The organism is Pararhizobium sp. PWRC1-1 (assembly GCF_049897905.1).
Taxonomy (GTDB): domain Bacteria; phylum Pseudomonadota; class Alphaproteobacteria; order Rhizobiales; family Rhizobiaceae; genus Pararhizobium.
In genome coordinates this window covers 1-57,671 of the sequence record NZ_JAFCXE010000022.1, presented here as the reverse complement: position 1 = coordinate 57,671, position 57,671 = coordinate 1, and the positions used below count along the sequence as shown (strand labels likewise).

Genomic DNA, 57,671 nt, shown 5'->3' with positions numbered 1-57,671 from the left:
GGCGTGTCCATCGCCATCCAGAACGACTCGAACGAATAGTTGCCGCCCGTCTGGACGCCGAAATGACCAATGATGAAGTTGACCATCGGGAATTCGCGGATGATCGGATAGAACATCGTCGGGATCGTATAGGGACCGTCGCCGGTGTGGATGAGCACCACCACGCCGAGTTCGGCGCACTTCTTCATCGCTGGACGCAGCCAGTCGAGCGCGCGGTCGGGACGGTAGCCGTGCATGTTGGCATGCAGCTTCAGCATCTTGAAGCCGTATTCCTTGACGTGGAATTCCAGCTCGGCAGCGCCATTTTCTGGCCCCCAGCGCGGGTTGTAGTTGAAGTTGCCGATGAAGCGGTCCGGGTACGTCTGGCAAAGCTCGGCGCAATAGGCCATGTAGTCGCGAATGCCGTCGCGGCCCTTGCGGTTGCCGTCGCGGTAGCCGGTATTACCCGGCGGCGGCTGGATGAAGCCCATGTCGATCCGGCGCGGCTTGCCGTTGATCATGTAGGGGCCGTCCATCAGCTTGAGCATGCGTTCGCCCGTGAAGGGGGAACCCGTATGGCGCCATGCCTCGTCTACGAGGTTGGTCGGGTGAAGGTGGGTATCGATGATCATTGTTCACTCCGTTCAAATTTTTAGGCGGCGAGCGCGACGCCATGCCGGCGCAGATACGCTTCGGCTTCCGCGACGGTCGCCGGCGGCTTGGTCGGCTCAAGGCCGATCATGCGGGCGGTGTTGTTGCCCAGGTAGTCCTCAAGCGTATCCTCATCGAGGTTGAGGCCTTGCGGCGGCTCGTGGCAGAGGACTTCCAGAAGGTTGATCCACATGCCCGGCTCGTTCGGCGGAGTATCCGAGCCGAAGAGGATCTTGTGCTTGGGCAGGACCTTGGCAAACTCGACGATGCGCGACTGCAGGCACCAGCCGGATTCGACGTAGACGCTCGGCGTGTCGAGCGCCATCTGCATCGGCTCGAACACGTAGACGCCTCCGGTCTGCACGCCGAAATGCGCCAGGATGAAGTTCACTTCCGGGAACTCGCGGATGATCGGATAGAACTCCGTCGGGATCGAATACGGACCGTCGCCGGTGTGCACCTTCACCATCAGGCCGAGCTCGGCGCATTTCTTCAAGGCCGGGCGCAGCCAATCGAGTGCGCGGTCGGGGCGGTAGGCGTGCATGTTCGCCTGCAGCTGCACCATCTTGAAATCGAATTCCTTGGCGTAGCGTTCGATCTCTTCGGCGCCGTTCTGCGTCCCGTAGCGCGGGTTGTAGACGAAGCAGCCGAGGAACCGGTCCGGATGCTCAGTTACCATCTTTTCCGTATAGGCCATGTATTGGCGGATGGCGGCCTTGCCTTCCAGGTCCATGACTTCGTGGGTGTAGATGGTGTTGCCCTGCGGCGGCTGGATGAAGGCCTTGTCGATACGGCGCGGCTTGCCGTTCACGTAGTACGGGCCGTCCATCATCTTCAAGAGCTTGTCGCCGGTGAACGGCGGCCCGTCGTGGCGCCAAGCCAAATCCACCAGGTCGGTGGGGTAGCAGCTTAGGTCAATTATCATTCATTTTCTCCTGTCGTAGAGGGTCCGGTCGATGCGGGGCCGCGCAAGGAAAGCCATACCGGCCGAAGCCGAGGATAAATTCGCGATCTCAGGGAATGTCGGTGACGGGGAAGGAACGCTGGCGTGGCGGCTGCAGAGCAGTCGCGACCAACAGGTATTTCCTTTCGCAGTAAGCATCGACATCACGGCCTCATCTTCCAACAGACGATGAGCAATTGTCGGTGCTTCTACTCAGTGTCAAAGGAACCATATGTCGGTCGGGGTGTCAACTAGAATCTTTGGTTAAGTATCTGTTTTTAATTACTATTATTGAGAAAACAACAGCGGCCGCCCGCGCAGGAAGGTGCGCGGGCGGTTCCGGACCGAGGGACTTGCGCAGGCGGTGCGCCGCAGGAGAAGCGCCGCTAGGCCGCCAGGCATGCGCGCAAGTTTCGGTCTATGCCGTCACGGTCGAGATTGCGGCCAATGAAGACGAATTTCGACTTCCGTGCGTCCTCGCCCCAGTTGTGATCCGGGCGGAAATCGACCAGCTTGTGCACCGCCTGGAGCACGAAGAAGCGGTCGTCATTTGCGACCGAAACGATGCCCTTGGTCCGAAAGATGTCGTCGCCCCGCTCACCGAGATAGTCTTTCAGGAAGGTGGCGAGCCTCTCACCGTCGAAGGAGTGCGGATAGACGAAGGAATGGGATTTTACCGTCGCGTCATGGCTGTGCGGGCGCAGAGCGGCTGCATGCGCGTGGCCTTTACCGTCAACGTGGCCCTGGTCAGGATGGTGCACGTGGTCATGGTCCGGGTGGTCGCAGGCCCCGTCGTGGCATTCGTGGTGGTGGCCGTGCGCATCGTGGTCGTCGTCCATGTCGATATCGAGGATTTCCGCGCGCTCGCGCACGTAGGACGGCCTGAAGCCGTTAACACCGAGGATGTTGGAAAGGTCGACGACGCCGTAGCTGGAGCGCAGGATCGGCGCCGTCTGGTTGAGCTTGCGCAGCGATCTCTCCAGCGAGCCGAGCGCCTCGTCGTCGGCAAGGTCGATCTTATTGACGATGATGCGGTCGGCCGCAACGATCTGGTTGACGGCCTGGTTGTCGCTGCCATCCAGCACCGGGTCGTAGAGGTGCTGGTCGATGTGTTTTGCATCCACCAACGTCACGACGGCATCCAACTCCACCTCGTCGGCGACGCTGCGGTCGACGAAGAAGGCGGTGGCGACGGGGGTCGGGTCCGCAAGGCCGGAAGTCTCGACGATGATGTGGTCGAACTTGTCCTTGTGGCTCAAGAGCTTCTTCATCACGTCGATCAGGTCGTTGCGCACGTCGACGAAGCAGCAGATGCAACCGTTCTGCATTTGGAAGATTTCCTCGTCCGAGGCGAGCACCAGGTCGCTGTCGACGTCCACCTCGCCGAACTCGTTCTCGATCACCGCGATGCGGTGGCCGTGGCGTTCGGTGAGGATGTAGTTGAGTAGCGTCGTCTTTCCCGAGCCTAAGAACCCGGTCAGGATCGTGATCGGGAGTTTCTGGGTCGCAGGTTCGATATGCATATTCATGCCTTCTTCTCCCTCAAGGCTTTCAGGATGTCTTCCGGTGTGATCGGATAGTGGTGGAACCGAACGCCGATAGCGTCGTGGATGGCGTTGGCGATGGCCGGGCCGATTGCGATGATCGGGTCTTCGCCGACCCCCTTCGCGCCCCAGGGGCCGCCCGGATCGGGTGCGGCCTCGAGGATGATCGTCTCGATTTCGGGCATGTCCATCGAGAGCGGCATCTTGTAATCGACGAGGCCCGCATTCAGCGAACGGCCCGTCTTCTTGTCGATGATGTAGTCCTCAGTCAGCGTGTGGCCGATGCCCTGCTGGATGCCACCTTCTATCTGGCCTTGCGCCGCGATCGGGTGGATGACGCGGCCGACATCGTGCACAGGTATGACACGCTTGACCTCCACGATTCCGGTTTCCGTATCGATATGCACCTCGGCGAAATGCGCGGCGAAAGAATAGGATTTCGTCGGCTCGTAGGTGCCGTTCGCGATGATGTTGGCGGCAGGAATACCGCGAGAGGGACCCATCGCTTCGGCCACGGTCATGGAGCGGGTGGCATCGGATTTTAGGAAGACCTTGCCCTCGCTGAGATCAATCTCGGCCGGCGAGACCAGGAGTTTCTTCGCCGCCCGCTCCAGAACGGCGGCGCGGACCTTGCCGGCGGCCATCTTCGCGGCAGTGCCGACGAGGTAGGTCGTGTGGCTGGCAAAGGCGCCGATATCCCACGGCACCACGTCCGTATCGCCGTGGATTATGCCGACATCCTCGAAGCGCACGCCGAGCTCTTCCGCAACAATCTGTGCCAGCGCGGTATGCGCGCCGGTGCCGAGGCCGGCGGCCCCGGTGAGCAGCGTCACCGTGCCGTCCTCGTTGACCTTAACGGTTGCGTTGCCCTGTTCCTTGATGCCGGGATAGGCCGACGAGCCGTGCATTTCGCAACCGATGCCCCAGCCGGTGCGGATATGCGGGCGCTTGGGATCCGGCGTGCGGTCGCGATTGCGCAGCTTTTTCCAGTCCAGCAGGTCGATGCCGTGCTGGAGACAGATTTCCAGCCCGTGGCCGAGAATGGGATGACCCGACGGCGCGATATCGCCCTCGCGCACCACGTTCATCAGCTTCAGCTCCGCGGGGTCCATGCCCAACCGTTCGGCCGCCTCGTCCATCTGGATGTCGAGCGCATAATAGCTCTGCACCACGCCATAGCCGCGGAAGGCGCCGTTGATCGGCGTGTTGGTGTAGACGCAGCGACCTTCCAGCCGCACGTTCTCGCAGCGATAGAGCGAGGTGGCGGCAGTCGTACCGACGATGGTCACGCCCGGGCCGTGCGACCCGTAGGCGCCCGAGTCGTAGACGAGCTTCATGTCGCGGGCGACGAGCGTGCCATCGTTCTTGAAACCCTGTTTCAGCCAGATCTTGCAGGGGTGGCGCGAGCGGCCGGCGACGAACGTCTCGTGCCGGGTGAATTCTATTTTCACCGGCCGGCGCGTCTCTTTCGCTAGGAGCGCGCACAAAAATTCGTGCTGGAAGAGGTCCTGCTTGGCCCCGAAGCCGCCGCCCATATGGTCGACGAGCACGCGAACCTTGGTGAGCGGCAGGCCGAGCACCTCCGCAAGAATGCCGCGCACCATGAAGGAGGTCTGGGTGGAGGTCCAGAATGTCAGCTTGTTGGAGCCGTCCCAGTCCGCGATGCAGACATTCGGCTCCATATAGGCGGGATGCGGCCGTCCGCCGGAAAATTCACCTTCAAGCACGAAATCAGCCTCGGCAAAGCCGGCCTCCACGTTGCCTCGATTGACGCGCACCGGATCGAGCACCAGGTTGCCGCCCGGCCCGACTTCGTGGATCAGCGGCGCGCCCGGCTGTGCTGCATCCTCCGGCTCGAAGACGGCTGGCAGGGGTTCGTATTCAACCTCGATCAGGTCGAGTGCCTCGTCGGCGATCTCCTCGCTGATGGCGGCGACGGCGGCGACGCCCTCGCCCCAGAACCGCACCCGGTCATCGAGGATGTACTGGTCCTTGGTGCAGGAGGCTGAGCGCGGATGCGGCGAGCCGTAGTGCAGGACGCGCGGCACGTTTTCATGGGTCAGCACCGCCTTGACGCCGGGATAGGCAAGTGCCTTGCTGACATCGATGCTCTTGATGCGCGCATGGGCGATTGCCGCGCGTTTGATCTTGCCGTGAAGCATACCCGGGAGTTTGACGTCGCCGGTATATACGGCCTCGCCTGTTACCTTTTGCAGCACGTCGTCGCGCTTGACGCTCTTGCCGACGATCTTGAAATCGCGTTTTTCGATTGGGGTCGTCATGTTCATGATCTTTCTGCCTCCATCTCGCGCGCGGCGGATTTGATCGCGTCGAAAATCTTGGTGTATCCCGTGCAGCGGCAAATATTGCCGCTGAGGCCGAAGCGGATGTCCTCGTCGGTCGGGCGCGGGTTGTCGTCGAGCAGCTTCTTGGCCATCATCAGGATACCCGGCGTGCAGAAACCGCATTGCGAGGCCCCGTGCCGCATGAAGGCATCCTGCAGCGGATGCAGCGTATCGACGCCCGGCTGAAGCCCCTCGACGGTCTCGATCGAGCAGCCTTCCGCCTCGACGGCAAGCATGAGGCAGGCATTGACCGGATCGCCACCGACCAGCACGGTGCAGGCACCGCAATCACCGACGTCGCAGCCCTTCTTGGTGCCGGTGAGGCCGACGTCGTCGCGCAGCGCGTCGAGCAACGAGCGGCAGGTATCGACCGCCATGTCGCGCGCTTCGCCATTGATGGTGAGTTCGACGATTCGTTTCATGCGAAAGCCTCCAGTGCCTGTTTGATGGCACGGCCCGTGAGCACGCCCACCATGTCGCGGCGGTAATCGGCGCTGGCGCGCACGTTGCTGATCGGCGTGCATTCCTCCATCGCCTTGTTCGCGGCGCTCTTGACCGTTGCCGCGTCGAGCGAAGTGCCGCGCAACATCTCTTCCGCCTGCGACGCGCGCAGCACGGTTGCCCCCACCGCGCCGAGCGCGATGCGGATATCGTTGCAGAGGCCGTCCTCCATGGTGAGACTAACGGCGACGCCGACGGTGGAGAGTTCCATGGCCTTGCGGCGGCCATGTTTCAGGTAGGCCTTGCCACTGTTTTTCAACGACGGCGGCACGGTGACGCCCGTGACGATCTCGCCCTTGGCCAGCACGCTCTTGCCCGGGCCGGTGAAGAATTCGGCAAGCGGGATCACCCGCATGTTGGTGCGACTGTAGATGTGCACAAAGGCGCCGTCCGCAATCAGCGGCGGGATCGTATCCGCCGAGGGCGAGGCGCGACAGATATTGCCGACGACAGTGGCGCGGTTGCGCACCTGGATGGAGCCGAGCGAGGCGAAAGCGGCGCGCAGGTTCGGATAGCGCTGGCACACCAGCGGCAGGCGCTCCAGGCGCCCAACCGTCACCAGGGCGCCAAACGTCAGGCCGCGCGTTTCATCGTAGGTAATATCGGCAAGGCCGGGGATCTGCTTGATATCGATGACGTTGCGCACGCGGCGCAGCCGTTCCCTGATCTCGACCAGAAGGTCCGTTCCGCCGGCGAACAGGAAGCTGTCCTCGCCAAGCTCGGTGAGAAGGCGCGAGGCCTGCTCCAGCGTCTCCGCCCTATGGTATTCAAAGCGTCTCATGTCGATCCTCTTGTTCAGGGTTTCCGGCGGCGCCGCGCCGCCGGAGAGTGTCAGGACTCTTCAAACCGCGTCGGGCGCGGCCGCACCGTTCTTGAGTTCGGACTCGTCCGGCTCCTTCACGGGTATGCCGTTGAAGAGGATGTTGAGAAGGGCCGCGGCAAAGGTGCCGACGAGCACGCCGCTGTGCAGGAACCTCTCCAGCGCCTGCGGCAACTGGTCGAAGATCCTGTCCGCAACGACCGGCACCATGGCGAGGCCGACGCTGACCGCAACGATGTAGAGATTCCGCCGGTTGTTGGCGAAGTCCACCTTGCCGAGGATCTTGACGCCGGTGGCCGAAACCATGCCGAACATCACGATCGCCGCCCCGCCCACCACGTAGCTCGGTATGGACGCGCTGATGAAGGCGACCTTTGGCAGCAAGCCGAGCAGGATCAGAATGACGCCGCCCGTCGCCACCACCCAACGGCTCATGACGCCGGTGATCTGCAGGAGGCCAACGTTCTGCGCATAGGTCGTGTAGGTGAACGTGTTCAGGATGCCGCCAAGGATGTTGCCGACGCCATCGGTCCTGAGACCGCGCGCCAGATCTTCCTGGGAAATCTTGCGGCCTGCCATGTCACCGACCGCGAGGATCTGTCCGGTCGACTCGACCATCATCACCGTCATGACCGCACAGAGCGAAAAGATCGACCAGAACTCGAAGATCGGCCAGCCGAAGGCGAGAGGGTGTATGATCTGCACCCAATCGGCATCCCCCACGCCACTGAAGCTGACCTTGCCGGCAGCGACCGCGATGGCAAAACCGATGCCGATACCGAGCAGCACCGCGAGATTGGACAGGAAGCCCTTGAGAAACCGCGTCATCAGCAGGATCGCGACGAGCACGATCGAGGCGACGGCGAGCGCGAAGGGGGCGCCATAGGCCGGGTTAGGGATCATGCCCTCCGGCCCCCGGATCATTGGCTGGCCACCGGCCGCCCAGTTCACCCCGACGCGCATCAGCGACAGGCCGATGATCAGCATGACCGTGCCGGTGACGATCGGTGGAAAGAACCGCACCCATCGGCCGAAATAAGGTGCGGCCAGCAGCGTGAAGATGCCGGAACCGATCACGGCGCCGATGACGCCGGGCATTCCAAGCTCAGGGTTGGTACCCGTCGCAATGATCGACGGTACGGCCGTGAAGGCGATCCCCATCATGATCGGCAGGCGAATGCCGATATTGCCAATGCCGACCGCCTGGATAATGGTCACAATACCACAACAGAACAGGTCCGCGCTGACGAGCATGGCGATCTGTTCCTTCGGCAGTTGAAGCGCACTGCCGATGATGAGCGGTACGGCGACAGCGCCGGCATACATGACGAGAACGTGTTGCAGGCCCAGAGCCAGAAGGCTCGGAACCGGATAGATTTTTTCGACGGGATCCGTCGTATCAGGATTGGACATCCGCTTTCCTCCCAGCGAATAGCGTTCCGGCGCGGTGGGGGCTTCTTGACCTCATGTTTTACCGCACGCCGTACGAGGGGGATCATGCGGCTGGCCAAATCAGTAAACAATCGGCATAATAATATTTATTCATCTAATGACTGAATGAATGGGACGGCATGGATATCACGCTGAAGCAGCTTCGGGCGTTCGTCACCGTGGCCAATCTGGGGCAATTCACATTGGCTGCCGACAAGCTCGGTTCCTCGCAATCGGCGGTGAGCACGCTGGTGCGGCAACTGGAACAGAACCTTAATCTGCGCCTCTTCGACCGGCATACGCGCCTGTTGCGCCTCACCCAGGCCGGCACGGATATCCTGCCGGTCGCAGCGCGCGCCGTGGCCGATATCGAGGGCATGGTCGAGGCCTCGCGGGAACTGACGGCGCTGCGCCGCGGCAAGGTCTCGATTGCGGCGGGCACGGTTCAGGCCGCCTTGCTGCTGCCGCAACTGGTCCATGCGTTCAACAAGCTCTATCCGGAAATTACCGTTGCGCTTCATGACGTCGCCGAGAAGGTCGTGCTGGAGCACGTCGTCAATGGGTCGGTGGACCTCGGGCTGGGAACCGTGCCCGAGGAAGACACCGATCTCGTGGGCACCCGTTTGATGACCGACGAGTTCCTGGTCGTGCTGCACCCCGAGGACCCGTTGGTCAAGCTTCCAAAGCTCCGCTGGAACAACCTCTCCGACCGCAAGCTGATCGGGCCGCAGCGCGGCAACCCCATCCGCGAGCGCCTTGAAAGCGAACTGGCGCGCAACGGCATCGTGCTGCCGCTCGACAAGACGATGCAGGAAGTGGCGCTGCCACTGACCATTATCGGCATGGTCGAAGGAGGTCTCGGCGTTGCGATCATGACGTCGGCGGTCACTCGGCTGGCGACGTCGATGGGGCTGGTCGTGCGCACGCCGACCGAACCGCATATCCAGCGCGAAGTCAGCCTAATCCAGAAGCGGGCGCGATCACTTTCACCCGCCGCGCGGCGCTTCCGCGACTTCCTCCTCAAATCCGTGCATTGACCGCGCAAAAAATTCGGCGCTATTTGATGGCGCTGCTGGACTGCGCGGTGCGCGGGCAGGCAGGGCGCAGCGAGCCTCTATGGCCTTTGCTGTGCGCGGCACCGGCACTGCCAGGTTAGCCGCCGCTCCCAGCCCACACCAGACCAGACCGGGAGCATTCATGGCTCATTTCCTGAAAGACCGCGCCGAAAATCCGCACGAACCCGTGCGGCCCAACCGCCCCGACCTCTCGGGCGCTGCCATCCGCACCGCCAAGGAAGATCTTGCCGCCTGTTTCCGCATGGCGGCGCGAAACGGTTTCGAGGAAGGCGTCTGTAATCACTTTTCGGCGGTCGTGCCGGGATATGACGATCTCTTCATCGTCAACCCGTACGGTTATGCCTTTCGCGAGCTGACGGCCTCAAAACTTCTGATCTGCGATTTCAACGGCACCGTCGTCGATGGCGCGGGCGAGCCGGAAGCGACCGCATTGTACATCCACGCCGAAATCCACCGGCGCCTGCCGCGCGCCAGGGTCGCCTTCCACACCCATATGCCCTATGCGACCGCGCTTTCCATGACCGAAGGCCCGCCGCTGATCTGGGCCGGACAGACGGCGTTAAAATTCTATGGCCGCACCACCGTGGACGAAAACTACAATGGCCTGGCGCTCGATCACCGCGAAGGCGCTCGCATCGCGCGGACTGTCGGCGATGCGGATATCCTGTTCATGAAGCACCACGGCGTGCTGGTGCTCGCACCAACGATCGCCGAGGCCTGGGACGACCTCTACTATCTCGAGAGGGCGGCTGAAGTGCAGGTGCTTGCCATGTCCACCGGCCGCAGGGTTTCCCCCGTCGATCCGGCCATCGCGGAGGCCGCCTACCGCCAGATGCGCGAGGGCGACGCGGATTCCGCCCGCGCCCATCTCGCCGCAATTCGCCGACAACTCGACGCGGAAGAACCTCAATACAGGCACTGAACGGCCGTAGCGGTTCATCCGCCAGGCCGCCCGGCGGCACGAAGACACGGTGGTCGCCTGGTTTTCGATTATTACGAATCATTCATCAAAGCATTGAAATAATGAATTTGTTTTAATTAAAAGCGCGTGCTTACTTTTACCCAACAACAAGAGAGTGGGGACGATATGGCAAGGGACAATCCAACTGCGGCACTCGCAAATCTGGCCGCCGGTCAGTCCTTTGCGCTCACGGGCGGAACCGTTATCCATGGCGACGGGACGCAATCGATCAGTGATATCGTCGTCGGGGCGGACGGGCGGATCGCCGCCGTTGAACCCATCATCGACCGTGCCTACCGCGGCGCCTGCGTCGATATCAGCGGCATGCTGGTTTCGCCTGGCTTCGTCGATGCACACCAGCATCTCGACAAGACCGGGGTTCTGCGCTTCACCCCCAATCCGTCCGGAACGCTTCAGGGCGCGCGCGAGGCCTTCGCCAAATATGCCCGCACTGCCGGACCGGACGACATATACAAGCGCGCCACTCGTACTATCGAGCGATGTCTTTCCCGCGGCACGACCGCCATTCGCAGCCACATCAATGTCGACAAAGACGCCGCCTTCCACGGCATCGAGACGCTGGCAGGCATCCGCGATGGCGCGAAGGACCGCATCACGCTCCAGCTTGTCGCTTTCATGACGCCCCATCCCGGCCAGGACTTCGAATGGCTGGGCAAGAACATCGACGGTGCAGTGGCGCTGGCCGATGCCGTCGGCGGAACGCCTGCGGTTTCCGAAGACCCGCCGCGCTATCTCGACATCCTGTTTTCCGCTGCGGTCAATGCCGGCAAGCCGGTCGACCTGCATCTCGATGAGCACCTCAACGCCGGCGTGCATCTGCTGGATGCCGCCCTTGACCGGGTCGAGCGCTTCGGCATGCAAGGGCGCACGGTCTTCAGCCACGTCTCGGTGCTAAGTGCCCTGCCCCGTGGGGATTTCCAGCACATCGCCGAGCGCATCCTTGCCCTTGACGTCGGCGTCATCACGCTTCCGGCCGCAAACCTCTACCTGCAGGGTCGCGACTACGAGATGCTGCCGCCGCGCGGCCTGACAAGGGTCGCAGAACTGCACCGGGCCGGAGTCACAATCGCGACGGCATCCGACAATATCCAGGATCCGTTCGTGCCGACCGGCTCCGGCGACATGCTGGAGATTGCCCGCTGGACGCTGCTTGCCGGGCACTTGCGGGGCGACGAGCTTGCCGCCGCGCACCGCATGATCACCACGGCGCCGGCCCGCTTGATGGGCCTCGGCAAGGACTATGGACTACGGGCCGGTGCGCGCGCCGACTTCGTCGTCACAGACTGCATTGACACAGACACGCTGGTTGCCGGCGGACCGGACCGTGCCTTCGTCTTTTCGAAGGGACGCCTTGTGTCGCAAAGCGCCACGAAAAATATCCGCCTGACGGAGAACGCATAAGGGAACAGCGGCTCCGGGGGGATTGAGACTGCAATCTAATGGGAGGAATGAAATGAAGAAGACCGCACTTTCGCGTCGTTCGCTGCTTGCGTCTGCTCTCGGGCTGACATTGGCCGGAATGATCTGGCCGAGCCTGGCGCTGGCCCAAGACTTCAAGATGGGCCTTCTCGTGCCCGGTAGCGTCTCGGAAGAAGGATGGAACCGCATCGGGTTCAATGCGCTTAAAGGTGTAGAGGAACAACTTGGCGCCAAAATCAGCTATGTCGAGCTCCAGCAAAACCCCGCATCGTTCGAAAAGGCGTTCCGCGACTATGCCAGCCAAGGCTACAAGGTGATCCTGGGCCATGGGTTCGAATTCCAGGATGCCGCACTCGAAGTCGCACTCGACTATCCGGACATCCATTTCCTGATTTCATCGAGCAGCATCCACGAAGGCAATGTGATCGGGCTCAACACCGACACCAGCCAACCCTTCTATCTGATGGGCGTGATCGCCGCGAAAATGGGCAAGAAGGCGGGCCTCGTCGGCGGCATGGAAATCCCGCCTATCCAGCAGGCCTTCGCCGGCTTCAAGAACGGCGTCAAGAGCGTCAACCCGGACTTCCCGATCAGCGAGGCCTATATCGGCAACTTTACCGATACCACCGCCACCAAGGAAGCGACGCTGAGCATGATAGCGCAAGGTGCCGATTTTGTCGTGCCGAATGCCTCTGGCGCGACCGTCGGCGGCTATCAGGCGATCGCCGAATCCGGTCCGGACGTGCGCAGCTTCTCGATCTTCAGCGACTTCACCCAGGTTGCCCCAAACAACATTTTGGGGCTCTACGTCGCCGACTATGCACAGGGAGTGGTGGAAGTCGTACGCTCGATCCGTGACGGCAATCCGCCTTCGGAAAATGTCGTCTTCGGCCTGAAGGATCCGAAGGTCATTTCCTTCACCTTCCGCGACGACGGGCCGGTCTCGGTGCCGCAAAACATCCGTGCCGAGGTCAACGCGATCGTCGCCAAAATCGCTGCCGGCGAGATCAAGACTGACTTGCCGTGACAGGCTTTCGCTGCGACCGGCCCCGTCCGGTCGCAGCGAAGCATCGCCGCCACACCAACATCCGGACCTATCATGCAACATGTAAACCAGGGAGCGCGGGAGCACATGTCTCCTCAAGCAACCCACGCCATCTACAGGACGCTATCGCAAGCCGCGATCAGCGCCGTGACCCCGATCGCCGCGGTCCTTGTGGCCCTCGCTTTCGGCGCAGCCCTGTTGTGGCTGAACGGCTTCAACGGCGCCGATGTGGTCACCGTCATGATCTTCGGCTCCTTCCAGGACGCGCGCTCTGTCGCAGAGATCCTGCTGAAGGCGACGCCCCTCATTCTTATCGGTGCGGGACTTTGCGTCGCCTTTAGGTGCAGCATCTGGAACATCGGCGCCGAGGGACAGCTTTACGTCGGCGCAATCGCCGCCACCTTCGTCGGTACCAACATCGACGGGCTTTCCGTCTGGGTGCATGCGCCGCTGGTCATGTTCGCGGGTGCGCTCGCGGGTGCAGCATGGGCCGGCATTGCCGGCTATCTCAAGGTGCGCTTCCAGGCGAGCGAGATCGTAACCACGATCATGCTCAACTACATCGCCATCATCCTGACGAGCTATCTCGTCACCGGACCGATGAAGGACGCGAGTGCTGCCTATCCGCAATCGGCTCGGCTGGTGCGCGAAGCCTGGACGCCGCGCATCGTCTCGGACATGCGGCTGCATATCGGCATCCTCGTCGCTGTGGTGCTGGCGGTGGCGCTCTACATCTTCCTGCAGCGAAGCAGCCGGGGTTTTGCGCTCCGCGTCGTCGGCCTCAACCCCCATGCGGCGCGTTATGCCGGCATGGACGTGCGCCGCAACGTGATGATCGCCATCTGTATCAGCGGTGCGCTGGCGGGACTTGCCGGCGCCTTCGAGGTGGCGGGCGTCACGCACCGGCTCTACCAGAATATCTCGCCCGGCTACGGTTTCGAAGGCATTGCCGTCGCACTCCTTGCCAACAACAACCCTCTGGCGGCGATCATCTCGGGCGGGCTCTTCGCGACGCTCCGGTCCGGTTCGGAGGTGCTCCAGATCACCTCGCAGGTGCCGCAGGTTCTCGTCCTCGTCATACAGGGCATGGTCATCCTGTCGGTCGTCGCCTTTGCAAAGTTCCGCGACGTCATCAGAATCGTGGCTTGAAAGAATGGAAACTCCCGCAGAGCAGACGGCAACTTTGCGTGAAAACAAAACCTTAAGCGACATTTCCGAAAGGCCTGCTCAATGGACGACATGATGTTTCTCACCTTCCTCGCGACGCTGTTGGGCGCGGCCTGGAGGCTTGCCACGCCGCTAATCTTCGCCTCGATCGGCGAAGTCTTTTCCGAACGCGCCGGCGTGCTCAACATCGGGCTCGAAGGAACGATGCTCGTCGGCGCCTTCTGCGGCTTCGCGGCAGCTTTTGCGACCGGCAGCATCCTGCTCGGGCTTCTCGCAGGCGTCGGCGGCAGCATGCTGTTCGGGCTGGTCTTCGCCTTCTTCACGATCACCATCAAGGCGGACCAGATCGTGGTGGGTGCAGCACTCAACCTGCTCGGCATGGGCCTGACGGCCTTCCTGTTCCGCACCTACTATGTCTCAACCGGCAAGGGTATCGAGATCGCACAGCCCATCCGCATCCCCTGGCTTAGCGACCTGCCCTTCCTCGGCGAGGCCTTCTTCCGCCAGAACCTGATCGTCTACTCGACGATCCTCGTCGTTATCCTCGCGACGCTCGTCCTCTACCGCACCTCCTTCGGCCTGACGCTGCGCGCGGTTGGCGAGCATCCCAAGGCTGTCGACGTGGCCGGCCGCAACGTCGCCGGCTACCGCTACGCCGCAGTAATGGTCGGTACCGGGCTCGCCGGGCTCGGCGGCGCGTTCCTGACGCTTGGCCATTCCAACCAGTTCGTCGAGGGCATCACCTCCGGGCGTGGCTTCATTGCGCTTGCCGTGGTCGTCTTTGCCCGCTGGTCGCCGATCGGGGCCTTTTTCGTCTCCCTGCTCTTCGGTCTCTTCTATGCCCTGCAGCTCATGCTCCAGGCCCAGGCGTCCATCGTCGTGCCCTATCAGCTCCTGCAGGCGCTACCCTACATCATGACGATCGTTACGCTCGTCGTGGTCCGCGGCAAGGGCGCAGCACCGGGCAAGCTCGGCCAACCCTACGACATGAGGTGATGAAAATGTCCCCCAAACCCTTCCTGCGCATCGACAATATCCGCAAGCGTTTCGGCTCGATCATCGCCAGCGACGGCGTGTCGCTGGAAATCGAGGAGGGCGAGATCCACGCGCTGCTCGGCGAGAACGGCGCTGGCAAGAGCGTGCTGATGAGCATGATCTGCGGCATGGTGCGGCCCGATGAGGGCGAAATCGTCTATAGGGGCCAGTCCGTGCGCTTCAACAGCCCGCGCGAGGCGATCCGCCAGCGCATCGGCATGGTGCACCAGCACTTCATGCTCGTGCCCAACCTCACTGTCGCGGAGAACTACATCCTCGGCCAGGGGTCGGCCCTCAAGCTCATCAACGACATGGACAAGGTCCATGCGCGGATCCGCGAACTCAGCGACCGCTATGCACTGGACGTACGCCCGGACGCGCTCATCGAAGACCTTTCCGTCGGCGAGCAGCAGCGCGTGGAGATCCTGAAAGTCCTGTTCCACGGCATTGACCTTCTTATCCTCGACGAACCAACCGCGGTGCTGACGCCCCAGGAAACGGACCGGCTGCTCGCGCTGATGGGCGACCTCGTCAAGGATGGGAAGACGGTCGTCTTCATCTCCCACAAGCTCGACGAGGTGATGCGCGTCAGCAACCGCATCAGCGTCATGCGCGATGGGCGCGTGGTGCACACCGTCAACGTCGCCGAGACGGATGCGCGGGCACTTGCCCGCATGATGGTCGGGCGCGACGTCGGCATGGAGCTTGCCCGCAGCCCCGCAGCCCCCGGCCGGATCGTGCTGTCGGTCGAAAACCTCAGCTGCCGCAGCGAGATCGGGCTTCCGGCCGTGCGCGGCATCAGTCTTACCGTGCGCGCCGGCGAGATCGTCGGCATTGCCGGCGTTTCCGGCAACGGTCAGACCGAACTGTCGCTAGCGCTCTCCGGCCTGCTGCCGGTCGATGCCGGCAGCGTCGTGCTGAACGGCAAGGACATCACCGGCCTGGAACCCGCCCGCATCAATGCCAGCGGTTTTTCCCACATTCCCGAAGACCGGCACAAGCACGGCATCGTCATGTCGCTTTCGCTCAGCGAGAACACCATCCTCCAGCGCTATGACCAGCCGCCCTTTGCCGCCCGCGGCATGCTCAACCGGCGCGAGATCGGAGCGCATACCCGCGACCTCATCAAGCGCTTTCGCGTCAAATCCCGCGACGAGAACCAGCGGATTGGAGACCTTTCCGGCGGCAACCAGCAGAAGCTGGTGGTCGCCCGCGAACTGGCGCGCAACCCCGATTTCATCCTCGTGAACCAGCTCGCCCGCGGCATCGATATCGGCGCGATGGAATTCGTAATGGAGGAGATGCTGAAGCAGCGCGACAGCGGCCGCGCCATCCTGCTGATCTCGACGGAACTCGAAGAACTCTTCGCGATCTGCGACCGGATTCTCGTCATGTGCCACGGCGAGATCCTTGGCGAATTGCCGCCCGACCGCAGCCGCCTGGATGAGCTGGGCCTCCTCATGGCAGGGAAAACGGCGGATCATCTCGAGCAATCGACCCTTGCGGGCTAGACAGGAGCGCCTGTGGCAGCATTGATGGTAGCCGCGCAAACGGCGTGTTCGAAAGGGATAGCTCATCCATGAATATTACCCTGCGGCAACTGCGGGCTTTCATCGCAGTGGCCGAGCTCGGTCAATTCAATCTTGCAGCCAACAGCCTCCATCTCACGCAATCGGCGGTCAGCATCCTGATCCGGGATCTGGAAGAAGAGATCGGTGCGCGTCTTTTCGACCGCCATACGAGAATGGTGTGCCTGACGCTCGTCGGGCAGGAATTCCTTCCGCAGGCCCGCAAGATCCTGAAGGATCTCGAACTGGCGGTCGGCGACGTCAGAGACAACGCCTCACTCAAGCGGGGCCAGGTGACCATCGCCGCCGCGATCGTCCTTGCCGCAACGATCGTGCCGCCCATTATCGCGCGGTTCCTGCGCATGTATCCCGAAATCTCGGTGAACATCCGCGACATGCCGGAAGAGGCGATCACCCCGGCGCTCAAGCGCAACGAGGTCGATATCGCCGTGGGCACCCTGTCGGAGGACGATACGGAAATCTCCGCGACCCCACTGCTGCGAGACAAGCTGATGCTCATCTGCCGGGAGGATCACCATTTTGCCAAGCGACGGTCGGTAAGCTGGGCGGAGCTGAAGGACGAGAACCTGATCGTTCTTGCCGCCACGAACCCGCTGCGCAACCTCGTCGAGCACAATCTCATCCGCGTCGTGCCGAATTTCCGGCCGAAATACGAAGTGCGGTTCTCGACCACAGCCATCAGCATGATTTCCGCCGGCATGGGCGTCGGCGTCCTGCCTGAAAACTCAAGCCAGTTGGCGTCCGCGGTCCAGGTAAAGACCATCGACCTCGTCGATCCGCTTGTCATGCGCGACGTCTCGCTATTGCAGCGGCGCCAACACAGCCTCTCCCCCGCGGCCGACCGTCTAAGGGCCGCGTTCGTGGCATGGGCTGCCGACCGAGCCGGGTTCTCTTCTCGCGATTGAGGCTTGTTTCGAAGGTTGGCCTAGGGCAGCTGACTAGAGTTGCAGCGATGCCGGTCGCACCAATCAAAATCGACTATTCGTCCTCGTTGGGCTGTGTGAGACTTCCGCGCCTTAGTCTCCGATCCTTCCAAATGTACGTCAGCTTCCTTTTGTTATACTGAGCTATCACCGCTTTACTGGCTGTAGGTGCCTTGGCGATGAGGCTTGCAAACGTCTCGTTGCTCGTCGTCGCTGATCTCATCCCGTGGCAGATCGCCCTATTCTTAATGCTCGTACTTCAGCAGAAGCTTGGGTATTTATCATCCTCCGTGCGGTCCTGATATGTTCCACCGGAAGATTTCCCTTGAGCGATTGATACCCCCTGACAACCAGGATCCGTCTTTCAGACTTTGGAAAGACACTGCGGACCCGACCCTTTCTCCAATGCACGTCGCATCAGCTTTACGGCGGCTGGTGCCAACCCGTCGCGCCCTGTTCGGTTCTCCTCCTTTAGATGGACACTTCGACCGCCTGGGCCATCCCAGCAAACTCGGAGTTTCCTTCGGATACCCCGACATGGGGGGCATGCGGTCAACGAAGCCGATTTTTTTGCCGCATTGGGCTTCGGCAAGACCTCCGCCCGTTTCGACTTGGGCAAGGGCCTTCTATGCCCGTAAGATACCGCCGGCGTCGATCACGTCTTCAGGGGTATCAACATCCATATGCGCCGCTTCTCCGATATCGACTTCGATCACGGGCAGTCCCGACATCTCGACGATGTGCCGCGCGCCGACATCGCCAACAAGGCGTAGCACCGCATCGGCCAACGAACGTGGCAGGATGACCGGATTTCCAGGTTTTCCGTTTGAAACAGCGCGCACTACCGCCTGCCCCAACGAGGACCGAAATGTTGCAATCAGAGCATTAATGTCCGCAGTCGTCACCCACGGCATGTCGGCTAGCATGACGAGCACGCCGTGCGGATTGTTCACGCCCGCGGCTCCGAAGCCGGCGATTAGCGAGCTTGCCATGCCCGATGCGTAATCATGATTTTCGACTGATATCAAGGCAAGGCCGGAGAGTGCAGATTCGATCTCGGCGCCGCGATGGCCAGTGACGACAACGACTGTGACTGCATCAGCGCCCAGCGCAGTCATCGCGGCACGGCGGACGAGCGGAACGCAGTCAAATTCCGCAAGAAGTTTATGCGCTTTGCCTTTGCCCATGCGGCTAGCCTCCCCGGCGGCCAAAAGGACAATGGCGACTGAAACGATGCTCTCAAGCTCTCGGCTCTCATCGTTCAATGGCGATTGCATTTGGATCTCTATCGAAAATACTCCTGTGCTATTCTGGCATTGCAATGCCCGCACTCTGTCCCGATCCGCAGATTCGCCAGAGTGCGATCATCGCATCCAAGGGCCATGCAACCTAACCAAACGCAGGTTCTGTTGCAAACTTTTTGCTAACCGGGGAACGGTAATCAGCTCTCGATATTTTCGGGGATGACGATGTTCAAAGGCCGCCATTTCGACCAGTCGGTAATTTTGCTATGCGTCCGCTGGTATCAGTGCCTCAGATACGCAAGTCGCTGACGTCGCTTGAAATCAGCGCTTTCAACACGCCCTGCCGGGTGTGCTCGCTGTGTTCCACTGGCCCGCATGGATTGCCTCTGAGAAGTGGCCCAACCCCCGCGTCGTTCCTCAGTGGGAAAAACAATGAACTCTTGTACGGTGTCTCACTCCTCTTGAAATGCAATTTTGCGGCTACGGCGGATCGTCAGCAAAAGAACCAAAGCCAAAAGCACTGCATCGCGGAGGTCGCCAAAAGATTGCTGACGGACCATACGGTCACCGGCATCGTCGGTGTCGAACACCTGCCCGGACTGAAAGGTGCTGCTTGGCTGATGGGTTTTCCGCGAGATTCAATCGGCCAGTCCAATTTGAAGCACAGTCGCCGGAAGGATTCCGCAAATTGCTGGAGCCGATGTTTGGTCCCGCCGCTGCGAATGTTGCGGCCTTCTATCAGGCTCTCACAAAGCTTCGATGGAAATGTGATTGCTGGAGACACTAGCGCGCAACGGCTTCTCGGCCTTGTGCCGCGCAGCGTCGAAAATTGGCTGGATGACGGTTCCGCCTAATTGCTGGTTGATCAAGTCAAAGATCGCCTCGGCTTAAGCTGAGGCGACGAGAGCTCCAGGTCGGAAGTTGTTATGAAAAAAGCTGCAGCGGTGAGGGTTGACGCCCTGGCCCTACCTTTCGCGGTCGTTCTGGCGGGCTATTTTCCGGTCGAACCCGAGCTGTCTCCGACGACAGCACTCGCGGCCTCCAATTCCAAAACGTTCCCACCCTTGAGCAGCTCGAGCATTGCACGACCGTCTGACGGGCGGCACCCGGGAGCGCTGCTGACGTGCCCTGAGGCCCTCGCAACACTGACTCTTTGACACGATACCCGCGTGGCTCTACCCAGCCGGATTTCGGGGCATGCGGGTTCCCGATCGGCGCAATGAAGTCGATGTGTTGATCGCCGCGGCGGCTCACATTCATGGGCTGACGGTGGGAACGCGCAACGTCAAGGACTTCAAAGGTGCCTGCGTTATCGTGGTCGATCCCCGGCTGGGGGGATTTCGCAGCGTGCGCTTAAATTGGATTTTTTCGAACAAAAGCGCACCACTAGTAGCGCCAATATTATGACCGATAATGTTGTATTATCGGTCGTTGTGGTTTAGTGCGGTAAGAATGGCTGTATCGAGGCCGCGGGCGGGCGGGCAGTTACCGAAACACCACTTCCAAGTTTTGCCGATCTTGCGCAATGACCTGGCAATGGGTTTCAAAGCCTTCTCCCTTTATAGACAAAACGAACTCGGTAGGGATACCAGCCGAATTGGACACTGTAAGACCGGCGCTGTCGGTTCCGATGGATTTCACTGTGCAGTCCACTGTAGAACGTCGCTCATTGAAGACAATCGACCCTGCTTTCAAAACCCGGCGCCGGGAACCTACCGTGTGATCAGTGTTCGAGGAACCCCAGGAGACACAGCGGTTCCGCCCGCTGTTTTTGGCTTGGTACATGGCAGCATCTGCCTGAGCCAGCATCGTCTCGATGCCCTTGCTCACGTGCGATTGGCCTGCTTTCGGCCGTAGATGACTCAGGACGCGTTTCGGCATTTTTCCGTCCGGGAGGGGTCATTTTCATCCTTGGAAGTCGCTGTACGACCACCTGTGAAAGTCGGAAAATTTTACCTTCTTATTTTTTGAGTGGTCGGATCGCCCCTTCCCCTGGGTGATGGGAAGGGTTCCGATAGTAGGTGCAGTTCCGCTTCATCATAATTTCGTCAATGCTTCATCGGAGCCTTGTAAATGCGAGCGATCATATCGGCCGGATTTTTCTGCAAGCGAGCGGCGCCGATGGCAAGCCGCAGTGTTCAGCCGATTAGTTCGCCGATGCGGATAGTCTCGCGAACGAGCAGATCCAGATCTTGGCGCCGAGTTCTGTGGTTGTTGATCGCAACCCGCAGGCAATGTGCGCCGTGAACGGTTGTATCGGAAAGAGCCGCGACGCCGGATTCTTGCAGGCGCAGCATAATTTCGATGTTGAGTATTTTCAGTCGACCGTCGTCCAGGCCGGCGCGGCGATAGCGGTAGCAGACGATATTGATGGTGGTGGGCGCCACCAGCTCCAACAGAGGCTCGGCTTTGATGAGGGCGCTGAGGTAATGGCCCTGTTCGATGTTTTGGTCGATTAGGCGGCCGAACTTCTCGATGCCATGCTCCTTTAGGGCCATCCAGATCTTCAGCGCCTTAAAGCCACGTGACGTCTGCAGCCCGTATTCATGCAGCCAAGCCGCGGACGCTAGTCCCCGCGGCGCGGTTTCAAGGTATTCCGGCGTTACTGCGAAGGCGCCACGATGGAGGCCGGCGTCCCGCACGAGCGCACACCCTGCCTCGAATGGTGCATGCAGCCATTTGTGCGGATCAAGTGCCAGAGAATCGGCCCGTTCAATGCCAGCGACCCGATGGGCATTGTGCGGAGAAATGGCGATAAGCGCGCCTATGCAGCCATCGACATGAAACCAAAGCCCCTCCTCCTCAGCGATCGTTGCCAACGCGTCGAGATCGTCGATTGCGCCGGTGTTCACGGTTCCAGCCGTGCCGATAATACAGGCGGGCCGATATCCCGCCGCACGGTCTTCTAGGATCGCACGCCGCAGAGCGGCTAAGTCGATACGCAATTCCCCGTTGGTAGCAATACGGCGCAGAGCTTGGTTGCCGAGACCGAGCGATTCCATCGCCTTGCGATGGCAACTATGAACTTGATCGGAACCATAGAAACGGAGGGGGCGTTCCATCGCGGCTACACCAAGCTCACGCACGTCCACCCCCGCCATGACATTGCGAGCCACGGTCAGGCCGATGATGTTGGCCATCGATCCACCGCTGACCAGTGTACCGCTCGCAGAGACTGGAAAGCCCATCATTTCTTTGCACCAGTCGATCACCTGATTATCCATCAAAGCTGCTGCGTGATTGCCGCCGCCGAGATTGGAACCTTGGATCGCAGCCAGAAAATCGCCCAATGCACCGGTAAAATTACTGGATCCCATGTACCAGGCCCAGAAACGAGGATGAATATTGCCCATCGGATATAACATCACGGTGTTGGTCACCTGCTGATAAACGTCTGCCAAGGGGACCGGAGACTGCGGGAGCGGCGTCGTGAAGAACGTTTTTGTACCGGATGGCATGTCCTGCCAGACAGGACGATCGCGCACGTCACGCAGATAGCCGATGGCGTCGTCTATAATCTGGTGCGACAGATCGTGAACGTCATCCCAGCTATCTGGGTCGAGTGTTTCCTCGGGTGGAGCATTTAGAATTTTTGAGATCGTGTGCATTTGCCCCCTCGGTCATTCAGCAGCGAACTGGAATCCAGGAGTCGAGCGCGACAGAGCAAGCTCCTCCTCGTCCATCTCGGCCGCGATCCCGTCAAAGAGCGCAGTGGTCATGTAGCGCTCACCCGTGTCGGGAAGCATGCACAAGATCACAGAACCGTCTGGAGCCTTCTGGGCAATCTGCTGCGCAACCGCAAAGGTCGCGCCTCCTGAAATACCCGTGAAGATTCCCTCCTTTTGCGCCAACGCCTTTGACCATTTTATTCCCTCCGCACCGGCAATGGGCATCACCTCGTCGTAGAGATTTGCATCGATCGCCTCCTGCAGCACGTTTGGGATGAAGTCCGGCGTCCAGCCTTGGACCAGGTGCGGATCGAAAGCCGGATGGCTGAGGGCCGGGGCCCCGTCGGGACGCCGTTGCTGCGGCGTCCCGCTGCCGACGAGCTGTGCAGTGTCAGGTTCGGCCATCACGATGCGGGTGTCCGGCCGCTCCCTGCGCAGCAAACGGGCAACGCCAACAAGCGTGCCGCCAGTGCCGTAGCCGCTGACGAACCAGTCAAGGCGCGAGCTAGCGAAATCGTTGACGATCTCGCGACCGGTCGTTGCTTCATGAATAGCGGCGTTCGCTTGGGTCTCGAACTGGCGGGCCAGAAACCAGTCATTGGATTCCGCAAGCTCCACCGCCTTGTTGTACATCCCGAGGCCTTTTTGAGCGCGCGGCGTCAGGACCACCTTGGCTCCCAGCATCCGCATCAGTTTGCGGCGTTCTACGGAAAAACTGTCGGCCATCGTGACCACAAGCGGATAGCCCTTTTGTGCGCACACCATCGCAAGCCCGATTCCGGTGTTGCCGCTCGTTGCCTCAACGACAGTCTGGCCGGGTTTCAAAGCGCCAACCCGTTCAGCCTCTTCAATGATATTGAGCGCCAGCCGGTCTTTGACTGACGCCGCCGGATTGAAGAACTCGGCCTTCACGTAGAGTGTGACATTGTCCGGTCCCAAATTGTTAATGCGGATTGTCGGCGTATCCCCGATCGTGTCGAGAATACTTTTAAAGAGCCGGCCGCGGCCGGATGTGGTCCGTATGGTCGTCAACGTCATGCCACTATCTCCCTGAGATTGGAATTTGCCGAGGCCCGCCAGCGGACCTGCTCCGGTGTCGCCTTGCCAAATTTATGTTAGGATAAGCTCAGAGGCGCGAGCGTGGGAGAATGCGTGGAAACTTCCGTGGAAACATCTTCGGGAGATCTGGGCCCCAACCATACGGGAGTGGCCGCGCGGTTTCTTGGCCCTCTCGCCGTTACACGCAACGGTGTCATGATCAAGCTTCCGGCCTCGCGGAAGGTGCGCGCACTCTTTGCCTATCTGGCAATGTCTCGTCGTGCTGTCGGACGCAGCCACCTGTGCGACCTTCTTTGGGATGGTCCAAACGATCCGCGCGGAGAATTGCGCTGGAGCCTCAGCAAACTGCGTGCGATGATCCGCGAATGGGGTATTCCGCACCTCCAGACTTCCGATGAGGTGATCGGTCTTGAGCTGAAAGGCTGCGTCGTCGATGCGGTAGAGGCCGAACAGGCCATCGCCACAGGTATCGCCATGCTAGATAATGCGCGACTGCAGACACTTTGCTCCTCGTTCGCCGGCGATTTCCTGGAAGGACTGGAGATCGACCATTGCCCCGCGTTCGAAATCTGGCTGACAGCGCAACGCCGCCGCTTCCACGCATGCCATATAGCCATCGTCGAACATCTGGCAGGAAGATTGCCCGTGGGCTCCCTAGACAGGAACGCTCTTGTCGAAAAGTGGATCGAACTTGCACCATTCGACGGGAATGCTCATCTGGCACTTCTCAAAAATCTCGCCGAGCGGGGCCAGATTGCAGCCTGCGGCCAGCACCTTTTGGTCGCTGCCCGGCGGTTCGACGCTGAAGAACTGGATTTCGGGCCAGTTCTACGGGCATGGCAGGACATTAAAAGCCAAAAGCAGCTCCAGGGCTACTCCCCGCGGCCTGAGTTGGTGGATACCCAGTCCCACCTGCCCCCCACTATGGCGGCAACCGAGACAGGCTCTCCACGCCGCGCATCCCTCGCAATCATGCCATTTCTGAAGCAGGGCGAGGCGGGCAGCATTGAAGGGGGAATAGCCGACGGACTGACGCACGACATTATCACCCGGCTGGCGAGACTACGAAACCTCTTCATCATCGCGCGGGGATCCGTCTATGCCTTGGCGCAACGCAACTTGGGAGCCGACGCTGCCGGGCGCGCACTGAACGTCGATTATATCGCAAGCGGCGCGGTGCGATATCGCCCTGGCGGCCTTGTCGTCAGTATCGAACTCGTCGAAGTGCGCACGGCGCGCATCGTCTGGACGGAAGTTTACGATCAGCGGATAGACGACACGTTTCTGATGCTCGATGAAATCGGCAACAGGATCGTTGCGTCGATTTCGGGCGAGATCGAGAGTGTCGAAACAAACCGCGCGATCCTGAAAGCCCCGAGCAGTCTAAGTGCCTGGGAGGCTTACCATCGCGGTTTGTGGCACATGTACCGCTTTACACGCGCCGAGAACGAACTGGCGCAGCACTTCTTCGGCACAGCGGTCCGTCTCGATCCGACCTTTGCGAGGGCATATGCCGGACTATCCTTCACACATTGGCAAAGTGCTTTTCAGCGCTGGGGAGAATATGAGTATGAACGAGACCAGGCGTTTGAAACTGCTGGCCAGAGCCTCCTCGTCGACGACCGGAACCCGGCTGCGCACTGGGCCATGGGCCGGGCACTTTGGTTACGCAACAGTCAACAGGAATCTGTGACGGAACTGGAGCTTGCGGTTGATCTCAGTCCGAATTTTGCACTCGGCCATTATGCACTCTCTTTTGTGCAGTCGCAGTCGGGCGATGCGGAAGCGGCGATCCTATCGTCTGACCACTCCCGCCTCCTCAGCCCGTTTGATCCTTTGCTCTTTGGTATGTTGGGCGCGCGCGCAATGGCCCATGTGCGTCTGGGGGAGTTCCAGGAAGCCGCAGAATGGGCGATGAAAGCGGCCGCCCGGCCGAACGCGCACAATATTATCCTGGCAATTGCCGCACATTGCCTAGCCTTGGCCGGAAGGCTGGACGAGGCACGGATGTTTTCAACCGCCGTGCGCAAGACTTTGCCGCACTATTGTTTCGACGACTTCGCCAATACGTTTCGGTTCACGCCAGAGGCAACGGCTCTGTTTCGCCAAGGAGCCAAACGGATCGGCCTTGATTGATGGCATCCGGCCTAGGAACTAGGATTAGCAGGCCGTTCTTTTGTTGCATTGTAAAAGATGCGAAAGCATCAGCACGCAGGGATAATGCGGTGCAGAGTACTGGCGGGCGGCGCTCCAACGCGTGTTGAGCGCTATGCAGCTCGTGGCGACTTGGTTGCGGCTTGTTTGGCTTGCGGCCATGCCGTGCCCGACGCGCCGACCTTGAATTGCAACAGGAGCTGGTTAAGGTGATGGACTTCGGACGCAAGGCTATGGCTTGCGGCCGTCGATTGCTCGACCATCGCAGCATTTTGCTGTGTGCCCTGATCCATGCTGTTCACCGCCGTGCTGATCTCTTGCAGGCCAAGGGACTGTTCACGCGACGCATCCACAATAGCATTCACATGCCCGCTGATCTCCTTCACTTCGGCGACAATGGTTTCCAGCGCTTGTCCGGCTTGCCCTACGAGAGCAACGCCCGACTTCACCTGTCCGTTGGAGCGATTGATCAGGGTCTTAATCTCCTTTGCGGCGGTGGCCGAACGCTGCGCCAATTCACGCACTTCCTGCGCGACTACTGCAAAACCCTTGCCGGCATCGCCGGCACGGGCCGCCTCGACGCCTGCATTCAGCGCAAGAAGGTTGGTCTGGAAAGCGATTTCGTCGATTACGCCGACGATACTGCCGATCTCGCCTGATGAGTGCCTAATACCGTCCATAGCTTCGACGGCATCACGTACGACTTCACCGGACTTTTCGGCCTCCACGCGCGTTCTGCTCACGAGAGTACCGACTTCTGCAGCGCGAGCTGCCGCGTTCCTGACCGTTGTCGTAATCTGTTCCAGAGCTGCGGCAGTCTCTTCTACCGATGCTGCCTGCATTTCTGTACGTTTCGAAAGGTTGTCTGCGCCAGCCCCGATTTCCTTCGCACCAGAGTTGATCGACGCGGCTGTCTGGCCAACCGATCGCAATGCCTCCTGAAGTCGCGATAGCGACTCATTGAAATTCCCGCGCAAGCCCTCGAGATGAGGCGCGAACGGTTCCTCAATGCGGTATGTAAGATCGCCATCTGCCAGGCGGACGAGTCCGTTTGTTACGCCATCAATAGCAATCTGATCTTGAGCTGCCTTCCTGTCCTCGGCAGATTGCCTGGCTGCGGCATCGTCAGCTGCCTGGATACGTGCTTCCTCCGTTTCGGCCGCGAGCCGCAGCCTTTCACGCGCATTGCCCCTGAACACATCAAGGGCTTTGGCGATTTTGCCGAATTCGTCACTACGCTGCGAGTAGGGAATATCGCCGGCGAGGCGGCCTTCCGAAACGCTGCCAACAGCTTCGATTAGCTTGCCGAGCGGCCTGAGCAAGGCGCGGTTGGAAACTAAAGCCACGACAGCGCTGACCAGTAGAGCAATCAGTCCCGAGAAAAGGGCCACGAGCTGCAAGTGGTGGATTCGACCGACGTAGACCTCCATCGCAAGGCCCACAAACAGTACGCCGACCGTTTTCCGCGCCGCATTGAGGACTGGGAAGTATCCAGTCATGAAATCTTTGCCGAACAGCTGGGCCGGACCAAAATAGGCTTCGCCTCGTGCAAGAAACGCCTGTGCCGGGTGATCTACTGCCAGCATCGTGCCCGTGGCCCGAGTTCCGTCGTTTTTCTTGACGTTTGTCGAAACCCGTTCGAAACCGGTTGGTGTCTTGGAAAAGATCGTTGCTACGCCGTCGATGGACGCTGCCGTGTGATCCACCAGCGCGTGATCAGCTGTCTCAGTGAGCGCCTCGGCTGTGACGCCCGCGAGCCTATGGCCCTGAAGATCGACTTTAAGCTCTGTCGAGCGAAGGTTATATAGGATTGCCATCGTGCGGGCTGCAGCATGCGTGTCCTCTAGTGCCTGCTCCATTTCGAATTTCTTCAGATTGTACATCATCATTCCGGCGACGATCGAAATGCTGAGGAATATGAGCGCAAGTGTCGTAGCGACAATTTTATAGGCGACGGATGATTTCAGCATGGCCGGCATGGGAGCCTCTCTCAAACGGTACAGTGAAACCGCCAACGGCATGTCGGCGGCCCACGAAACTGGGTTGCTGGAGTCATTCCATAATTTTGAACTGCACACATCATGCCGCGCAGTGTTCCGGCCGTTCAATCGGCCACTACCAAGCGGAGCGTCATATTCGCCAAGGACAGAATTGCAGCACGCAGCTTCAGGGCATTTTAGCACCAGACAAATTAACGAAACTTCCATTGAATCGTTATGAAATACTCAGTGCCTAATCAGATTGAAGTTATCTTGGTGATAAGGTTGGGATGCCAGTAAGAATGCCATCACCTCCGCTAAGTAATGCTTATCGGAAGTGATACGTACACTGACGTTGTACGCGGCCATAGAGCCGTGATAAAGTACCCCAACGGCCAAATTCGGAGAGCCTGATGCCCCAAACAAGCTACAGAATCAGCGAAGCCCGCAAGAATTTCGCAGAAGTCCTCGAACGCGCCAACAAGGGCGAAGAGATCGTCATCATGCGCGGCAACGAAGTTTATGCCCGTATCGGTCCAGCGGCCGACGGCGTCAAGCGTCCCTTTGGCCTACTTCGCCATCGTGGCCTGCCCGACGACCTGTTCGATACCACAGATGCCGAGCAGGCAGCCGTCGACGCTGGTGACTGGAATGATGATACCGGCGTCTGGCAAGGCAAATCGAGTGGCGGCGATAGCACCCAATGAAAGTCCTGCTCGACAGCCACGCCGTCTACTGGTGGACAATCGGTAGTGATCGCCTGTCCACGAAGGCACGATCAATGATCGAGGACAAGGCAAACGCCATCCTCGTCAGTGCGGTCACGTTCTACGAGCTGGACTACAAGATGCGAATGAACAAGCTCGACCTCAAGCCACAGGAGTTGCGCGCTGCGGTCACAGCCAGCGGTTTGCAGACCCTTTCCATCACCGATCTGCATGCCGAACTCGCAGCTGCTTTCGACTGGGAGCATCGGGATCCCTGGGACCGCATTCTCGCCGCCCAGGCGCGGCTGGAGAATTGCACGTTCGTCTCGACTGATCTGATGTTCGATGCAGTCTTGCACGAGCGCGTCTGGTAAGGGTGCAACGGCGATACGATCACAACGAGAATGGATTGCCGAAATGAGCAGCGCATCGTCACGTTCGATCGCAAAACGCATCGCAGAGCTTGATACGATCGCAGCGGTGCTGCCGCTTGAGCGCCGCGACGAGCTGGCAGAATTGCTGACTGACCAAGATATAGAAACGCTTCGTCACCTCATTAACGAAGGCATGGGCGCCAACACGCTTCGGGCGCTGACGTCGGACCTCGCCTATCTGCAGGCCTGGTCGCTGGCCGCGACCGGTGCCTCCCTCCCCTGGCCGGCGCCTGAAGGCCTTAGCTCTGAAATTCGTCGCCCACCATTTATGGCAGCCCGAACAGCGCGAGATCGATCCTCACCACGGCATGCCGGCCGCTGTCGAGCGGAGTCTGCGCGACCAGCGGTTCCTTCGAACATCCGGGTCGCATGCCCCCGATACCGTAAGGCGCCGCCTCGCCAGTTGGTCGACGATCACGAAATGGCGTGGGTTGACCGGCGCCTTCAACTCCCCTGCCCTGAAGTCGGCGATCCGCCTTGCCGTCCGCGCGACACCGCGGCCGCGAAGACGCAAAAGCGCTAAAGCTGTGACGGGTGACGTGCTTTCCAAGCTGCTCGCGACCTGCAGTACCGACAGTCTCAGGGATTTGCGCGACCGGGCGATCCTGATGGTTGGCTTTGCCTCTGGTGGCCGCCGGCGCAGTGAGATTGCTGGCCTGCGCAACGACCAGCTGACGATCGAGGCGCCTATCACGGTCGGAGGCGCCCCTCCCCTCCCCTCACTATCAATCCATTTGGGCCGTACCAAAACCAGCGGTAAGGAGGACGATGAAGTGGTCTATCTGACCGGCAGTCCTGTTGACGCGCTGAATGCGTGGCTTGCCGCAGCAAAGATCGACAGTGGAAGCGTGTTTCGGGCGATCGATCGCTGGGAGACCGTGTCGCGCCGCCCGATCGATCCGAAGGCGATCAACGGTATTGTCAAACAGCGTGCAGTGAGGGCCGGACTTAACCCAGAGGATCAGCTTATGCCTACGCTCCCGCCAGCATTTCCCTCATCGTCGCGATTACGCGGGCGTGGTCGTACGGTTTGCTGAAAAACTTGCCCTTAACTGGTAAAAGCTCATCGCTCAAGTGACGGTGGCCGGAAGCCACGATGATCTTGACCGGGGGCCACCTTTCGCGAACAGCAGAAGCCAGCTTCAATCCGTCCATGCTGCCCGGCATGTCGATGTCGGTGAACATTAACCGGATCTCCGGATGGGCGTTCAGAATGTCTATGGCTTCATCGGCATTTGAAGCTTCGAGCACAATGAACCCCTCGTTCTCAAGCGACATTGCTATATCCAGCCGTACGAGCGCCTCGTCTTCGACGACAACGACTGTGATCGCCTTTTGCGTCATCCCTCATACTCTCCGCAGTTGACGCTTGCACATGTGTCTTTTTTAAATACGCGAACCAGATGAACGCGCGGAAAGACGGATTGATCCAAGGAGGAACCGGATTATCTTTCATGGCGTTGCGGTGAAAAGAAATTTCATTCCCTGATTGATAAAATTGTCACAATCTATTGTCGCGCTGAAATGCAGGCAAGCGACCCTTTCAGTGAGAAGCGAAAACCCTCCGGAGCGAAGACGATTTCTGGAACCGTGCCGAATAACGATCCTAACGCGGAGCGCACATATCGCGTTCCATAGCCCTGCCGCGTCGGTTCTCGAACAGCCGGCCCCCCGACTTCAGTCCAGTTCAGAGAGAGTTCGGAACTGCCGTTTGTGGCAACAGACCACTGGAGTTCAACATGCCCATCGGGATGCGAAAGGGCACCATATTTGATTGCGTTCGTTATCAGCTCGTGCAGGCAAAGCGCGATCGTCGTTCCGGCCTCCCGGCTGACAACCAGATCCGACCCCGTGACGTCTATGCGGCTGATGCCATCGCTGTTGTATGGAGAAACCGTCAGCTCAACGATGGCTGAAAGCGAAACCTCCTCACCGCCAGCCTCAAAGACAGCACTATGGACATTTGATAGCGCCTGCAGGCGACCGGCAAAATCGCTTGCCAGTTCCTCGACAGACGTGGCGCCACGCCGTGTCATCTGGAAAATCGAGGTGACGCTCGCCAGGATGTTTTTGACCCGGTGATTGAGCTCCAGACGCAGTTCTCTTTCGCGCTCGATTGAATCGCGGACCTGGCGCTGGCGCAGCCGGACCAACAAATTTGATTGAATCCCATTCACGAGTTCCAGTGGTGCGATCGGCCGCGTGTAAAACAAGAGACGCGAACCGGGCCAGAAATTCAGCAATTGACTGCGAATTCGTGTTATCGGCGCTGTGCGCTCTAAAAGGACGATAATCGGCACCTCGGACCAGTCGGGCTGCTCCGCGAGATGCGTGGCAATTCGCGCAATAACCTGCGTGTTCAAAGCCTCATGGGTGATGACGATGATACCCGGAGACAAAGCGAGATGCTCGACCAGAACACCATCCGCCTTGGCCGCCTTGACCTCGATCTTCTGTTCACGAAGAAAGGCAGCGACGTAATCGGCGTCCTTGCGAAAGGGAGCAAGGACGAGCACCCAGTCCAGCTCACTTTCGGTGGGGACTGCCTTCATTTCGGATCAGGCAGGGGATTATAGGCGACCACACTGACGCGTCCGCTTTCGATGATCAGTTCACGGATATTGAGATCGTGTGGACCGTGACGCTTTTTGACCACGGTAATGTTTCGGCGAAGGCGCCCCTCATGCTCCATGATCCGCAGAAGCAGAACAGTGTCGCCGAGAAAGCTGACATCGACGTCGATGCCGACATTCTGGCCGATTAGACCGTGCTGAGCAACGATCAGCATCGTCAGGACACCTGAGCGGGCAAGGTACTTCAGCAGCGATTGAATGTCGCGAACCGCTTTTTCGCGATGGGGCAGAGAATTTAGGTATCCCGTCAGGCTGTCGATGACCACGACCCGCGACTTGTTTTGCGTGACGGCGTCCTGGACGATTTGGCCAAACTCGCCGGGCGAGATTTCGTTAGGATTGAAATCTCGCAGGATGAGCTTACCATCCTTGTGAAACTGCCTGAGCTCCATGCCCAAACCTTCGGACCGACGAAAGAAGGTCTCCAGCCGCTCCTCGAATAGAAAAAGAGCAACGTTTTCTCCGCGTTCGAGCGCCGCCGTCGCATAAAGGGAAGACATAGTCGATTTGCCAGTGCCTGACTGCCCGATGACCAACGTAGTGGTTCCAGGCTCCTGGCCACCGCCGAACATTTCGTCAAGCTCGGCAACCCCGGATTTGATCAGCTGCGGTTTGGAGCTCTCTGATGCAGCGCTAGGCATGATGCGGGGAAACACGACAACGCCCTCGCCTTCACGGATAGCCATATCGTGATAGCCGTCGGCAATCGGCACTCCGCGCATCTTTGAAACCTCGATGCGGCGACGCACGCCACCATATTCCTCCAGCGACTTGTCGAACCGGATAACGCCGTGGGCAAGACCTTCGACCTCCTCGCCGCTGCGATCGTAGCCGGGCGTTTGTGTATCCAGCAGCAATGCGACAACATTCTTTTTTGCAAGGAACGATTTGAAACCGATCAGTTCACGGCGAAAGCGCGGACTATCACCGGTGATCAGCCGGATTTCGAGAAGGGAATCATAAACGAGACGCCGAGGCTTGTGCTCATCGATTGCCGCTTCGATAGCTTTCCTCGTCTCGTCCAGCCGTAGGTCGGCGGTCAGGAAGATGCTCTGGTCGTCTGCCTCATTCACCGTGCCTGATGTCGACAGCTCCTCGACCCTAATTCCGTCAAGCGTCCAGCCATGCGAAACGGCGATCGCTTCAAGCTCTGCGGTTGTTTGAGAAAGCGTGACGTAGATGCAGCTCTCGCCGGCCTCGACACCGGCGCGCAAAAATTGCAGCGCGGCTGTCGTCTTGCCCGATCCCGGCGCACCCTGAAGCATGTAAAGGTTCGATGCAGGCAGGCCACCGCGCAGGATTTCATTCAACCCCGCAATTCCGGTGCTGACAACTGCGGACTTTTTCTGTTTGGGCATGTTCGTCTTCCGCTTTAATGCTCGGCGCATATTGAAAATCGATGGCGCCCATCATCCGGAGAAGAGCCGCGTTGATGTTATATGTGCCTTTCTAAAAACTTCAATGATGGCTGTGCTGCGTGCAACAAGCCATGTGAATTTTTTGATGAAAATCCATTGCCCGTCGCAAGTTAGAAATATTGTAAAGGATGGAATCCAGGATTTACCAGAAAATCGCAGTCGAAAACTAACCGTTGACGCCGCAATCCAAACTGGCTACAAGCTGATTTATCGATTTTTTCTTGCCGAGCTTTGGTTACCACGCGACTGGCACCGCGTTTTGAACGAACCCTCCCTTTAAAACGATCGTTATCATCATCCGCAATGCTTTGCGTTGCGGTCGTCTATATTGCTATGAAAGGGTTTATCATGACCACTGGCACCGTAAAATGGTTCAATTCCACAAAGGGCTTCGGCTTCATTCAGCCTGACAACGGCGGCGCTGACGCCTTCGTTCACATCTCTGCCGTCGAGCGCGCCGGAATGCGCGAAATCGTCGAGGGCCAGAAGATCGGTTTTGACCTCGAGCGCGACAACAAGTCGGGCAAGATGTCTGCCTGTAACCTGCAGGCCGTATAATCGGTAACTGCTTTCCTTTGACCACGGATGTACCGGCACTGTCGAAAGCAACTACCAATCGAGGTCAGGCAGATTGCCTGGCCTTTTTTTGTTCCTGACGCAGCGCACGGGCCCGTGGCAGGTCTGCCAGAATCACGAGAGATCCGATGAACGAGAAAACAAGTGAACTTCAGGCGATTAACACCGCATGGCAAATTGCGATCCAGGAAATTTTGAGAATGGTCGTCCGCGACCTTTACAAATCCGGCGACGAGGCTTCATTCCTCGCGCATATCAAACGCATTGAAGAGGCTGCCGTCGATAGTATTTACACCGGGCTGATGCTGCGCGGGACAGACGAGTGGACCGAAGTCCTCGTTAAAGAGAAGGCCAGCAATTTTGTTACAACCCTTCTTACATCGTTCACATACGATCGGGTCTGAAGCGCCTCAACTTACGGCTTCGTAATTGCCGATCATCACTGATGAATCACGCACCCTGGTTCTTCGCGACCCAAGTATCGCATATACCGGGGTTTTCCCGTCTGACGAAGCTCGGATGAGTCGCTGTTAAAGGGCGGTCCGCCAAACTCCCCTACCGCCGACCTTGCGCGCAATCAAATTACTCAAACACCCACGCGGACTGGCATGTTGCGCTAACGCTATGTACCAAATAGGATTCGCGCTCGAAACTGAAATAGTTTGGCCGTTATATGCGTTGAACTGCTGAGCGAAAGTTTGAACTAAATGGGAGGCACGCGAGGGGTTTCAATGCACAAACACAATCCGGCTACCTCCGATCAGGGCTCGATGGCTGACATAATCCGCAACTATGACTGGGCAAGCACCAGTCTCGGACCGATGTCATCCTGGGCGTCTCAATTAAAATGTGCGGTTGACATAGCAATTCCGTCAGGTGCGCAGATCGTGATGTTTTGCGGTGATGACTTCACCGCCATCTATAATGATGCATACGCCCCATCGATCGGTACAAAGCACCCCGGCGCGCTAGGGAGACCGGCGAAAGAGAACTGGGCCGAACTTTGGGACGACCTGGAACCGCTTCTGCTTAAAGTTCGCGACGCCGGCGAGACCGTCGTGGCAAAGGACAGGCCCTTTTATATCGAACGGCACGGCGTACCGGAAACGGTGTACTTCGACATCTCCTATTCTCCCGTTTCCGACGAACACGGGCATGTGCTCGCCGTGCTGTGTATCGTCAATGAGACGACGGAACGGGTTGGCTACGAGGCGACGCTCAAGCGCATGGCGTCGATCATCGCCTCTTCTGAAGATGCGATCCTCGGTATCGACCTCGCCATGACGGTTACCGATTGGAACAATGGCGCCGAGAATCTCTACGGTTTCTCCGCCGAGGAAATTGTTGGCCGATCGGTCATGGTTCTTGTTCCAGATGACCGCGTCGACGAGGAGGCGCGCATCATCGCCCGCATCAAGGCTGGAGAGCGCGTAGACACCCATGAGACCGTCAGGCGGCACAGGAGCGGCCGTCTCCTGGATGTTTCTTTGACTGTCTCACCAATCTATGACGGAGATGGCAAGATCGTCGGTGCTTCGAAAATTGCCCGCGACATAACGGCAGGAAGGGAAGCGCAGCGCGTTCAGGATCTCCTTATTGGCGAGCTGAACCATCGCGTCAAGAACGTCCTTGCGACGGTAGCCGCGATTGCCCGTCAGACTTTTGCCGGCGCGCCGGACATCGAACGGGCAAGGACAGCTTTCGACGCCCGCTTGCAAAGCCTGGCCCGAGCGCATGACCTGCTTACGCGAGGAAGTTGGGAGGCCGCCAGCCTTCGTACCGCGGTTTCCGAAGCGTTGTCTCCCTACCCACCTGAACAGTTCGACATCAGCGGTCCCGATGTCGATGTCTCGCCGAAGGCCGTGGTGGCCCTCGCACTCATTCTGCACGAGCTTGCCACGAATGCTGCAAAATATGGCGCGTTGGGAGCCAGTTCCGGAAAAGTGGTAGTGTCATGGGACGTCTCAACTCCCGACGCGCAACTGACTTTGTCGTGGAAAGAAACCGGGGGGCCACCAGTCACGCCGCCGACCCGCAGGGGCTTCGGATCCCGGTTGATTGAAGCCCTCTCGTCTGGCCAACTCCGGGGCCACGTAGACCTCAACTATGACGTTTGCGGCGTCCATTGCATCATCGGCGCGCCGCTCGAAAGCGGATGGGGCGACCACGACCATACTCATTCGCGGCTTTGATTTACGGCACTGGGCTGTCAGGATCGTCGCAATCGTTTGATGCGCTCAAGGTACTGGGGATGGTACGGATGATCGAGTGCCCCTCTTCGAAAGGTCGCCCACGATCTTTGCTGTTCCCTCGACTGAACGTGTCATCACGACCCTGAGATCACGGCGAATTTCTCGCTTTGGCGGACATTCCCGTTTACCGGTTTTGTGCAGTAGAAAGTAACTGCCGACGCGTAATTTAGCGGACCGCACGCGTTGATTTCTAACTAGGGTCCTGCCGCACCAGTCTTAGCGGGGCAACTAAAAATGCTGGCGGAAAATGTAGCTACCTGCGGACTTTCCGTAAGGCTATTGGCAGGCTCCGACACTCGCTCGCCCGAGCTTCGAAATCACCGCCAAGATACTTACGCGTGTTCGTCTTCCTGAGGGCGGACGCTCACGACGTGATCGAGGAACAGGTCGATGGAGCAGTTCGTCGATGAATTCCTGAACCTGGGCGTCGGTCCTATAGTCCCTATCGAACAACGAGCCGACCTTCACCTCGAATTCGAAGAACTGGTTGAAGACCCACGCTGAGGTGGAGACCCTGGTCCAGTTAGCAAATCCGTCGGTCCTCATCAGCGTCACCGACGACTCGGACAGGAATTCAGAGCCGCCGGTTAGGTTCTAAATAGCGTCGATGGTGAATTTCCATCCTCCTGTGGCCGCCGCCTTGATGATGCAGTGCGCTTGGCACAGTATGACAAGGCGGGCCGTTTCAGCTCAATACCGGCCGAGGACTGAGGAATACTCTGAATGGATTATGCGTCTGATGTGCAGAGGTGCAATTCCCATGGAGAACATCCGATGAAACCCCGCTTCTCGCAAATTTCGGTTGTCTTGATTGCTGGCGCGCTGCTCACGGCCTGCGCTGCTGTCTCGGGGCAAAGAACGGAGGCGACAGCGAGTGGCGGCGGCTACGGCACGAACCCGACGCTGCCGAAGCCGCGGCCCACCCTGATCCCGACCATCAACATCGTCGAGGCGAAAGGATGGCCGGGCGGAGCCCTGCCAAAACCGGCCATGGGGCTGACGGTCAACGCCTTTGCGGGAGGCCTTGACCATCCGCGCTGGTTACACGTGATGCCAAATGGCGACGTGCTGGTGGCCGAGACCAATGCTCCCGCCAAGAAGGAAAGCGGCTTCAGCCTGCGCAGAGTTTTCATGAGTGCGGCGATGAAGCGCGCTGGCGCTGCGACTGAAAGCGCTAATCGCATCACGCTGCTGCGCGACACCAACCATGACGGCATTGCCGACGTCCGCAAGCCATTCATCGAGGGTCTGAACTCGCCCTTCGGCATGACGCTTTCAAAAGGCATACTCTATGTCGCCAATACCGACGCCATCGTCGCCTTCCCCTACTCCAATGGCCAGACTCGGATAACGGCGCGGCCGGAAAAAATTGTCGATCTACCCGCCGGGCCGATCAATCATCACTGGACCAAAGACGTCATCGCCAGCCGCGACGGAAGCAAGCTCTACGTCACCGTCGGATCCAACAGCAATGTCGGGGAAAACGGCATGGCGGCAGAAGAAAACCGCGCCGCCCTTCTGGAGGTCGATCTCGCAACCCACCGCACGCGGGTCTTCGCCTCGGGCTTGCGAAACCCGAACGGACTTTCCTGGAATCCGGAGAACGGCGGGCTCTGGGTCGCCGTCAACGAACGCGACGAGATCGGCGACGACCTCGTCCCGGACTACATGACCTCCATTCGGGAGGGCGGCTTTTACGGATGGCCCTACAGCTATTACGGTCAGAACGTCGATGTTCGGGCCAAGCCGCCACGCATGGATCTGGTCGAGAAGTCAATCAAACCCGACTATGCGCTCGGCTCCCACACCGCCTCCCTCGGGCTGACATTCGCCAATGGTTCGTCGCTCGGTCGGGCCTATCGCGGCGGTGCATTCGTCGGCCAACATGGCTCGTGGAACCGCAGTGTCCACAGCGGCTACAAGGTGATCTTCGTGCCCTTCCGCAACGGCAAACCTTCAGGACCGCCGAAGGATATCCTCACCGGCTTTATCGGCCGTGACGACAAGGCCATGGGCCGCCCGGTCGGCGTCGCCTTCGACAGGACCGGCGCCCTGCTCGTCGCCGACGATGTCGGTAACATCATCTGGCGTGTAAGCCGAAGATAGGCGCCGATGACTGGACTTCAAACCCATTTGCGATGCTTAGATGCGTTTCGGAGTGGGGTTTGACTCCGTCGTAGGCGCTGAACGTTGACCCCGGTCTCGCGCAACAACCCTGTAGTCTTGCTGGATTTTAGCATATGTCCACCGGGGTCAACCTTCGGCGCCGAAAGGGGTCAAAGGTCGACACTTAAACACACCATGGCCAACTCGATCTCAACCAGAATCGCTCTGAGCAGCGGCTAAAAGTTCTTTCTTGCCCTCTTTCTCCCTGCTATCGTGGAAGTTAGGAGACAGCGCCATGAGCGAGAACCGAAAGCTGGCTGCAATCCTGGCCGCGGACGTGGTTGGGTACAGCCGGCTTGCCGGCGCCGACGAGGACCTCACCCTGGCGAGGTTGCGGACACTCCGCAGCGATCTCATCGATCCGACGATCGCCGTGCACCATGGCCGGGTGGTAAAGCGCACCGGCGATGGTGCGCTGGTCGAGTTCCGCAGCGTGGTGGACGCCGTGCGCTGCGCCATTGAGGTGCAGAACGGTATGGTGGAGCGCAATCGCGGCGTCCCGCAGGACCGTCGCATTGAGTTCCGGATCGGTATCCATTTGGGCGACGTCGTCGAGGAAAGCGACGGCGATCTGATGGGCGACGGCGTCAACATCGCCTCGCGATTGGAGGGCGTCGCCGCGGCGGGCGCCATCTGCCTATCCGAGGATGCCTATCGCCAAGTTAAGGCGAGGCTCGACCTCTCGGTTAGTGATCTCGGCAGCACGCAGCTCAAGAACATCGCCGAGCCGATCCGGGTCTATTCACTGCAAGTCGGCAGCACAGGGACCAATTTAGCCGCGACCTTCGAAACCTCGACGAGCCAACCGGCGACGGCAGCGTCGCCGAACCTGTCGATCGCCGTCCTGCCCTTCGCCAATATGAGCGGTGACGCCGAACAGGACTACTTCGCCGACGGCATCTCGGAAGACATCATCACGGCGCTATCGAAGCTGTCGCAGCTCTTCGTCATCGCTCGCAATTCGTCGTTCACTTTCAAGGGCAAGAACGTCCATGTGCAGGAGGTGGGCACGAAGCTCGGCGTGCGGTATATACTTGAGGGCAGCGTACGCAAATCGGGGAACCGGGTACGCATCACCGCGCAGCTTATCGACGCGACCACCGGCGGGCATCTATGGGCGGAGCGTTTCGATCGCGACCTCACCGACATATTCGCGGTTCAGGACGATGTCACGCAGCAGATCGTCGGCGCGCTGGCGGTCAATCTGACAGAGGGCGATCGGCAAAGACTTGCGCCGGGGCAGCCCCGGCACCCCGAGACGTATGACTGCTTCTTGCGTGGCCGGGAGCTGTGGCACCGGCTGACGAAGCAAACGAACAGCGACGCCCGCGACCTTTTGCAACGTGCCGTTGAACTAGACCCGAACTTCGCCTCGGCGCACGCCTTCCTCGCCCTTACCCACGCGCTTGACTACCTGAACCGGTGGAGCGCGTTGCCGCAGCGCTCGATCGAGCAAGCCGAAGAGGCTGCGACGCTGGCAGTCGCGCGGGATGATAGCGATCCCGTGGCGCACTGGTCGCTGAGTGTGGTCAACCTTTACTCGCGACAGCACGATGGAGCCATCAGCGAGGCCGAGCGTGCGATAGTCCTCAATCCGAACTTCGCCGAAGGGCAGGTCAGCCTCGGCGAGGCACTTGTCTATTCAGGCAGATCCGAGGAGGCACTCGCCTATTTCGATCGGGCGAGGGTGCTGAACCCATACTTTCCGGATATCGTTATTCACTTTCAGGCTTGGGCCTTGTTTCAACTGGGAAGGTACGAAGAGGCCGTCGAACTGTTGCTGCAGCGCGTGAGCCGCAACCCCGTCACCGATGTCTCGCGCGCGCTTCTGGCCGCCTGTTACGGGCACCTCGGCCGTTTCGAAGAGGCTCGCGCGACGTGGCAAGAGGTGCTGCGCGTCAATCCCGACTACTCCTTGGAATACCGTCGCAAAGTCTTGCCCTTCAAGAACCCCGCTGACTTCGAGCTCGTCATGGAGGGGCTACGCAAGGCCGGTGTCGTTCAATGACGGTGATTATGTCCGATCTTGAACCTGTTGCCGCCATTTGCACAGAGGATAAGCAATAGCCGTGCCGGCGCAACGACGACCTCCAGCGTGATCGCCAGCAAGATCTGCTTACACCAACCGCCTGCCTAGAACTCAGATAAATCCCATTCAACCTCACCGCACACTCCCTTCGGCGCAGCGGGTTCGTGCAATAAAGGCGCAAAGCTACCGTTCGTCGGACTAAGCGCGAGGTCGGCAAACAGTTCGTCAATGGACGTGCACATAGAAGCTCTTGAAGAGATACGAACTGCTGTCCTGCATTAATTCTCGACTCGACTCAAATCCCTCGGAATGCTTCATTGCCGCTTGGAGGACTGAGCATGGCGTACGAGTGGGACGAAGACCGCGCACGAAAAATGCGCCTGATCAAGTTGGCATCTGTGTGGGCATTGACTGCGTCAGCACTCAGTGTCCCTGTCGCCTTGCTTTTAACCGCATCTCCTCTGTAGCCGCCCACCGAAATCACTGAAAATTCCTGCTTTTCACCTTCAGCGTATTGATATGAAGGTCATCTATGTAAATTTCGCGGGCCTTGACCCCCATTGGTCGCCGCTCCCGGCTATCCGGGCTGCCGGGCGATGCATGGGCAAATTCGTCGCCACGTCCGCTCGGCACCCGGAAAGTGTCCCGCTCGCCCACGCTCGCCAGATCGCCGGTCAGATCGAACATCCGTTGCGCCACCAGATGCACGACGCCCCCTTCGCGCTGGATTTTGCCGTTGATCGCCATCATTGCGGATCCGAGCACGACGCGGCGCTGCTTTTCAAACAGGCTCGGCCAGACGACAATATTGGCAACGCCTGTCTCATCCTCGATGGTCATGAACATGACGCCCTTGGCGCTTCCCGGCTTCTGACGGACGAGAACAAGACCCGCCGTCATCAGCCAGCGACCGTCGCGCGCCGAGGTTGCCTCGGCGCAGCTGACGATGTTTCGCCGGGTGAGATCCACGCGCAGGAAGCTGACCGGATGGGCTCGCAGCGTTACGCCCGTATGCCCGTAATCCTCGACGACATTGGCGCCCTCCGTCATCTGCCGTAGCACCACGTCCGGTTCCTGCTGTTCGGCGGATACCGCCCGCTCGCGATCGGCGGCCGCAGCAAACAGCGGAAGCGGCTCGTCGCGCAAGGCCTTGATCGCCCAGAGCGCATCGCGCCTTTCAAGTTTCAAGGACGGCCGAAATGCATCGGCTTCGGCCAGCTTGACCTGGGAAGCCGACGGCACGCCGGCGCGCCGCCACATATCGTCGACGGAAACGAAGGGTTCGTCGCCGCGCGCGACCGCGATTTTTGCCGCATCCTGTTCGGGCAGCCCCCTGACCAGACGCATCCCGAGACGCACGGCATGGCTGTCGGTTCCCTCGATCTCTTCAAGCGTGCAATCCCATCGAGAGCGATTGATGCAGATCGGGCGGATCGCCACACCATGGGCTCGCGCATCGGTAACGATCTGCGCTGGCGCATAGAACCCCATCGGTTGCGCATTGATGAGGGCGGCACAGAACACATCCGGATAATGACATTTTACATAGGATGAGGCATAGGCGATGAGGGCAAAAGAGGCGGCATGGCTCTCGGGAAAGCCATAGGAGCCAAATCCCTCAAGCTGCGAGAAGGTCTTCTCGGCAAAGTCCTCGGTGTAGCCGTTCTTCACCATGCCCTGGACAAGCTTGTCCTTGAACTTGCTGACACCGCCGGTGAACTTGAATGTTGCCATCGAGCGCCTGAGCGCATCGGCCTCGCCGGCGGTAAAGCCGGCACAGACAATCGCGACACGCATCGCGCTCTCCTGAAACAACGGCACGCCCAGCGTCTTGCCGAGCACGGCCTCCAGTTCCGGCTTCGGATAAACGACCGCCTCTTTGCCCTCGCGCCGCCGAAGATACGGGTGCACCATGTCGCCCTGGATCGGACCGGGGCGAACGATCGCCACCTGAATGACCAGGTCGTAATAGGTCTGCGGTTTCAGCCGCGGCAGCATCGACATCTGTGCACGGGATTCGATCTGGAAAGTGCCGAGCGTGTCGGCCTTGCGGATCATCGCATAGGTCGGCGGATCATCCGGCTCGATGGTGGCGAGATCCAGCGTTATGCCTTTGTGTTCTTCCAGAAGGGCAAAGCCCTTGGCCATGCAGGTGAGCATTCCCAAGGCGAGCACATCGACTTTCATGAAATTGAGTGCCTCGATATCGTCCTTGTCCCACTCAATCGTCTGGCGATCTTCCATCCGGGCCTGTTCGATCGGTACCAGTTCGTCGAGGCGGTCATTCGTCAGGACAAAGCCGCCTGGATGCTGACCAAGATGACGGGGCGCCCCCATCAGTTGCTGGGCCAGCTGCAATGTCAGACGCAGGCGGCGATCGGACATGTTCATGTTGAGCTCGTTGACCTGCTTTTCGCCGACGCCCTCCTCGCTCCAACCCCAGACGCCGGCAGACAGCGCCGTCATCATGTCTTCAGGCAGGCCGAGCGCCTTGCCGACATCACGAAGCGCGCCCTTGGCGCGGTAACGGGTAACGGTCGCGCACAAGGCAGCCTTTTGCCGGCCGTAGGTCTTGTAGATCCACTGGATGACCTCTTCACGCCTAGCATGTTCGAAATCTACATCGATATCCGGCGGCTCGTTGCGCTCCTGGGAGATGAAACGCTCGAACAGCAGATCGTTTGAGGCGGGATCGATGGCAGTAATGCCGAGCACATAACAGACGGCGGAATTGGCCGCACTGCCGCGACCCTGGCACAGAATATTCTGCGAACGCGCGTAGCGGACAATGCTGTAGACCGTCAAAAAGTAAGGCGCGTAATCGAGTTTGCGGATCAGATCGAGCTCGTGATTGAGGGTCTTCACCACATCATCAGGCACGTCCTCGGGATATCGATCCCGGACGCCCTCCCAGGTGAACTTCTCCAACGACTGCTGTGCCGTCAATCCGGGGATGATGGCTTCCTCAGGATATTGGTATGTGAGCTCGTTCATGTCGAAGCGGCAGCGATCGACAATCTCGCGGGTGCGGGCGAGTGCCTCAGGATAGCGGCTGAACAGACGGTGCATTTCCTCAGGCGGCTTTAAAAAACGATCGGCGTGCCGTTCACGCAGGAAACCGGCCTGATCTATGGTCGTTCGATGGCGAATGCAAGTGACGACGTCCTGCAGCTGGCGCCTGCCCGGCTCGTGAAACAGCACGTCATTGGTAACGACCGGTCGAACCGTGTGCCGGATCGCCAGCGTGTTGAGCTCATGCAGGCGCAAATGATCGTTCGGCCGCCGGCGCAACGTCAGTGCCATATAGGCGCGGTCGCCAAACATCTCGTTCACTTTGCGCAGCTGGACAGCGCAGCCATCATCAGCCTCGTCAGGGATCAGGACGGCGAGCAGTCCGTCTGCATAAAGGGCGACGTCCGACAGATCGAGGATGCATTTCCCCTTGCCGCCCCGCTCCTTGCCGAGCGAGAGGAGCCGGCAAAGCCTCGAATAGGCCGGCCGGTCCGTCGGATAGACCAGCATCGCCATGCCGTCCGTCAAATCGAGCCTGCAGCCGACGACCAGCCGGACGCCGGTTTCTTTGGCCGCCTCCCAGGCGCGCACGATCCCGGCCAGGCTGTTGCGATCGACGATGCCAAGCGCCTCGATGCCGAGTGCCTTGGCGGTCGTGAACAGCTCATCGCAGCCGGATGCGCCGCGCAAAAAGGAAAAATGACTGGTGACCTGGAGCTCGGCGTAGCGCATCAGCCATAAATCCCGTGCAGGAACCATTTGGCTGTTCCGGTCGCAGGATCCACACCATCGCCGGAGCGATAGACCCAGAAGCGATTGCCGTCCTCGTCCTCTACTGAATAGTAGTCCCGCACCGCCTCCATCTCGGATGTGCGCACCCACCATTCGCCAAAGACCCGTTCCGGGCCGTCGCCGCGTTTGATGCGCCGGCGTTTGCCCCGCCAGGTCATGGATGCCGGCGGATGATCGGGTGTGAGCGCAATCACTTCGATCCGTTCCGGGCGCGGCAACATGCGGCTTGGCCGCGGCCAGCGGGTCGGCCAGGCTTGACCGAGTTTTGCGGCAATGGGGGAGACGCGTCCGACATTGCGCTCCGGAACGTCGCTTTCGACAGGGGCCAGCCGGTACATGCGTTGGCCGCGATTTCCAAAACTGTCGAGCAGTGGCGTCACATCGACGACGGTTTCTTCGACAAGCGAGGAGATCGACTGCTTTTCTTCGAATGGCTCGATCATCGTCGCGGCAAGAGACAGTTTTTCGATGCCGAAACCGGGGTCGATCTGCTCGATGCTGGAACAGAGAAGCTTTGTCAGACGCTGGATATCGCGCACCGGCTTGGCCATTCCGGCACGCAGGGACTGCAACGTGTTGTCGACGCGATAGATGATCAGATCGGCGCGGCGAACGCCCTGCCCGCGCGTCTCCAACGCGGCGCAGAGTTCGACCACGAGCTTGCCGATATATTTCCCGATGGTTTCGGCAGCCCCGATCGGCTCGGAAAAAGATCTGGCCACTTCAATCAGGTCGGCCGTGCGAATGGGGTCAATCGGTTCGGCGACGCGCCCGAACATCTGGTCGAGCCTGCGGCCGACCTCCCGCCCAAAACGCAAAGCCAAAGGCGCCCGTGGCGTTGCCGAAAGTTCGCCGACGGTGCGAAACCCAAGCACGCCCAGACCGCTGACAATGTCGGGCGGCAGGCGGAGGCTTGAAATTGGCAGGTTGACGACGGCCTTGCCCGTTTCTCCAACCGGGACGATGATCACCTCGCGCCGGGTCGTGCGGGCTATGGCATGGGCGCCACCCCAGGTGTCTGAAATTGCACCCCGCGCCTGAAGGCCGTGGCCCCTTAAAATGTTGATGAGGCCGGTGAGCATCGGCATCTCGCCGCCGCGCAGATGGTCCGCACCCTCGGTATCCATGACGATGCCGTTGGGAATATCCATGGCCACCACCGGGGTATATTGGCGCAACATCCACAGCGCCAGGCGCTCAATCGCCAAGGCATCACCTTGTCGATCGGCATCGACAAGATGCAGGCCGGATATCATCGCCTGGGCTTTCGCGGCAGGCATACCGATCCGAACGCCGGCCTTGAAGGCTGCGGCGTCGACCGCGGCCACGGTGCGTTTCGATCCACTGCGGGAAACGACCACGACCGGTGTTTCAACCAAAATTCCGGGATCCGCGCGCCTGATCCTGTCCGTTGATAGCGTGGGGAGAAAGACTGATACGACCCGTGGCATCGCAGGCACCTATTTCAAATTCGGCGGCTTCTCCCGCCCTTGCTCTGATCAGTTCCGCCAACCATCTCGCTCGGCCGATGCCCGGCACGGGAAGCGGCTCGGAGGGAAGGACGCTGATGCGCCACCGTGTCGTGGCAGCCGTGGGGTGACCGAAGTCTGCTGCCTCCGTCGGGCGGCGCCATCGTCGAAGCGCAATTCCGATCGTTCCCGACGTTTCCGCCGCAAGCTGGAGCCGCCGCGAGGCGGTCATCGGCAGTCGCACCAGCTCGGCGACGACGGCGCCAAGCCCGCCGAAGCGCAGTCCCTCCTCGAAATTGGTGAGCACATCCTCTTCCCGGTCGGCCTCGACATAGATCACCCGGTCATGATGGAGCCCCGCCTGGGCGAGCGCAGGTGCAAACAGATCGGGCCGAGTCAGGCACCAGAGCACGTCCCCCTTGGTTCGCGCGACGATGCCGGCGACAAAGAGAGCGGCGGCCGCGCCATGCACCGCATCGGCCCCACCACCGGCCACCTCGTGCAAGGCGCCAAAAGCAAGCCCGCCGCCTGGAAGCCTGGTATCGATATCGGCAAGACCGAATGACAGAACCTCGCCTTTGCGCACAGTTGCACCTTCGAGCCCCTGGATGCGCTCGCGAAGATCGGCAACGGTCGGATTGACGGCGGAGTTATGCATAGGCTGCGGATATCTTTCTGATGCTGTTCAGGGCTTTTCAGCGGCCATCGCGGCTGATATGTTCATTATTTGTTCTTATCCTCCAAATGAGTCAATGCTGATTCTGGCGGTAGGCAGGGCGCGGATGGCGGAACGCGACGCACAAGCGACGGGCATCCGAACCAAAACAGCCAGAACAGACAGGCACTTATCGGGGATCACAGCATGACGGTTGCCTATCTGGAAAAACTTAACGAGCAACAGCGGCAGGCTGTGGAACACGGCGTTGGACTGGCAGACGGACAGACGGCGGGACCGCTGCTGATCATCGCCGGCGCCGGATCCGGCAAGACCAATACCTTGGCGCACCGGGTCGCGCATCTGATCGTCAACGGCGCCGATCCGCGCCGGATCCTACTGATGACATTTTCGAGACGGGCCGCGTCAGAAATGTCGCGCCGCGTCGAGCGGATCTGCAAACAGGTGCTCGGCGCCAATTCCGGGATTTTGACCGATGCGCTGGCCTGGGCCGGAACGTTTCACGGGATCGGGGCGCGATTGCTGCGGATCTATGCCGGGCAGATCGGACTGAACGTGGATTTCACCATCCACGATCGCGAAGACAGTGCCGACCTGATGAACCTTGCCCGTCACGAGCTCGGATTCTCAAAGACCGAAAACCGCTTTCCGACCAAGGGCACCTGCCTGTCGATCTATTCGCGTGCGGTCAATTCGCAGACGCCGCTGAACGAAATCCTGCGCCAGCACTATCCATGGGTGGGCGGCTGGGAAGAACAGCTGAAGCAGCTGTTTGCCGCTTACGTCGAAGCCAAGCAGGCCCAGAATGTGCTCGATTACGATGATTTGCTGCTCTATTGGGCCCAGATGGTCAGCGATCCCGATCTTGCCGACGATATCGGCAATCGCTTCGATCATGTGATGGTCGATGAATACCAGGATACCAACAAGCTTCAGGCTTCGGTGCTGATGGCACTCAAACCCGGCGGCCGTGGGTTGACTGTGGTTGGCGACGACGCACAGTCGATCTATTCGTTCCGGGCAGCGACGGTTCGCAACATCCTCGATTTCCCATCATCCTTCAGCCCGGCTGCCGATATCATCACGCTCGATCGCAATTACCGCTCGACACAACCGATCCTGGCTGCCGCGAATGGTGTCATAGATCTGGCCCGCGAGCGCTTCACCAAAAACCTGTGGACCGACCGGCAATCGCTTGAGCAACCGAAACTCGTCACCGTCAAGGACGAAACCGAGCAGGCGAACTTCATCGTCAACCAGGTACTCGTCAATCGCGAGACCGGTATGACGCTGAAGAACCAGGCCGTGTTGTTTCGCACGTCCAGTCATAGTGGTCCGCTGGAGGTTGAGCTCACCCGCCGTAACATTCCCTTCGTCAAGTTCGGCGGCCTGAAATTTCTCGATAGTGCCCATGTAAAAGACATGCTGGCGGTGCTGCGGTTCGCGCAAAACCCGCGTGACCGCGTCGCCGGCTTCCGGCTTTTGCAGATGCTGCCGGGGATCGGTCCAAAGACGGCCGGCAATATTCTCGAGACGATTGCGGCCGACCCCGAGCCTCTGTTGGCCCTTGCCGAAATCCCGCCGCCGCCCAAGACCGGCGACGACTGGACATCCTTCGTCCAGTTGCTCGCAGGCCTGCGCAAGACCGAAGATGGCTGGCCTTCGGATATCGGGCAGGCTCGCCTATGGTATGAGCCGCATCTCGACCGCATCCACGAGGATTCCGACACCCGCAAGGCCGATCTCTTGCAGCTTGAGCAGATCGCCAGCGGCTATCCATCGCGTGAGCGCTTCCTGACCGAACTGACGCTTGATCCGCCGGATGCGACCAGCGATCAGGCCGGCGTGCCGCTGCTCGACGAGGACTATCTGATCCTGTCGACCATTCATTCGGCAAAAGGCCAGGAATGGCGTGCGGTCTTCATGCTCAATGTGGTCGATGGCTGCATACCGTCGGATCTAGGAACTGGGACCAGCCAGGAACTCGAGGAAGAGCGCCGGCTGCTCTATGTCGCCATGACCCGCGCCAGAGACAATTTGGCGCTGATTACGCCGCAGCGGTTTTTTACCCACGGACAGAACTCGCAGGGTGATCGGCACGTTTATGCAGCAAGAACCCGGTTCATTCCGGCAACGCTGCTTCAGTTCTTCGAGACGACAACCTGGCCGAAGGCCTCAGTAGCTTCCTCCGAGCGAAGCGCCCAGCAAATCCGTATCGACGTTGGCGCGCGTATGCGAGCCATGTGGAAATAGGAGAGGATCGATGTGCAATCTCTATAATGTGACCACCACCCGTGATGCAGTTATTCAGTTCACGAAAGCCCTTCGGGATCGCGCCGGCTGGAACGAAGCGAGCTTCGACGTTTACCCGGGTTATCAGGCGCCGATTGTCCGCGTCGCAGAGGATGGTGAGCGGGAGATTGCAAGGGCGACCTGGGGCATGCCGTCACCACCAGCCTATGTAAAGAATTACGATCCCGGCGTCACCAATATCCGCAATGTGGCCTCGCCGCACTGGCGCCGCTGGCTTGGACCCACCAGCCGCTGCGTCGTCCCGTTCACCTCCTTTGCCGAACCGGATCCAGCCAGCAAGGTCGAAGGCGGGCGTGTGCCGAACGCCTGGTTCGCTGGAAATGGAGATCGGCCGCTGATGTTTTTCGCAGGGTTCTGGACGCCATGGAAGGGCGTGCGCAAAGTCAGGGATGGCGAGCAGGAATACGAACTCTTCGGGTTTCTGACAACATCACCGAACGAAATCGTCTCTCCCATCCATCAGAAAGCCATGCCGGCAATTCTCACCACGCCGGAAGAAGTCGATGCCTGGCTGACGGCGCCGTGGGACGAGGCTCGCCATCTGCAACGCCCCCTTCCCGCCAATATGCTGGTGATCGTGCCGCCCCAGCCCAAGCCGGACTTGGACGATGAAGGTGTGTTGCTGTGATCATCGGCCACCGTCGCGACCAACAGCCAGCGCGGGATGCACCGACTTTGCCGCGCCACTTTGAGAGCCGAAGCGATGGATAGCGTGCGGCCGCTACACAAAATCATCCACATCGACATGGACGCATTTTATGCGTCGGTCGAACAGCGTGATAACCCGCAGCTGCGTGGCAAGCCATTGGCCGTTGGCGGATCGGCAGCTCGTGGTGTTGTGGCAGCGGCGAGTTACGAGGCAAGGACCTTCGGGGTGCATTCGGCCATGCCGTCGGTCACCGCCAAGCGCAAATGCCCGGATTTGATCTTTGTGCCGCCGCGCTTCGAGGTCTATCGGCAGGTCTCGCAGCAGATCCGGGAAATCTTTGCCGAGTACACGCCGTTGATCGAGCCGCTGTCCCTGGACGAAGCCTATCTCGATGTTACCGAGAACCTGAAAGGCATGGACATTGCCACCGAGATTGCGCTGGAGATCCGTGCGAGGATCAAGGTCGTCACCGGCCTCAATGCGTCGGCCGGCATTTCCTACAACAAGTTCCTGGCCAAGATGGCGAGCGACCTGAACAAGCCGAATGGCCAGGCTGTCATCACGCCAAAGAACGGCCCGAGTTTCGTCGAAGCCCTCCCCGTCAAGAAATTCCATGGCGTGGGGCCGGCGACGGCCGAGCGGATGAAACGGCACGGCATCGAAACCGGGCTTGATCTCAAGTCGAAGTCCCTCGCCTTCCTTCAGCAGCATTTTGGCAAGTCCGGTCCCTATTTCTACGGCATCGCCCGCGGCATCGATGAACGGCGGGTCAGACCCGATCGCATCCGCAAATCGGTTGGCGCTGAAGACACGTTCGTTGAGGACATGGATGATCTCGATCTGGCCAAAGCCGAGTTGCGGCCCCTGGCCGAGAAAGTCTGGAGGTATTGCGAGGCCCACGACATCACGGGCAAAACGATCACCGCCAAAATCAAATATTCGGATTTCAGCCAGGCAACCCGCAGCAGGACCATGTCCGGATCCGTTTCGGACATCGACGTGATCCTGGAGATTGCAGAGACCCTGCTCGCCTCGGTGTTTCCGTTTAAACGTCCGGTCCGGCTCTTAGGCGTCACCCTTTCGTCGCTCAACACCGAAGAGAGCGGGCAAGAACCGCAACTCGATCTCGGACTTTGATGCACCCGACCCTGAAACGGAAAAGCCTGCCGCGGGAGGAGTTGCGGCAGGCTTTCCGAAAAAAACCGAACAGCAGTCGGGAGGAGGGGTGCCGCTGTTCCGACAGACGCCCCTTGGGAGGAGGAGTGGGCCGTCTGAAATCGAAGCTCTGCGGGAGGAGGTGCATCGCTTCGATGAAAACCATAATACCCGTTCTCGCCGCACATTAAACAGACGTTGCTGCAGTGCAGCTATGCGGAGTATGCATGGCCTGTTCCTGACGAAAGAAATCTCCAACTCCGGGCTTCATGGAAGGCCACATACGGAAACGCCCGCGTCATCAGCGGGCGGATAGTCTTTCAAGATAACCTGGGAAAAGCCGCTTAACGAGCGACCGAATGGCGGGCAACGCTTTGGATGTCGGCGCGATCGATGCCGAGCTCCTGCAGTTCGCGCGAGCTCATGCGGCCAGGTTCGGTAACGGTCTGACGATACTTGCGGCAGTTATTGAAAGAGCGTGCTACGTTCATGATGATCCCCTTTCGTGAGGTCTCTTGACGCCAGCAACCTTGCCTTAATGTCGTTTCGATGATTGGAATATTGGCTCTTGGACGCTCATCGATAAGAAACAAGGTCTCAGGTCTCCATCAACGTTATTTCTCGCAAATTCGCCGTTGGCCCCGATATGGCTGATAGGTGCAGTCTGAAACACGGAAGGAGCGGTAATTTCGAGAGCAGGCGCGAATATTGCACGATTGCGCTGCTTCCTTTTCACCGACCACACTATCCGTCCCGGGGTCAGGGTATGGACTCGTGTCAGCCAGGGCAGCTTGCATGAATTCACGCCAAATTTGAGCGGGAACGTCGCCACCGGTGACGCCCTTCATTGGCCTGCCATCGTCGTTGCCCACCCAAACACCTGCAACCAGTGGCTCCGTGAATCCGACAAACCACGCATCCCTATTGTTCTGACTGGTGCCTGTCTTGCCAGCTGCAAAGATGCCGGGGGCTGCCGCACGTCCCGTGCCTCGTTCCACGACCAACTGGAGCAACGAGATCAGGTCCTGCTGGTACTCGGAAATATCCACCGAAGGTTTGATCTGCGGTCCAATACGGAAAGCGCGCGGCTGCGCTTCCGCCTGAAAATCGATGACGCCCCAGGGCTCAATCGGGGAACGTCCGGCGCGCACCGATGCGTAGGCTCCAGTCAAGTCCAGCAGACTGACCTCTGACGCGCCCAGAGCAAGTGCTGGACCTTTGGCTAGAACTGCATCAATTCCGAGTTCCTTGGCTGCGGCTGCGACTCTATCGATTCCGACCTCTTGTGCAAGGGCGACGGCGGCGGCGTTAAGGGAACGAGCAAAGGCTTCGGCAAGCGTGACACGGCCATGATATCTTCCGCCCGAGTTTTCCGGCGACCAGCCATCGATCTCGTTTGGGCTATCGTCAATCCGATCCCCGAGGGTAAAGCCCTTTTTCAAGGCTGCATAGAATACGAACAGCTTGAACGTAGACCCTGGCTGCCGCATGGCCGCGACAGCGCGGTTGAACTGGCTGGCCTTATAGTCGCGTCCGCCCACCATTGCGACAACTGCTCCATCAGGCGTCATTGCCACCAGTGCGGCCTGCGATACCCCGCGAGATACTCCTTCTTCATCAAGGGCGCGCTTTACTGCTGTTTCTGCGGCTTGCTGGAGACGGGGCACCAGTGTCGTCCGGACCGTCATCGAGCCGGGGGACGGACCTGCTATTTCACGCGCCTGTCCTGAGACCCAATCGGCAAACCAACTGCCCGCGCGAGCCGTCGGAGGCGTAAAATGGAGCGCGGCGAATTCGGCTTTCGCCCCCTTTGCCTCATCCAGGTTCAGTTTTCCGTTTTCCACCATCGCGTCGAGCACGGTTGTCGTCCGTTGCCGGGCGCCGTCAAAATTATCAATCGGGTTTAGCTGACTCGGCGCCTTCAGGAGACCTGCCAACATCGCAGACTCCCTGATATCGAGTGCTTCAATATCCTTGTCGAAATAGACACGCGCAGCAGCGGGCATGCCCGTCGCTCCTGCGCCAAGATAAACCGAATTTAAGTACCTGGTGAGGATCTCCCGCTTGCCCAGTTTCCATTCCAGCCAAAAAGCGATAACCACCTCCTGTATCTTGCGCTTCAGTGTCCGGTCGCTTTCCAAGTAGAGGATCTTAATCAGTTGCTGAGTAATCGTGCTGCCACCTTGCACAATTTCACCGGCCTGGAAATTTCTGACCAACGCGCGGGATATGCCCCATAAATCTATACCGTAATGCTCCATAAAGCGCCGATCCTCGATTGAGAGAACAGCATCCACGAGGTGGGGCGGAAATTGTGCGTAGCGTGCCAGCGGTCCCTGGAAAGGACCCTGCCGCACCAGTGGCTGGCCATCCGCGGTCACTAGCACCGTGGTTGGCTTCAGAGATCCATCGGCTATTTCCCGCCACGGGACGCCCTTCAGCGCCAGGAATAGAAGGCTGGCCGAAACCAAAAGAAAGCTTAGCAAAACCAATGTCGAAATAGCGCCCCAGGAGCGCCATCTCACCCGCTTGAAGAACTTCATGAAGGACAATCTGCCGAGAAGTAGGGGCCGTAGCTTTGCTGCGTGTACCGCAAGGCGTGATGAGATAACTTCACGTCGGAAGCCCGGCCGCGAGGTATTGAGATTCTGAGATTGTTTCTTGAGATTTCGTAACGCGTGTAAAAGCCACGCCGTCGTGCGCCGCCATATCGTCCCAAGATCATGGCGCAGTGCAGATGCGAGTTGCTGAATTGCTGGCCGGCTTCGTCCAAAGGGTGGCCCCAGATCCTCTTTCGCGGTGGAAGGGATGCCTGCATCGGCTGGTTGCGCAGATTCCTCAACCTTTACGGGCTGCGACTTTTGGGGTTCATCGGGACCTGTTTGCGGAGTATCCGCCTTCCTGGATACAGGCGCTCCACGACCACGTTTTGGCTTTGAATCGTCCTCGGTGCCCGGCATTCATATCGCTTTCATGTCTCCGCACCTAATCTAGTGCCTAATGCGGGTGAGGGAAGGCATGCAGTTTTGCAATGATCTTTTTTCGTGTCCAACGCGGGATTCGTTTCGGCTCGGGTCGAGCCCGGCGATTACCAGGTAGCGGGCATCGGTCGATGCCACACCGGACTAAGGTCTTGTGTCGGAAGCGCAAAGGTCCCGGACGCTGGATTTACGGAACATAGGCGGAGGTGGGTCGTTCAAGTGGCGGTGAAGTAAACGGCATATTGAAAGGCTAAAACGATGCAAATATTAGGTTTGAATATCGCGCCCCTCGCGCTTTCGGTCGCAATGTTCGCGACCTCATTCGCTCCCGCAGGAGCTTTTACGGGACCTCGGCACGCTCAAATCGCTCAACTCGGGCAAGATGTTGAAGTTGTACAATATCGCCGACGCGATGGTGACTGGCGCCGACGCGATGGCGATGACTGGCGCAGACGCGAAGGATTTTACCGGCGTGGGAATGAGGCTTACTACAACGGCCACCGTGGATACTACGAACGGCGCCGCGGATATCGTCAATATAACGGCGCATGGTTCCCGCTGGGTGCATTTGCCGCCGGCGCCATTATAGGTGGAGCGGTTGCAGATCGGCCGGTGCGATACGGAGGCAGTCATGTGGAATGGTGCGCCAATCGTTACCGCAGCTACCGGGCTTACGACAACACTTATCAGCCCTACAACGGGCCAAGACGCCTGTGCAATTCCCCATATTGAACAGCATCAATCTGCAAAAGACGAGGAACGGCCGGGGAATGAATTCCGGCCGTGGAATGCGTAACAAAGAGATTCCGGGCCCCGTGCTGCTGACGTGTTATTCGGTGCTGGTCTTCTCCGACAGTTAGCCTCGAAGTCGCTGCGCGGTCCCGTCACCACAAGATTGATCGCGAGCGACGGAGACAACTGCGAAACATTCCCTGAGGTGGATCGGGCTGCGCGGTGTCCGTAACCTGCTCTGCAGGACTGGCACCGTGCACAAAAGGTACCTAGTCGGTGAGGGGAAGGATTGATCACACGTATTACCTTAGAATTCAAGGAGGAACACATGCATATCGAAGCCCCGAAACTATGCGAATATCATCCTGATCGTGACCTGCAATGTCAGGAGTGCATAGAACGCATTATGCAGGAGATCATCGCCGAAGCGACAAGAAAAGGGTGGGAGTCGGTCGAGACGGTGCAGGCCATGCAAGAAGTACTTATGAGATTGCGCCTCGGCTTTGCCGGAGGTCTGGATCCGGAAGATCCACTGAACCTGGCGCCCCAGCCATATTATGATGGCCAAATCGAACGTTCGACCCTTCTAAGCCGGTCGTCAATTGTCGGTGTACCTTCTCCGCAAACTTCCTTGAGGCCTGAGCGACATCTCCCTCAAACTTAGAAATTGGGGTTCGCATCGTAGCCCTGGAGTCAATCCAGAAAGCCCGCAGTCTCAAAGCGTCTCCGAGTTGCTTTTGTCCATGTAACGCACGATGTCCGCCGATTCCGAAACCAGCGTTCATGGCGACGATGAAAGACGCGCTACGAGTCTCGTGAGACGCCGAGCCAAACCATGCTTGAAGCAACTGGCCAAAGGAGTGTTTTATGAACACAACGATTTGGGATGCAAACGTCGAGGTGAAGAAAGAGTGCGAGGATCATTTTGACGTCGTTCGAAATCCGCGCGAAGCTCTCGCCTACCTGTTGTCGCAACCGGTCATTTCCATCGCTGATGGCGAGACGGACAAAGCTCATCGCGCATCGTTCTTCTGCCCAACGGCCCTAGCCCCTTCGCGGGCGCGGCACGATCGCCGCTGCCGGTCTCTGGGCAACGCGCTCGGATCCCTCTCCTACTGCTATTGCGATCGGACGACATGACGGTCGGACAGGCCGAAGAAGAGCTTTATCAGACCATCCTGACGATGGTTGACAATGCCGTTCAGGGCGGAAAGAACGACAAAGACGGCAAACCTGAAGGCGGCTCGCTCTAACACTGCCGGAATAAACTCGCTCAACCGCAACTATCACGCATACTTAAACTCGAATGATCCTCGCATGGCGGCGGTTTCCGCCTATGCAATTGCCTATGCGGAGTTCGAAGCTGAGAATGGTACGGACGTCATTCCGACTGACCCGGCCCTAAGCGATGAGGCATTGCGCGAAGCGCTCGCTCGCTTCACGAAGGACGGTGTTGTAACCGACGACACTCTGGATAGGGCCAAGGATATCCTTGGCGTCGGGCCTGAGTTTGGCAAGATCGATCAAATCCGCGACACCCTTCCGGAACCGGCGCCCGATGCCGAACTGGATGCTGCGGACTAGAAACTATGTGACCAGAGGCTGATCGAGCTGCTGCTGGACAAAGTTCGGCCGAATTCGCCCGACAGTCTCAGGGTCCGCCTCAACGGTTTACATGTCTCCACGGACACAGAAGACGGGAAATGGGCGGCAAGCACGGCACTGGGGAGTGGGTACTATCGAGGAGAACGCCTGATCAAGATTGATCGCTGAGAGGTGCCTATGCCGAATACACGCGACCGACAGTTGGATGGGCTGCGAGCCGTTGCCGTCACGATGGTGCTATACGCCCATTTTTTCGCCGACGACGGATCCACGTGGGGCACCTCGGCGTACGCCCTTTCTTCGTGCTCAGCGGATTTCTGATAACGCGGGTTCTTCTGAATGGGCGTCGCGCAGATCGTTACGAGCCATCACTGCATTGAAATCATTCTATGTGCGACCGCCGCCAGGAAAAGCGGCCGAGTGCAGCACTTCGGGCAGCGGCGGCAGAGCGCCCTGCCTGGTCTGAAGGACGAATCCCGCCTTTCGTACTGCATCAGATGCGGCATCAAAGCCCGCCTTTTCGCGTGGCTCCTACCCGAACAAACGGATCAGCCGTCCGGCGTGGACGAGGTGAAGCACCCTGGCGGCAAGTTCGCTGTGGAGCGATGTGACAGTGCGGCTCGAGGTTTTTAAGGCTCGCCGACAAAATGGCGTGCGCGAGCTGGACGAGTACAAGGCCAAGCGCGACGCACAACGCCATTTGCCATGAAAGGAGCAGTAGTAAGCCGAGCAGAATGACGGCAGCCGATGCATTCACGGTTGCCGCAAGGACATTCTGCATCGCATCCGACGCCCGCCAGGACTCGTTGGAAATAATATTCAGCAACCTCCCGGGGCTTTGCTGCAGGAAAAATGGATAGCCAATCCGCAAAAACTGATCTGCAAGCGCGCTTCGTATGGCATGGCTGGCTTTGCCATAGATAAAGTTCGTGAGGATGGTATTGGTAAATGCCAGAATGTAGTTGCAAATGGTCATAGGGGAGACGAGCACGCTCAGTGGTGCTTGGGGCGACATCGCCCCTATAATGCCGGACGACAACACCTACCGCGCGTTCAGCGGCGAAGTTCGTGCCTGCGCTTCTGCCTGTATTTAAGACGGCAGCCCCGGCTCAGAAATTCCCCCTCGACGTTAAGACCTTTCCTTTTTCTGTCGGGCCTGCGTTATTGACGAACTGCCTCCGCGCCTTACTTTGTGACCATAGAGGCCGCCGGAATATGAGCGGACGTTTGGGAGCTGAATCGATCATGCGGTTGTTCGCGGAGCGTTACCGCTGGAATACACCCAGTTTGGCCCAACAGTTCCTCCTCATCGGAGGTTTAGTGTCTCTCGGCGCGACGATCATAGTCGGAGCGTTCGTTACCAGTCTGATTGAAGCTGCAGTCACCAGGAATACCGGGGCTGCGACCGCTCTCTACGTCGACAGTGTCATTGCGCCCCTCCTACCCGATATGCAAACTAACAAAGATCTCAGCGAATCGGTGCAACGAGCACTGGACGAGACTTTGGGCCAGGGCACACTAGGGAAACGGCTAATGTCGTTTCGTCTGTGGCGTCCCGACGGCACCATTCTCTATTCAAACGACAAAGCTCTGATTGGACGAAAACTACCGATTAGCGACGAGCTGCAAACGGCACTAACCGGGACGATGGTTGCTGAGTACGACCATGCCGACGATGTCGGCAGTGAAACCGTACAAGATAGCGGCTTGCCGGTGCTCGAAATTTATAATCCGGTTCTGCAGCCATGGTCAGGGGAAGTCGTCGGGGTCCTGGAGTTTTATGAAATCGCCACCGATTTTCAGCACAGTCTGAACCACGCCCGCCTGCAGAGCTGGATCGCGGTTGTGGCATTTACGATGTCGTTTTTCGCTATTTTATCGGCCCTCGTGTTCAGAGGAAGCAGGACGATAGACAGTCAAGACAAGGCGCTGAAGCAGCGGATTCGAGAACTGTCTGAACTTCTATTGCAGAACGGCGAGCTAAGCGCGAAGCTCCAGCGGGCGAGCCAGCGCACGACGGCCCTCAATGAACGGTACCTCAGACGCCTTGGGGCCGAACTCCACGATGGCCCGGCGCAGCTAGTCGCCTTGGCCGCACTGAAGGTCGACAGCGACATTATCAGCAATCCTCGAACTTCGCGTAAGGTACGAGACGGCGAGATCGCGTCAATCAAATCCAGTCTGGATGACGCGATGCAGGAGATCCGCACGATCTGTAGCGGTCTTGTCCTGCCGCAGATCGAAGGAGCAAATTTGCGGGAAGTAGTCGAACGTGCCCTCAAAGCCCATGCTGAGCGCACAGGCACACAGGTCGAGCTTTCCCTATCACCCACGTCTCCTCAGCTCTCGATCTCAGCGAAAATCTGCGTATTTCGGTTTCTGCAGGAGGCGCTCAACAACGGGTATCGTCACGGCGGTGGCGCTGGGCAATATGTCATCCAGACCTACGACGGGCGAACCGTCTCTGTTAAAGTTGGTGATAGCGGTCCAGGTTTTGACCCAACCAAAATCAAGCCGT

General features: G+C 59.3%; 45 protein-coding genes and 5 pseudogenes (1 of these 50 running past the window's edge). 29 read left to right on the top strand and 21 right to left on the bottom strand.

The genetic code is table 11. The features are described 5' to 3' along the window. The 7 genes from ACP7E0_RS26895 to ACP7E0_RS26865 all read right to left on the bottom strand — a co-directional run. A protein-coding gene (locus ACP7E0_RS26895) for an amidohydrolase family protein (RefSeq protein ID WP_426129438.1) crosses the window boundary here: on the bottom strand, window positions 1-611 show its 5' portion. The gene continues 334 nt to the left of window position 1, outside the view; the window shows 611 of its 945 coding nt (coding positions 1-611); it begins with the start codon at window positions 609-611; its stop codon lies off the left edge, out of view. 20 nt (window positions 612-631) lie between these two features. Next, a complete protein-coding gene (locus ACP7E0_RS26890) occupies window positions 632-1,555 on the bottom strand; it encodes an amidohydrolase family protein (RefSeq protein WP_426129436.1) in 924 nt (307 codons plus the stop codon). Window positions 1,556-1,959: 404 nt separating this feature from the next. Further along, window positions 1,960-3,102, bottom strand: a complete 1,143-nt coding sequence (locus ACP7E0_RS26885; protein WP_426129434.1) for a CobW family GTP-binding protein — start codon at window positions 3,100-3,102, stop codon at window positions 1,960-1,962. After that, a complete protein-coding gene (locus tag ACP7E0_RS26880; RefSeq protein WP_426129433.1) occupies window positions 3,099-5,405 on the bottom strand; it encodes a xanthine dehydrogenase family protein molybdopterin-binding subunit in 2,307 nt (768 codons plus the stop codon). The genes ACP7E0_RS26885 and ACP7E0_RS26880 overlap by 4 nt, the downstream gene beginning before the upstream one ends. Beyond that, the gene (locus tag ACP7E0_RS26875) at window positions 5,402-5,884 is read right to left on the bottom strand and encodes a (2Fe-2S)-binding protein (protein ID WP_426129431.1); all 483 of its coding nucleotides are present in this window, start codon (window positions 5,882-5,884) and stop codon (window positions 5,402-5,404) included. Before ACP7E0_RS26875 ends, ACP7E0_RS26880 begins: the two co-directional genes overlap by 4 nt. After that, window positions 5,881-6,744 carry an FAD binding domain-containing protein gene (locus ACP7E0_RS26870; RefSeq protein WP_426129429.1) on the bottom strand — a complete coding sequence of 288 codons (864 nt, stop codon included), beginning with the start codon at window positions 6,742-6,744 and terminating at the stop codon, window positions 5,881-5,883. Before ACP7E0_RS26870 ends, ACP7E0_RS26875 begins: the two co-directional genes overlap by 4 nt. 60 nt (window positions 6,745-6,804) lie before the next feature. Further along, window positions 6,805-8,196: a nucleobase:cation symporter-2 family protein gene (locus tag ACP7E0_RS26865; RefSeq protein ID WP_426129428.1), complete on the bottom strand. Its 1,392-nt coding sequence runs from the start codon at window positions 8,194-8,196 to the stop codon at window positions 6,805-6,807. 158 nt (window positions 8,197-8,354) lie between these two features. Here ACP7E0_RS26865 and ACP7E0_RS26860 point away from each other — a divergent pair, with 158 nt between their 5' ends. The 8 genes from ACP7E0_RS26860 to ACP7E0_RS26825 all read left to right on the top strand — a co-directional run bounded on the left by ACP7E0_RS26860 (window position 8,355) and on the right by ACP7E0_RS26825 (window position 17,432). Next, window positions 8,355-9,251, top strand: a complete 897-nt coding sequence (locus ACP7E0_RS26860; RefSeq protein ID WP_426129426.1) for a LysR family transcriptional regulator — start codon at window positions 8,355-8,357, stop codon at window positions 9,249-9,251. Window positions 9,252-9,411: 160 nt separating this feature from the next. Next, window positions 9,412-10,212: an aldolase gene (locus ACP7E0_RS26855; RefSeq protein WP_426129424.1), complete on the top strand. Its 801-nt coding sequence runs from the start codon at window positions 9,412-9,414 to the stop codon at window positions 10,210-10,212. Window positions 10,213-10,377: 165 nt separating this feature from the next. Further along, on the top strand, window positions 10,378-11,673 hold the full coding sequence (locus tag ACP7E0_RS26850) for an amidohydrolase family protein (RefSeq protein ID WP_426129423.1): 1,296 nt from the start codon (window positions 10,378-10,380) through the stop codon (window positions 11,671-11,673). Window positions 11,674-11,725: 52 nt separating this feature from the next. After that, the gene (locus ACP7E0_RS26845) at window positions 11,726-12,718 is read left to right on the top strand and encodes a BMP family protein (RefSeq protein ID WP_426129421.1); all 993 of its coding nucleotides are present in this window, start codon (window positions 11,726-11,728) and stop codon (window positions 12,716-12,718) included. A 105-nt stretch (window positions 12,719-12,823) separates the two neighbouring features. Then, window positions 12,824-13,885 (top strand): ABC transporter permease, encoded by a 1,062-nt coding sequence (locus ACP7E0_RS26840; protein WP_426129420.1) that lies wholly within the window; start codon window positions 12,824-12,826, stop codon window positions 13,883-13,885. Window positions 13,886-13,966: 81 nt separating this feature from the next. Further along, entirely contained in the window at window positions 13,967-14,899 is a 933-nt protein-coding gene (locus ACP7E0_RS26835) for an ABC transporter permease (protein ID WP_426129418.1), read from the top strand. 5 nt (window positions 14,900-14,904) lie between these two features. Continuing rightward, complete coding sequence (locus ACP7E0_RS26830) at window positions 14,905-16,449, top strand: ABC transporter ATP-binding protein (protein ID WP_426129416.1); 1,545 nt, start codon at window positions 14,905-14,907, stop codon at window positions 16,447-16,449. A gap of 68 nt (window positions 16,450-16,517) precedes the next feature. Beyond that, window positions 16,518-17,432 carry a LysR family transcriptional regulator gene (locus ACP7E0_RS26825; RefSeq protein ID WP_426129415.1) on the top strand — a complete coding sequence of 305 codons (915 nt, stop codon included), beginning with the start codon at window positions 16,518-16,520 and terminating at the stop codon, window positions 17,430-17,432. Window positions 17,433-18,076: 644 nt separating this feature from the next. On the opposite strand, the gene ACP7E0_RS26820 is transcribed toward ACP7E0_RS26825, so the two are convergent. After that, window positions 18,077-18,727, bottom strand: coding sequence for a nucleotidyltransferase family protein (locus tag ACP7E0_RS26820; RefSeq protein WP_426129413.1), 651 nt, complete (start codon window positions 18,725-18,727; stop codon window positions 18,077-18,079). A gap of 233 nt (window positions 18,728-18,960) precedes the next feature. Here ACP7E0_RS26820 and ACP7E0_RS26815 point away from each other — a divergent pair, with 233 nt between their 5' ends. Both ACP7E0_RS26815 and ACP7E0_RS26810 read left to right on the top strand, forming a co-directional pair. After that, complete coding sequence (locus tag ACP7E0_RS26815; RefSeq protein ID WP_426129411.1) at window positions 18,961-19,548, top strand: hypothetical protein; 588 nt, start codon at window positions 18,961-18,963, stop codon at window positions 19,546-19,548. A gap of 343 nt (window positions 19,549-19,891) precedes the next feature. Continuing rightward, window positions 19,892-20,101 (top strand): hypothetical protein, encoded by a 210-nt coding sequence (locus ACP7E0_RS26810; protein ID WP_426129410.1) that lies wholly within the window; start codon window positions 19,892-19,894, stop codon window positions 20,099-20,101. A gap of 78 nt (window positions 20,102-20,179) precedes the next feature. Here ACP7E0_RS26810 and ACP7E0_RS26805 read toward each other — a convergent pair. The 3 genes and pseudogenes from ACP7E0_RS26805 to ACP7E0_RS26795 form a co-directional block, all read right to left on the bottom strand. Next, a pseudogene (locus ACP7E0_RS26805) lies at window positions 20,180-20,530 on the bottom strand (sensor domain-containing diguanylate cyclase); the annotation flags it as partial. Between the two features lie 302 nt (window positions 20,531-20,832). After that, window positions 20,833-22,302: a pyridoxal phosphate-dependent decarboxylase family protein gene (locus ACP7E0_RS26800; RefSeq protein WP_426129408.1), complete on the bottom strand. Its 1,470-nt coding sequence runs from the start codon at window positions 22,300-22,302 to the stop codon at window positions 20,833-20,835. A gap of 12 nt (window positions 22,303-22,314) precedes the next feature. Continuing rightward, the gene (locus tag ACP7E0_RS26795; RefSeq protein WP_426129406.1) at window positions 22,315-23,400 is read right to left on the bottom strand and encodes a PLP-dependent cysteine synthase family protein; all 1,086 of its coding nucleotides are present in this window, start codon (window positions 23,398-23,400) and stop codon (window positions 22,315-22,317) included. Between the two features lie 126 nt (window positions 23,401-23,526). Between ACP7E0_RS26795 and ACP7E0_RS26790 the strand changes: the two genes are divergently transcribed. Then, complete coding sequence (locus tag ACP7E0_RS26790; protein WP_426129404.1) at window positions 23,527-25,557, top strand: transcriptional regulator; 2,031 nt, start codon at window positions 23,527-23,529, stop codon at window positions 25,555-25,557. A gap of 131 nt (window positions 25,558-25,688) precedes the next feature. Here the strand turns inward: ACP7E0_RS26790 and ACP7E0_RS26785 are convergent, their stop codons facing one another. Next, window positions 25,689-27,554 carry a methyl-accepting chemotaxis protein gene (locus ACP7E0_RS26785; RefSeq protein ID WP_426129403.1) on the bottom strand — a complete coding sequence of 622 codons (1,866 nt, stop codon included), beginning with the start codon at window positions 27,552-27,554 and terminating at the stop codon, window positions 25,689-25,691. Window positions 27,555-27,967: 413 nt separating this feature from the next. Between ACP7E0_RS26785 and ACP7E0_RS26780 the strand changes: the two genes are divergently transcribed. From ACP7E0_RS26780 to ACP7E0_RS26770, 3 genes and pseudogenes are all read left to right on the top strand, one after another. Then, window positions 27,968-28,261, top strand: a complete 294-nt coding sequence (locus ACP7E0_RS26780) for a type II toxin-antitoxin system Phd/YefM family antitoxin (protein ID WP_426129401.1) — start codon at window positions 27,968-27,970, stop codon at window positions 28,259-28,261. Beyond that, a complete protein-coding gene (locus ACP7E0_RS26775) occupies window positions 28,258-28,635 on the top strand; it encodes a type II toxin-antitoxin system VapC family toxin (RefSeq protein ID WP_426129400.1) in 378 nt (125 codons plus the stop codon). The genes ACP7E0_RS26780 and ACP7E0_RS26775 overlap by 4 nt, the downstream gene beginning before the upstream one ends. Before the next feature lie 43 nt (window positions 28,636-28,678). Beyond that, window positions 28,679-29,651 (top strand): annotated as a pseudogene (locus ACP7E0_RS26770) (integrase); the annotation flags it as partial. Window positions 29,652-29,667: 16 nt separating this feature from the next. On the opposite strand, the gene ACP7E0_RS26765 reads toward ACP7E0_RS26770, so the two are convergent. From ACP7E0_RS26765 to ACP7E0_RS26755, 3 genes are all read right to left on the bottom strand, one after another. Beyond that, window positions 29,668-30,039: a response regulator gene (locus ACP7E0_RS26765; protein ID WP_426129398.1), complete on the bottom strand. Its 372-nt coding sequence runs from the start codon at window positions 30,037-30,039 to the stop codon at window positions 29,668-29,670. A 164-nt stretch (window positions 30,040-30,203) separates the two neighbouring features. Beyond that, entirely contained in the window at window positions 30,204-31,247 is a 1,044-nt protein-coding gene (locus tag ACP7E0_RS26760; protein ID WP_426129396.1) for a sensor histidine kinase, read from the bottom strand. Continuing rightward, on the bottom strand, window positions 31,244-32,686 hold the full coding sequence (locus ACP7E0_RS26755; protein WP_426129395.1) for an ATPase domain-containing protein: 1,443 nt from the start codon (window positions 32,684-32,686) through the stop codon (window positions 31,244-31,246). Before ACP7E0_RS26755 ends, ACP7E0_RS26760 begins: the two co-directional genes overlap by 4 nt. On the opposite strand from ACP7E0_RS26755, the gene ACP7E0_RS26750 reads away from it, so the two are divergent. From ACP7E0_RS26750 to ACP7E0_RS26725, 6 genes are all read left to right on the top strand, one after another. Further along, complete coding sequence (locus tag ACP7E0_RS26750) at window positions 32,679-33,026, top strand: hypothetical protein (RefSeq protein ID WP_426129393.1); 348 nt, start codon at window positions 32,679-32,681, stop codon at window positions 33,024-33,026. The two genes, ACP7E0_RS26755 and ACP7E0_RS26750, sit on opposite strands and share 8 nt — an antisense overlap. A gap of 68 nt (window positions 33,027-33,094) precedes the next feature. Next, window positions 33,095-33,304, top strand: coding sequence for a cold-shock protein (locus ACP7E0_RS26745; RefSeq protein WP_027687039.1), 210 nt, complete (start codon window positions 33,095-33,097; stop codon window positions 33,302-33,304). A 146-nt stretch (window positions 33,305-33,450) separates the two neighbouring features. Next, window positions 33,451-33,726, top strand: coding sequence for a hypothetical protein (locus ACP7E0_RS26740; protein WP_426129391.1), 276 nt, complete (start codon window positions 33,451-33,453; stop codon window positions 33,724-33,726). 327 nt (window positions 33,727-34,053) lie between these two features. Beyond that, the gene (locus tag ACP7E0_RS26735; RefSeq protein WP_426129390.1) at window positions 34,054-35,514 is read left to right on the top strand and encodes a sensor histidine kinase; all 1,461 of its coding nucleotides are present in this window, start codon (window positions 34,054-34,056) and stop codon (window positions 35,512-35,514) included. 834 nt (window positions 35,515-36,348) lie between these two features. Beyond that, window positions 36,349-37,680 carry a PQQ-dependent sugar dehydrogenase gene (locus ACP7E0_RS26730; RefSeq protein WP_426129388.1) on the top strand — a complete coding sequence of 444 codons (1,332 nt, stop codon included), beginning with the start codon at window positions 36,349-36,351 and terminating at the stop codon, window positions 37,678-37,680. Between the two features lie 295 nt (window positions 37,681-37,975). Then, window positions 37,976-39,748 (top strand): adenylate/guanylate cyclase domain-containing protein, encoded by a 1,773-nt coding sequence (locus ACP7E0_RS26725; protein ID WP_426129386.1) that lies wholly within the window; start codon window positions 37,976-37,978, stop codon window positions 39,746-39,748. A gap of 501 nt (window positions 39,749-40,249) precedes the next feature. On the opposite strand, the gene ACP7E0_RS26720 is transcribed toward ACP7E0_RS26725, so the two are convergent. The 3 genes from ACP7E0_RS26720 to ACP7E0_RS26710 are packed head-to-tail and all read right to left on the bottom strand — an operon-like array spanning window position 40,250 to window position 45,700. Further along, complete coding sequence (locus ACP7E0_RS26720; RefSeq protein WP_426129384.1) at window positions 40,250-43,513, bottom strand: error-prone DNA polymerase; 3,264 nt, start codon at window positions 43,511-43,513, stop codon at window positions 40,250-40,252. Further along, window positions 43,513-45,024, bottom strand: coding sequence for a Y-family DNA polymerase (locus ACP7E0_RS26715; protein ID WP_426129382.1), 1,512 nt, complete (start codon window positions 45,022-45,024; stop codon window positions 43,513-43,515). Before ACP7E0_RS26715 ends, ACP7E0_RS26720 begins: the two co-directional genes overlap by 1 nt. Continuing rightward, complete coding sequence (locus tag ACP7E0_RS26710; protein WP_426129380.1) at window positions 44,945-45,700, bottom strand: ImuA family protein; 756 nt, start codon at window positions 45,698-45,700, stop codon at window positions 44,945-44,947. The genes ACP7E0_RS26715 and ACP7E0_RS26710 overlap by 80 nt, the downstream gene beginning before the upstream one ends. Before the next feature lie 204 nt (window positions 45,701-45,904). Here ACP7E0_RS26710 and ACP7E0_RS26705 point away from each other — a divergent pair, with 204 nt between their 5' ends. From ACP7E0_RS26705 to dinB, 3 genes are all read left to right on the top strand, one after another. Then, a complete protein-coding gene (locus tag ACP7E0_RS26705; RefSeq protein ID WP_426129378.1) occupies window positions 45,905-47,971 on the top strand; it encodes an ATP-dependent helicase in 2,067 nt (688 codons plus the stop codon). A 10-nt stretch (window positions 47,972-47,981) separates the two neighbouring features. Further along, window positions 47,982-48,659: an SOS response-associated peptidase gene (locus ACP7E0_RS26700; RefSeq protein ID WP_426129376.1), complete on the top strand. Its 678-nt coding sequence runs from the start codon at window positions 47,982-47,984 to the stop codon at window positions 48,657-48,659. Window positions 48,660-48,734: 75 nt separating this feature from the next. Then, window positions 48,735-49,817 carry a DNA polymerase IV gene (dinB, locus tag ACP7E0_RS26695; RefSeq protein ID WP_426129375.1) on the top strand — a complete coding sequence of 361 codons (1,083 nt, stop codon included), beginning with the start codon at window positions 48,735-48,737 and terminating at the stop codon, window positions 49,815-49,817. A gap of 362 nt (window positions 49,818-50,179) precedes the next feature. Here the strand turns inward: dinB and ACP7E0_RS26690 are convergent, their stop codons facing one another. Next, window positions 50,180-50,326 carry a DUF1127 domain-containing protein gene (locus ACP7E0_RS26690; RefSeq protein ID WP_426129374.1) on the bottom strand — a complete coding sequence of 49 codons (147 nt, stop codon included), beginning with the start codon at window positions 50,324-50,326 and terminating at the stop codon, window positions 50,180-50,182. Window positions 50,327-50,449: 123 nt separating this feature from the next. Further along, window positions 50,450-52,795 carry a PBP1A family penicillin-binding protein gene (locus ACP7E0_RS26685; RefSeq protein ID WP_426129372.1) on the bottom strand — a complete coding sequence of 782 codons (2,346 nt, stop codon included), beginning with the start codon at window positions 52,793-52,795 and terminating at the stop codon, window positions 50,450-50,452. Between the two features lie 285 nt (window positions 52,796-53,080). Between ACP7E0_RS26685 and ACP7E0_RS26680 the strand changes: the two genes are divergently transcribed. From ACP7E0_RS26680 to ACP7E0_RS26660, 5 genes and pseudogenes are all read left to right on the top strand, one after another. Then, window positions 53,081-53,548 (top strand): BA14K family protein, encoded by a 468-nt coding sequence (locus ACP7E0_RS26680; RefSeq protein ID WP_426129529.1) that lies wholly within the window; start codon window positions 53,081-53,083, stop codon window positions 53,546-53,548. A gap of 328 nt (window positions 53,549-53,876) precedes the next feature. Then, window positions 53,877-54,212: a hypothetical protein gene (locus ACP7E0_RS26675; RefSeq protein ID WP_426129370.1), complete on the top strand. Its 336-nt coding sequence runs from the start codon at window positions 53,877-53,879 to the stop codon at window positions 54,210-54,212. A gap of 203 nt (window positions 54,213-54,415) precedes the next feature. Further along, window positions 54,416-54,688 (top strand): hypothetical protein, encoded by a 273-nt coding sequence (locus ACP7E0_RS26670; RefSeq protein ID WP_426129369.1) that lies wholly within the window; start codon window positions 54,416-54,418, stop codon window positions 54,686-54,688. A 72-nt stretch (window positions 54,689-54,760) separates the two neighbouring features. Further along, window positions 54,761-55,132: pseudogene (locus tag ACP7E0_RS26665) on the top strand (hypothetical protein); the annotation flags it as partial. Between the two features lie 198 nt (window positions 55,133-55,330). Then, window positions 55,331-55,550: pseudogene (locus ACP7E0_RS26660) on the top strand (acyltransferase family protein); the annotation flags it as partial. A gap of 11 nt (window positions 55,551-55,561) precedes the next feature. Here the strand turns inward: ACP7E0_RS26660 and ACP7E0_RS26655 are convergent. Next, window positions 55,562-56,111, bottom strand: a pseudogene (locus ACP7E0_RS26655) (ABC transporter transmembrane domain-containing protein); the annotation flags it as partial. Window positions 56,112-56,368: 257 nt separating this feature from the next. On the opposite strand from ACP7E0_RS26655, the gene ACP7E0_RS26650 reads away from it, so the two are divergent. Beyond that, on the top strand, window positions 56,369-57,671 hold a 1,303-nt coding region (locus ACP7E0_RS26650), incomplete at its 3' end, for a sensor histidine kinase (RefSeq protein WP_426129367.1).

Excerpts from the sequence above, each read along its gene's own strand:
- ACP7E0_RS26775 (WP_426129400.1), top strand. The coding sequence starts at position 28,258 with ATGAAAGTCCTGCTCGACAGCCACGCCGTCTACTGGTGGACAATCGGT.
- ACP7E0_RS26710 (WP_426129380.1), bottom strand. The coding sequence starts at position 45,700 with ATGCATAACTCCGCCGTCAATCCGACCGTTGCCGATCTTCGCGAGCGC.
- ACP7E0_RS26675 (WP_426129370.1), top strand. The coding sequence starts at position 53,877 with ATGCATATCGAAGCCCCGAAACTATGCGAATATCATCCTGATCGTGAC.
- ACP7E0_RS26820 (WP_426129413.1), bottom strand. The coding sequence starts at position 18,727 with ATGCAATCGCCATTGAACGATGAGAGCCGAGAGCTTGAGAGCATCGTT.
- ACP7E0_RS26700 (WP_426129376.1), top strand. The coding sequence starts at position 47,982 with ATGTGCAATCTCTATAATGTGACCACCACCCGTGATGCAGTTATTCAG.
- ACP7E0_RS26880 (WP_426129433.1), bottom strand. The coding sequence starts at position 5,405 with ATGAACATGACGACCCCAATCGAAAAACGCGATTTCAAGATCGTCGGC.
- ACP7E0_RS26835 (WP_426129418.1), top strand. The coding sequence starts at position 13,967 with ATGGACGACATGATGTTTCTCACCTTCCTCGCGACGCTGTTGGGCGCG.
- ACP7E0_RS26785 (WP_426129403.1), bottom strand. The coding sequence starts at position 27,554 with ATGCCGGCCATGCTGAAATCATCCGTCGCCTATAAAATTGTCGCTACG.
- ACP7E0_RS26690 (WP_426129374.1), bottom strand. The coding sequence starts at position 50,326 with ATGAACGTAGCACGCTCTTTCAATAACTGCCGCAAGTATCGTCAGACC.
- ACP7E0_RS26830 (WP_426129416.1), top strand. The coding sequence starts at position 14,905 with ATGTCCCCCAAACCCTTCCTGCGCATCGACAATATCCGCAAGCGTTTC.
- ACP7E0_RS26720 (WP_426129384.1), bottom strand. The coding sequence starts at position 43,513 with ATGCGCTACGCCGAGCTCCAGGTCACCAGTCATTTTTCCTTTTTGCGC.
- ACP7E0_RS26745 (WP_027687039.1), top strand. The coding sequence starts at position 33,095 with ATGACCACTGGCACCGTAAAATGGTTCAATTCCACAAAGGGCTTCGGC.
- ACP7E0_RS26795 (WP_426129406.1), bottom strand. The coding sequence starts at position 23,400 with ATGACGTTGACGACCATACGGACCACATCCGGCCGCGGCCGGCTCTTT.
- ACP7E0_RS26860 (WP_426129426.1), top strand. The coding sequence starts at position 8,355 with ATGGATATCACGCTGAAGCAGCTTCGGGCGTTCGTCACCGTGGCCAAT.
- ACP7E0_RS26800 (WP_426129408.1), bottom strand. The coding sequence starts at position 22,302 with ATGCACACGATCTCAAAAATTCTAAATGCTCCACCCGAGGAAACACTC.
- ACP7E0_RS26705 (WP_426129378.1), top strand. The coding sequence starts at position 45,905 with ATGACGGTTGCCTATCTGGAAAAACTTAACGAGCAACAGCGGCAGGCT.
- ACP7E0_RS26870 (WP_426129429.1), bottom strand. The coding sequence starts at position 6,744 with ATGAGACGCTTTGAATACCATAGGGCGGAGACGCTGGAGCAGGCCTCG.
- ACP7E0_RS26810 (WP_426129410.1), top strand. The coding sequence starts at position 19,892 with ATGCGGGTTCCCGATCGGCGCAATGAAGTCGATGTGTTGATCGCCGCG.
- ACP7E0_RS26765 (WP_426129398.1), bottom strand. The coding sequence starts at position 30,039 with ATGACGCAAAAGGCGATCACAGTCGTTGTCGTCGAAGACGAGGCGCTC.
- ACP7E0_RS26875 (WP_426129431.1), bottom strand. The coding sequence starts at position 5,884 with ATGAAACGAATCGTCGAACTCACCATCAATGGCGAAGCGCGCGACATG.
- ACP7E0_RS26815 (WP_426129411.1), top strand. The coding sequence starts at position 18,961 with ATGCGTCCGCTGGTATCAGTGCCTCAGATACGCAAGTCGCTGACGTCG.
- ACP7E0_RS26825 (WP_426129415.1), top strand. The coding sequence starts at position 16,518 with ATGAATATTACCCTGCGGCAACTGCGGGCTTTCATCGCAGTGGCCGAG.
- ACP7E0_RS26850 (WP_426129423.1), top strand. The coding sequence starts at position 10,378 with ATGGCAAGGGACAATCCAACTGCGGCACTCGCAAATCTGGCCGCCGGT.
- dinB (WP_426129375.1), top strand. The coding sequence starts at position 48,735 with ATGGATAGCGTGCGGCCGCTACACAAAATCATCCACATCGACATGGAC.
- ACP7E0_RS26760 (WP_426129396.1), bottom strand. The coding sequence starts at position 31,247 with ATGAAGGCAGTCCCCACCGAAAGTGAGCTGGACTGGGTGCTCGTCCTT.
- ACP7E0_RS26885 (WP_426129434.1), bottom strand. The coding sequence starts at position 3,102 with ATGAATATGCATATCGAACCTGCGACCCAGAAACTCCCGATCACGATC.
- ACP7E0_RS26730 (WP_426129388.1), top strand. The coding sequence starts at position 36,349 with ATGAAACCCCGCTTCTCGCAAATTTCGGTTGTCTTGATTGCTGGCGCG.
- ACP7E0_RS26735 (WP_426129390.1), top strand. The coding sequence starts at position 34,054 with ATGCACAAACACAATCCGGCTACCTCCGATCAGGGCTCGATGGCTGAC.
- ACP7E0_RS26865 (WP_426129428.1), bottom strand. The coding sequence starts at position 8,196 with ATGTCCAATCCTGATACGACGGATCCCGTCGAAAAAATCTATCCGGTT.
- ACP7E0_RS26855 (WP_426129424.1), top strand. The coding sequence starts at position 9,412 with ATGGCTCATTTCCTGAAAGACCGCGCCGAAAATCCGCACGAACCCGTG.
- ACP7E0_RS26685 (WP_426129372.1), bottom strand. The coding sequence starts at position 52,795 with ATGCCGGGCACCGAGGACGATTCAAAGCCAAAACGTGGTCGTGGAGCG.
- ACP7E0_RS26740 (WP_426129391.1), top strand. The coding sequence starts at position 33,451 with ATGAACGAGAAAACAAGTGAACTTCAGGCGATTAACACCGCATGGCAA.
- ACP7E0_RS26780 (WP_426129401.1), top strand. The coding sequence starts at position 27,968 with ATGCCCCAAACAAGCTACAGAATCAGCGAAGCCCGCAAGAATTTCGCA.
- ACP7E0_RS26840 (WP_426129420.1), top strand. The coding sequence starts at position 12,824 with ATGTCTCCTCAAGCAACCCACGCCATCTACAGGACGCTATCGCAAGCC.
- ACP7E0_RS26715 (WP_426129382.1), bottom strand. The coding sequence starts at position 45,024 with ATGCCACGGGTCGTATCAGTCTTTCTCCCCACGCTATCAACGGACAGG.
- ACP7E0_RS26725 (WP_426129386.1), top strand. The coding sequence starts at position 37,976 with ATGAGCGAGAACCGAAAGCTGGCTGCAATCCTGGCCGCGGACGTGGTT.
- ACP7E0_RS26670 (WP_426129369.1), top strand. The coding sequence starts at position 54,416 with ATGAACACAACGATTTGGGATGCAAACGTCGAGGTGAAGAAAGAGTGC.
- ACP7E0_RS26755 (WP_426129395.1), bottom strand. The coding sequence starts at position 32,686 with ATGCCCAAACAGAAAAAGTCCGCAGTTGTCAGCACCGGAATTGCGGGG.
- ACP7E0_RS26890 (WP_426129436.1), bottom strand. The coding sequence starts at position 1,555 with ATGATAATTGACCTAAGCTGCTACCCCACCGACCTGGTGGATTTGGCT.
- ACP7E0_RS26845 (WP_426129421.1), top strand. The coding sequence starts at position 11,726 with ATGAAGAAGACCGCACTTTCGCGTCGTTCGCTGCTTGCGTCTGCTCTC.